The sequence below is a fragment of the Chryseobacterium sp. WG14 genome, from assembly GCF_024586945.1.
Classification (GTDB): domain Bacteria; phylum Bacteroidota; class Bacteroidia; order Flavobacteriales; family Weeksellaceae; genus Chryseobacterium.
The window spans coordinates 57672-115342 of sequence record NZ_JALCZD010000005.1 but is presented as its reverse complement, the minus strand read 5'-3'; the positions used below and the strand labels follow the sequence as shown (position 1 = coordinate 115342).

The window sequence follows — 57671 nt, the reverse complement described above, 5'->3', positions numbered from 1 at the left end:
ATTCATTTATACGAATATAGCACAAATAAAAAAAATTACCTGAATTCAGGTAATTTTTTTAATCTATTTTAAGAGGGATTATTTAATATCCAGTAATTCAACTTCAAATACAAGCGTACTGTTTGGTCCTATTTCTTTGCTGATTTCCTGATCTCCATAGGCTAAATGCGGAGGGATAATCAATCTCCACTTACTTCCTACAGCCATAAGCTGAAGAGCTTCAGTCCATCCTGAAATTACTCTGTTTAAAGGGAAAGATGCAGGAGTACCTCTTTTTACAGAGCTGTCAAAAACTTTACCTGAAATCGTAGTTCCATGATAATGGCATTTTACAGTAGATTTAGGCCCTGGCTTTGCACCATCCCCTTCAGTAATAATTTCATACTGCAAACCGCTTGGCAATTGTACAACACTTTCTCTTTTACCGTACTCTACCATATATTCCTTACCGTCGTTAAGGTTTTTTTCTGCTAATTCTTTTTTGCGTTTAAATAACAAATCTGCTACTCCCATACTTTAATTTTTTACAAAGATAAGATTTGTTGCCGGAAGTTGGGAATCAGAAACAGGAAGTATTATTAATCAATTACTTAAAAGTATGTATCCTGATCCAGTTACTTTATACCATTCAATATATTCTCTTCGTCCCGTTATCTCAGTAAAATTCAAACATTTGTAATACTCAGTTAACACAATTTCCAAAACTTGGCGTTATAATTGAATTTAAAAACTAAATGCCAAAGCCACTAAAATATAATAAGAAATTTGATGAACTCAATGAAGAGGAAAAGAAGCTTCTGGAGATCAACAAAAAATCGATTGCAGATTTTGTTGAGCAATCCTCTTCTATCAGTGATGTCAATTATGCTACAAGAAATGCTCATGCAAAAACCTATGCTGTAGCGGAAGGAACATTATGGGTTAATCCCAATATTCCTGAACCTCTGCATGCTTTTTTTGATAAAGAGAAATTTGATCTTATCATCAGGTTTTCCAATGCTCAGCTCACCATTAATAATGCTAAAAAAGATATTCCTGCTTACGGAATGGCAGTACAGATTAAAGATGAGAACGGAGGTCTTCTCGCCAATTATCCATTGGTCAATTTTCCTTTATTTCCTGTCAATTCTGTTTCCACATTTTTAAAGCTATTTACCGCTATCAACAGATCGTATATGAAAAAATGGAGCGGTATATTTCCCATACTCGCCCAGGCAGTTAAAACAATTCCTTCCGTTTTAACAGGTTCTTTCTTAAAGAATATGGTAAAGCTTCTGCGCAAGAAAAATGATTTTATTTTGTCTTTTGATTATCACTCAGTAGGAGCCTACCGTCTTGGAGATTATATGATCAAAATAAAATTAAGCCCAAAATCTGTAGATAAGAATATGGGTAAGAATCAAAAAATAAAAGACACCTTAAAAACTTATTTTCAGACTCATGATTTCGCAGCTGATGTTTTGATCCAGTTCTGCTATGATTTAAAAGATCAGCCTATCAATAAGCTGAATGTGGAATGGAAAAACTCACCTTATATTAAAATTGGTGAACTGAAGATCAATAAAGATGCTTTGCTTAACGCACAAACCTGCACGAATGAACTCCTTTCATTCAATCCTTTTGAAAGCAAAACTATTTTTCAGCCTGTAGGAAAAATACAAAAACTGCGTGATGAAGCTTATAAAGTTTCTGTACAGACGAGGAGGAAAATTAATAAGCTGCTGCATGGGAAATAAAAGATGAATTATAATTTTGGAAACGCAAGGACTCTAAATTTTCTGGCAAACGTTATACTTTTAAAGCACAAAAGATTTTATCTTCGATAAAATTTGTTGATATCCATTATATTCATGGCAATATCAGTAGAGATTTTCTTTTGTCTATAAAACAAAAAACTGTCTCAACAACAGTCTTTTACTTTATTTAAACTTTCGATCTTCTTCTTTGATAGCCAGATCATTGATGCTTGCATATCTTTTCTGCATGAGTCCGTTTTCATCAAATTCCCAGTTTTCATTTCCGTACGCTCGGAACCAGCTGCCGTCTTTTGTTTGATATTCATATTCGAAACGAACCGCAATACGGTTATCAGTATGCGCCCAGTATTCTTTCTTGAGCGTATAATGGAGTTCTTTTTCCCATTTCTTACGAAGAAATACAACAATCTCTTCTCTGCCATTGATAAAGGTATCCCTATTTCTCCACTCACTGTCTATAGTATATGCTTTTGATACTTTTTCAGGATCCTGACTGTTCCAGGCATCTTCTGCCATTTGAATTTTTTCCAATGCCGTTTCAAAAGTGAAAGGGGGAAGCGGATGTTTCTGTTCCATTGTTTATGGTATTAAATTGATAACTATTCTTTTTGTTTTCTCAATCAATTCATCAGACTTAAAAAGCTGACTTTCGATGATACTGCTCTCAAAAAGCATATAAATATGGTCTGAAAGCATATCATCCGCCAATAATTCTAAAAAGTAGTTTCTAAGGTCAGCCTTATGCGACTGGATTACACTGAGTATTTTGACATTATCCATTGGAATTTCTGATAAAATATTCAGAAAGCTGCATCCTCTGAAATTTTCCTTCTGATTCATATAGATTAAAAAATCAAAAGCTTTGATGATTTTATATTTTGACTCTTTTTCTTTCGTTAAAAAGTTATGGAGTTCATTGAACCAATATTCATGTCTTACCTTCAGAAATTCCGCACACAAATCTTCTTTTGATTTAAAATACTGATAGAAACTGGCTCTGGCAACTTCTGCTTCGGAAATAATCTGATTAATTCCGGTAGAGTTATAGCCTTGTCTCGCAAACAATTGAAAGGTGGTTTCTATTATTCTTTCTCTTGGAGATTTCATATTGTTTTCTTTTATGAAACAAATGTATGAAAAAAAATAACGAACAGACTGATCTGTCTATTTTATTTTAAAATTTTTCCCTTTGAGAGTTTTGGAAAACGCAAAATTTTCACTAATGCCATGTATTAAAGACGCAATAATTTTTATCTCCGATAAAATTTAAATATCTCTAATAATATGATTCTGTGGTAAATAATTAATAAGTATCCTTGCTGAAAATCTTTGATTTTCTTGTGCCCTAAAAGCAGGAATTATGATTATATTTCTTGCATCATTGCGTTTTCCAACAAAAAAACTTATTAACAAAAAAGCCTCCAGAATTACAATTCCAGAGGCTTCCTTTTTATTTTAATGATGATTATTTTTCTTCTAATTTTTCTTTTTCCGCTTCTTCTTTTTCAGGGAATATAATGGATAAAAGAACCGAGATCACCAATACTCCTCCTACAATTCCTAAAGAAACAGGAGATGGAATATGAATCCATGGTGCAATAAGCATTTTAACTCCAATAAATGAAAGGATAATGGCCAGACCATATGGAAGTTTGCTGAACATGTGAATAAAGTTTGCCAGCAGGAAATATAATGATCTAAGCCCTAAAATAGCAAAGATATTTGATGTATAAAGAATGAAAGGGTCATTTGAGATCGCAAAGATCGCCGGAATAGAATCCACGGCAAAAAGAACGTCTGTAAATTCGATAACTCCTACCACTACTAAAAGAGGTGTTGCCATCTTGATCCCATTCTGAATGGTGAAAAATTTGTCACCATCATAATTATCCGAAACTTTCCAGAAGCTTTTGATCAGCCTTGCTCCAGCTGTATTGCTGTAATCTTCATCGTCATCATCAGCTCCGTCGCCCCAGGATTTAATCCCTGCATACACAAGAAACAGTCCGAACAGGGCCATTACTACATTGATCTGTACAGGTTTTCCGAAAACGTTCATTTCAGGAAGGTAAGTAAGGTTAATAAGTCCTACTCCAGCAAAGATAAATATGGCTCTGAATATCAGTGCACCGATAATTCCCCAGAACAGTACTTTATGATGAAGGTATTTCGGAACTTTAAAAAATCCGAAAACAAGGATAAATACGAATAAGTTATCCACAGAAAGGGCTTTCTCTATCCAGTAGGCAGCTTGGTACTGTGTAAATTTCTCTACGGCAATACCATGGCTTTCCGGTGTTCCGTCTGTATTGAAAACCCAATACACGACTCCTGAAAAGATCATGGAAAGTGAGATCCACACAATAGACCAGATGGTGGCTTCTTTGGACGAGACTTCGTGACTCTTTTTATTGAATACTCCTAAATCCAGGAGCAGCATGATAACAACCGTTATCGCAAATCCCCAGACCAGGCCAGGGTGTAGTTCTAAAATACTTTGATGTTCCACTTGTATATGTTATTATATGATAAAAGCAATAAGTGTACAAGGTACAAATATTGCTATTTTATTTATCTGTTGATTGATAATTGATTATAAGTAATTCAGCTGTACAGTCTGAATGGTCTGTTCCAGTTTTCTATCTGCTGTAGGGTCTCCGATAGCATTGAACTTCCATTCTCCGTTTCTCTTATAGAATACTCCCATTACCATAGCCACATGTCCTTTGAAAGAAGCGTCGTTTGCAATATCATATTTAGCAAAAACTTCTCTTACGTTGGTAGGAGATCCCTCATAAATACGGATAGAAGCAAAAGGAATTGTTCCGAAATCCTGGCCTTGGTAGCTATTTAAAACCATTGCAACATGTTCGATATTGGGTTCCAATTGGCTGAAATCTACAGTAATGACTTCGTTGTCCAATCCGTCATCGCCATTGATATCACCTGTAAGATCATCTCCACTGTGTTTTACAGCTCCGTTTCTGGATTTCAGGTTTCCGAAATAAATTACTTCCGTTACATTTTTATTTGAATCATATAAAATACAGCTTCCGTCTAAGTCTACTGCTTCTTTTTTAGTTCCAAAAAGGCCTTTTTTTTCAATTGCTCCCCAGTTGATTCCTACACAAGCTTGGGAAAGTTCAGCGCCGTTTTCTTTTTTAAGGTTTATTCTTTGACCTTTTTGTAAGTTGATAGCCATCTTTGTATGTTTAGTTGTTATTTACTTTTTTTGTGAAAGAGCAGATTTGCTTTTTCACTTTTCAAATTTCGTATCAGTTATTATTCAAATTCAAATTAAGCATTGCCCGCAGGATATTTGTTTCTTCATCGAAATCAAATATTTTGCTCATAATATCTATATTTTCCAGGTTTTTTAAATAGTCTTTCAAAACACTTTCCACTTCTATGGGTATACTGCGTTTTCTTTCGTTCATAGTATTTTCCAGGTATTCATTTTTCCTTTTCAGCTGATCTATAATAGTTCCCTGATTCGACTGATTTTCAGAAATGTCGAGCTGATCCAGTTCTTTATCAAAAAGATAAAGTTTCTTCTCGTCTACACTGAAAATAAAATAATCATCAGACTGAAAGATCTTAAAAAGTTCATACTCATGAATTCCCATAAGGTAACCACAAACAAAACGGACTTTAAATCCCTGTATATTAAGCCTTCCCAAAAGTTTTCTTTCAATAGAATAGTCCAGGTACTTATAACCAGGAAAAGAATCGGCCTTGAGCAGAGATTCGTCTGCTTCGGTCCTGTAAAACTCCTGAGCATATTTCTTGTGGAAATACAGTACATTATCCCAATTGGCTGTAAAAACATCTTCTGTAAGATCTTTATACAGTGTTTTCAAATGTTGAGAAAATACACCACTGTACATTTTCCTGTCCGTCTGAAAACTATCTACTCTTCTTTCTTCAAAACCTGAAATATATTTTTTATTAATACCAATTTCATTAATGACAGTCAGCATATCATTTTCCTTCTGTCTTTTGATCTTGGTGAGCAATTCTATAAGGCTGTCGGTATATTGAAGGTGAAAAAGTTCCAGCTTGCTATAATCCAAAGCAGTATTCTCCTGGAACAGATTGTGGATAATATCTGTTTTGATGTAAATGGATATTATGTCAATATGTTCAAAAAAATTAGCCAGAAGTTTAAGCTTTGTTAACCTTCTTTTGCTTTGCGACAATATGGTTGCTGCATCATCCCCCACCTTGGTACCCTGTTAATTAACCTCTGACATTAGCTTTTAATTCATGCTCCAATGTCTGAAGATCCTGATCCAGTTTTCTTCGGTTATCAGCACCTTGCTTCTGGATCTGTTTCACTTCATTCAGTGTATTGATAAGCATTGAAGTTGTTTCTCTCAATGTTTCTACAGATACAATTGTCTGTTCATTGGCTCTGGCTACATTCACTGAATTCTGACCAAGACGTTCTGCATTCTTTTTTAAGATAGCCTCAGTAGTGGAAGATACTTTCTGCTGAATTTCAATATTCTGCTGCTGTCTGTACATAGCAACAGCCAGAGAAAGCTGATTTTTCCATACCGGAAGTGTAGTGGTAAGAATTGTTTGTGCTTTTTCAGCAATAGAAACATTATTATTCTGTACTAATCTGATCTGTGGCAGCGACTGCATCATGATGACACGTACTACCTTAAGATCAGCCATTCTTCTGTCTAATCTGGCAATAAAATCTCTTTTATCCGCAATCTGATAGTCCTGATAGCTTTCAGGGCTGGCTTCCATCAAGGATAGTTCTCCTGCAGCTCTTTCCATTCTTACATTTCCTGCAATTACCAGCTCTTCAATTTGCTTAATAGAGTTTACATTGCTTTCAAAAATAGTCTGCAAAACAGCATTATCTTTTGTAGAAGTAATAATCCCCGCATTTACTTTATAAGAGATCTGTTCAATATTGTTGATGATCTTATCGTATTTCGTAAATAGGTTTTCCACCTGAGTCATGATCTTTTTCATGAAAGGCAGTTTGCTAAGGAAACTCTTTACTTTATTTCCGTTAAGCTCTTCTACGTCTACATAATTAAGCTCTACCAAAAGATCATTGATAAGTACTCCTACTTCTCCGGAGTTTGATCTTCTTACATTTCCTAAGAAACTGTCACTCTGGTTCGATAATGTTTTCTGAAGCTCAGCTCCAAAATTCACAATAGATCCCGGATTAGCTTCGTCAATGGAGTTGGCAAGAAGTTCATACTTCTGACGTTCCTCCGGCTGTAACTGACTAAGGCTTACATTTCCTTCCCTGTCTACAAGAACTGCCGGTGCTGCATTTTGAACAGGCTGACTTGGTGGAGTCATTGGCGTAGGCTCAAATGTTTTAAGAGGTTCAATTGATCCTAGCGGATCTATGGGTTGATTTTCCTGATTATCCATACTTATTTCTGATAAATTGATACAAACTTCTCAAGGCCGTCTCTTTGTCCTGCTCCTACAGCCTCAAATTTCCATTCTCCGTTTCTGTTGTAGATTCTTCCGAATTCTACAGCGGTTTCGATTGAGAAATCTTCATCCAATTCATATTTTAAGATCTCTTCATTCGTATCTGTATTGAAAATTCTAATGAAAGAATTTCTTACCTGTCCAAAGTTCTGCTTTCTGGTATCAGCATCGTGAATAGTGACTACTACTGTAATCTCCTGAATCGAAGGATCAATTTTTGTAAGATCGATTTTAATCTGCTCATCATCACCTGAGCCTTCTCCTGTAAGGTTATCTCCGGTGTGAATTACTGATTTATCCGGAGATTCAAGGTTGTTATAAAAAATAAAGTGACTGTCTGACACTAATTTTTTGTCTTCGCCCAATAAAAATAATGAAGCGTCAAGGTCAAATGCTGTTCCTGTAGAAGTATTATTGATATCCCATCCTAAACCTACAGTAAATTTAGGTGCGTTAATATTTTCTCTTTGTCCTTTTTGTAAGTTAATAGCCATAATATAATTCCGTTTGCGTTAAAGTATTGATGTTATTTTCGTATTCTTTTATTAAATGATAATTGTTACTGATGGCCAGCTCTAAAAGAAGGTCCATCTGTTCTTTTTTTACTTTAGACGTAAGATAATCAAAATTACTTGAATTAAGGCCTAAAATATATTTTACAATCCTTGTATTGAATTCAAAACTTGATTTCCCCATCACTTCTGCAATATGCTGTACATTTTGTACTGCATAGTAATTGAAATAATTTTCAATCTTAGGATCAAGGTCAAAATTCATTAGCTCAGCATAATACAGGAATATAAAATCGGCTTCCACCTTATATTCATTCAGGATTCTGTTCACTGTATATTCATGGCTTCCTGTAATTTTTATATCGTCTATAAAAATACAAAGTTTTCCTCTTAAAAAATCTTTATCTATATAATAAGTATCATTGGCAATCAGATTTTTACGATCTTCAAAATTAAGATTCCCATAATCTGTAATATAGGTATGGTTCCTGTTGATCTTAGACAAAACACTTGATTTTTTTCCTTTTTGAAAAAGATAAAAATCCAGGTATTTTTTAAAGAAGAAACATAAAAAATTGGAAGCGGTAGGAATTGCCATATAGGGGCTTGGAAGTACCACAATTTCTTTATCTGTATCTAAAATCTCCTTATTCTGAGAGATAAACCCTTCGAATAATTCTTTTGCAAATTTTTCTGCATACGACTTATCGCCATATTTGAAATAACTGTATTCTGCCGGTGAGAAAGTAAACTCATCTGCGGAATGAATGTGGTGTAAGCTGTATCTTGTACTCATGTTTATTTTAGTGTTTAAGTAAATGTGCACTGAAACCGAAGTCTTTCGCTCCTTTGTAATCTGCTACAGGATTGTCTCCAATATGCAGAATCTGATGCATCGGAATATCCTGATCGTTAATCTTGTTTTTCACTTCCTGAAAAACAAGTGGGTTCGGCTTAGAAAAGTTTATCTCATCGGAGTAGATATGAAAATCTATATACTGATCCAGATTTTCATGAATCAGAAATTTTCTCATCGTTTTCCCTTTGATAAATCCGGTGTTGCTTAGAATATTAATAGTTTTACCCTGATTTTTGATATCGTCAAAAAAATCATGGATATTTTCAAAAATAATTACCGGCTTGTATTCTAAAAAAAGTTCTTCACTTTTAAGATAAAATTCGTTCAGTTTTTCTTTATTTAAAAGCTTTACATCAACATCCAATGCTCCCAAGATCATCAGATAGATTTCAAAGGTATCGATATTCCCTCCTGTTACTTCATTAATTGTATTACAAAGATCATCGTAATATTTTACAGTTTTGGCAACATCCTCTATGGGTTTGCTGACATTAAAAAACGAGGAGAAGAGCTCAACTCTTTTTGTTTTAAATTCAGGATGAGATTTGATTAATGTGAGCCACAGGTCAAAGGAAAAATGACAGTGGTTATGAATGTCGATATCTGTTTTCAATATGTTTTAGTTAAAAGTTTTATTTAGCTTTTTTGAAAAAGATTTAAATTTTATTAATCATCAACAAGTGTTTGGTTTTCTACTTATTTCCAAAGATAAAATATTTATCATAAATGCATTACTTTAGTTCCCTGTTTTAAGATATTTTATGATTTAAGGAACGAAATCAAAGCAAAAACCAAGGACCATAATTCTATTTTATGGTCCTTGTTTAATTATTTGTGAGAATAGTGAATGGTCAATCGCTGTGTTTGTCAATTTTCACCTGCGCCTATTCACCATTCACTTGCGAAGCAAAATTCACTATTCAGGCATTACTTTATATGTTGGGTCTTCCTGAATATTAACCTCAATCACTGCTTCGGCATTTTTCAGCATTTTACGGCAGTCTTCACTCAGATGGCGAAGATATAAGGTCTTATTTTCCTGTTTATATCGTTTTGACAGCTTATCAAGAGCATCAAGGGCGCTCATATCTACAACCCTGCTTTCTTTGAAATCTATGATCACCTCATCAGGATCATTCATTGGATCAAATTTATCTGCAAACGCCGTGGCAGAACCAAAAAATAATGGACCGTATATTTCATAGTGCTTTACTCCGTTTTCATCTGTATATTTCTTTGCCCGTATTCTTTTAGCATTATCCCAGGCAAAAACCAGGGCTGAAATAATAACTCCCACCAAAACTGCCAGTGCTAAATTATGCAGGATGACGGTTATCAGAGCCACGGTAATTCCTACCACGATATCCGATTTCGGCATTTTATTAATAATTCTGATAGAAACCCACTGAAAAGTACTTATGGCAACCATCATCATCACTCCCACCAATGCAGCCATAGGAATTTTCTCAATAACAGGAGCTCCAAACAGAATGATCATCAGAATCATCACAGAGGCGATAATCCCTGATAATTTGGCTCTTGATCCTGCATTAAGATTCACCAGTGTTTGCGCCACCATTGCACAGCCTCCCATTCCACCAAAAAAGCCATTGGTCATATTGGCAAGACCCTGCGCAACAGATTCTTTGTTAGCATTTCCTTTTGAATTTGTAATTTCATCTACCATAGACAATGTCAGCAGTGATTCTATCAGCCCTACTCCGGCCATAATAAGGGCATAAGGAAAAATAATCTGTAAAGTTTCTAAAGAGAAAGGAATTTGTGGAATATGAAAACTGGGAAGACTTCCACTTATGTGTGCAATATCAGCCACAGTTTTTGTCGGAATATTAAAGCCAAGAACCACTGCAAAAACTACTATAATAGCTACCAAAGAAGCGGGCACAACTTTTGTGACCTTTGGAAAAAAATATACTATGGCAATCGTTAAGGCAGTCAATCCTCCCATACTATATAAAGGAAGTCCCTGAAGCCAGCTGACAGCTCCGTTACTGCCTATAATTTTAAACTGCTCAACCTGTGCCATAAAGATAATAATAGCCAACCCGTTCAGAAACCCGTACATAACGGGTTGTGGAATGAGCCTGACAAATTTTCCCAGCTTAAAGATACCTACCAACATCTGAAATATCCCTGCCAATACTACGGTTGCAAAAAGATATTCTATCCCATGAGATTGGATCAATGCAATCAGAACAACAATGGTAGCTCCGGCTCCTCCTGACACCATTCCGGGACGTCCCCCTAAAACAGCGGTCACCAGTCCCATTATAAAAGCTGCATACAGACCTGTAAGTGGAGAAAGACCCGCCAGAATAGCAAATGAAAGAGATTCCGGAATCATGGTCATGGCTACGGTAAAGCCTGCCAGCAATTCATTTTTATAATTGATTTTCTTCGAAAAATCGAATAAACTTATGGTATTTTTCATTGATTGGCAAAGGTATGTACTTGTACAATAGTATACAATTGTTTTACTTTATCTTTCTTCCGATCTTTTTAAAAAATTCACATTACTGTTATACAATATGTTAATTTTAATTAAAATTTTACTATAAATAAACTTTTTTACACTTCTTATTCTGCTTACTTCCAATTTTTGTTTAAATTTGAAAACAATTAAGCAATTTATTTACCATTGATAGGGAATATTTACGTAAAGTTTTCGTTACTAAAAAACACATAGTCCCTGGTAAATAACTACTTAAACAGATAGATTGCATGAAGAAACTTTAATAGGTTATATATTATTTACACAAATGGTAGAAAAAAGAGGTTTGAAAGAGAAGAGAGTTGATCAACCAAATGAAAATAAGGAATATATTCTAAGATCAATTAAAGTGGCAGTGCCTCCATTCTTTTAAGATATTAACTCATCTTGAACATCTTTTGGAGTATGATACTCCAATATTCTGTTGACTTCAAATTCAAGCCAATCCACTCGGTTCTATTTTAATATATACTACCTATTTTTTTCAATGCATAAGTTTAATCAAGATAATATTCAATAAAAATGTTATATAAAGAGATCCATATAGGAAAGTTTATTAAAGAGAGAGTTGATGAAAATGAAATACCTATTGAGAGAATATGCAAGTTTTTGGGAAAGGATGAAGAGTCTGTTGAAAAGATGTACGAAAAAAAATCACTGGAGGCAGATATTCTTCTACGATGGAGCAAACTATTAGAGTATGATTTTTTCAGACTGTACAGTTCTCATTTAATATTATATGCTCCTCCTTCAGCAGTAAATAAAAACCAGCAGAAATCTGATAAAATTCCTTATTTCAGAAAAAATATTTATACTCAGGAGATTAAAGAATTTATCATGAAAAGAATTCTTTCCGGAGAAATGACCCCAACTGATGTTATTAAAGAATATTCCATTCCTAAAAGCACACTTCACCGATGGCTTCAAAAGGTTGATACTACTAACGGATAAACAGATACAGAATGCGCCCGAATTACAAAAAGATTTACCATGACATGCTTAAACTGGAACATCCTGAGAAGTTACAAGATCCTAAAATCAAAGAACTTCTTGAAAAACTTAACACGTCTGAAGATGTTCTGAAGTTCAATGAAAAATTATTTCAACAGTCCAGAGAAAACCAAAAGCTAAAAACATACGATAAAAAGACAATGCTAAAGCTTCTTCAGTATCAAAAGAAGCACGGGTATTCTACCAGCTATATGTCTAAAAAATATAAAATAAGCAGAACCACGCTCTCAAAATGGAGAATGATGTTTGAGGAAGATCTCGAAAATACAATGAAAAATGCCGGTAAATAATCTACCGGCATTTTTATAAGGTAATGATAAGGAAAAAGCGGGCTGTACGTTAGCCGGAATCGAACCGGATAGCCTTACCGGAGTTACCGATTTCGCTATTCCTCCCATAATTGCGTAACGATGAAATTTTTCCTAACGACACTTATATAATCATTATTACAATAAGGCTGGAAGTGCAAAGACGGACATTGTAGAAAATTATGATACAAAGGGGCCTCACAGCTTCCAGCTTTTCTTTTTATAAAAACAAGGCAATAAGCAAAAAGTGATGTCGTGCTCTAACTCTGAGCTACTCTTCCTACTACACATCGTAATTTTTGTGAAAGAGACGGGATTTGAACCCGTGTCCCGATTCCAAAACGACACTTGACTTGAGTATACATTTTTTATAGTCATTGTTCTTTTTTGAGAATAATCAAGGTAATATTCTTAGGATCTGTCGTGCATTTGCTCTACCTTCTGAGCTACCTCTCCTTTTCGGGGGAGAAGGCAGGATTCGAACCTGCGATCCGATGATTAAAATCCGAAGTATGATCCTAAAACGACACTTGATATAATTTGAGCAAGGCAATGATTCAAACAGAGATGTATTAACAAAGTGCTATCTTTACACCATCTGCTTCCACAGAACAGGGCTTGAACCTGTACCTTTGTTACCCCAACGAAGTAACTCTGCTTTACGGCACTTGCTCCTTTACTATTTTTTATAATAATTTCATGGTTATTAATTTCTTGTTACAAATTTATGCAGCTTCTGCGCATTCTTTTTACGCAGTTGTTTTTTATTTTTTATTATCTTTTATTTAAAGCAGTGCCTTTTACAGCACTACCTTTTTTATCATTTCTACTGCATATTTTTTGTCTTCCAAAGCATTCAGCACATCGAAAATTTTGTCTGACCAACCTACAATAAGATATACATCATTTTTTCTGACATCCAGAGGCTGTCTGCCATAACCTGCCAAATCAAAAATATACAGTTTCGCATTGGGAGCCATAGCTTTGTACCTGTTCCAAGAGTCTTCAAAAGAGTTTTTAAGACCTCTGCTGTCCCACATTTGGGTATCGGTGAACAGCATTATTTTATCCACTTTTTCATTTCTTTTGATCAGATCTTCAATGACCAGGTAACCATTCGTAGAATAACCTACTTCTCCTTCACGCTTATAGAATTCGTCAACATTTCTTAAAATGCTGTTCTTTGGCATCGGAACACGCATCCAACGGTCACCGAATATACCTGTTACCACATTGTTATACTGAGACTGTAAGATCATAGACATCAGCAACCCAATATCATACAATAAAACTTTACTTTTATTAGACACCGGTTTCTGCATTGAACCTGAAACATCCGCTGCAATGACCACCGAAGTATCAAAGCCAAAGCCTTTAATATTCTTTGCACTTATCATTACTGCATTTTCAAGTGCTTCCAAAAGAGAGGACAGGTATGGAGAACCGGTCCTTTTTAATTCTCTATAAGCTGCCAGGAATCTGAATGGGAGCTGTTTTGAGTTTTGAACCGCTTTTTCATCGGCCAGGTAGCGGCATACTTTATCCATTGCTGCGGATGATACTTCTGCTTCTAAAACATTTCTCAGATTTCGCAAGGTTGCCATATAGCCCAGCTTATTACTGAAGATCAATTCTTCCCATTTGTTTTTGAAGGCCACTTTTCTTTCTTCGTCATTAATGAATTTCTTCTGACCTAAGACAGAAAGTTCAGCTTCCCAAGTATAAGGAGTTTCCAGAGTACCATTTACAATCTTATTGAAAACAGCCTGTTGATTTTCATCTTTAGCTTTTGGGTGAACCAGGAACAACGCGTCTTTCAGTGTGATCTCAGCTTTTCTATTGTATTTTGCAAACTGATACTCATCAAATTTGTTGAATGAGTTTGCCAACCCTTTCTGAATCTGTTTTGATAATTTATTCAGTTTTTTTGTTTCTGTTCTTTCATTCGCAAGTTGGTAGTAAGCCAACAGTTCTGTGATTTCATCCGCTCTTTGAACAATGCCCTCTACTGTCCGGCTTACTAAATCCGTACCTGAAGTCTGCTTTGCCAGCTCAGTCGTCAAAACCAATGGTATGGAACGCAGGTACATATCTCTTCTTGCATAGACCGCTAATTTCGCTACGAATTCCGGATCATTTTTTTTAATCAGAGATTGGATTCTTTCCAACCTGTCATTTCCTTTCTCATAGGTTGTATTGGACAGTCCTGTTGTAACAACAGCACTATATAATTCTTCAGCAGGTGTCATCATATATGCTTTTTCACCTTCGTAGTTCATGACTACTTTAGTCTCTTTTCTTAAAAAATTAAATTTCATGATTACTGTTTTTTTGTTAAACATTTGGGAATCTATATCTTCCTCTCTGATTTCTGATGCAAAGTAATCGTAGTATTACGCTGTCATTTTGCGTAGATGTTTTTTTTTGAAAAAATTTTATTTTTAGGTTTTGGCTAAAGCCAGATTGGCTGATTTATAAAGTGAACGGACTAAAGTCCGTTCCTATTGATGCAGAAAATAGTGTTTAATGATCACATTATACATTATACATTATACATTATACATTATACATTATACATTATACATTATACATTATACATTATACATTATACATTATACATTATACATTATAAAAACCTTCTATCATTCATTTCAAATTAAGAAATCACAGATACCGGCTTTTTAAATATCCGTTGTATAGCTTTGTGATGATTAAAAATGGGAACTATGATTACAGGATTATATGAAACGCATGTTCAGGTAAGTAATTTGGAAAACGCAGTAGAATTTTATACAACAATATTAGGATTACAATTAGCGCACAGAGATGAGACAAGACCTATCGCTTTTTTGTGGATTGGAGAGGAAAAGAAGTTCATGTTGGGATTATGGGAACAAAAAGAGAACCTTCAAACCAGACATTTTGCATTTACGGGCGATAAAGAAGATATCCTGAATTATTCTGTGGAATTTTTAGAAAACAAAGATTTACAACCCTATAATTTTTTAAAGAACGGCACCGTTCAGCCAATGGTTTTTGCATGGATGCCGGCACTGGCTATTTATTTTAATGATCCGGATGGCAACCAGCTTGAGTTTATTTCAATTCTGGAAGGTGAAGGAAAGCCAGAGCTGGGAGTACTTACCTATGAAGAATGGATGAATCTTCAATAAATCCGGTATAAATCCTGAAATCCTTTATATAAATATACTAATGATTTTCTGGCAGCTCTTCTAACGGACTCCGGCAAGCCCAAAGGGCTTGCCGGAACTATATAGTAAATCTTAATCGACCTGATTCACCATCTTTTTCACTGCCAGAACATGTTTACAGGGACCTCTCTCCCCTTGGTATTTACTGAACCATTCACAGGTACAGCGTTCTTTTTTATCTTCAATAATGACCGTGTGATGAACACCCGTTCCTTCCACTCTGGCCTCAGTTCTTTCTTGAGTATGATGTAAGATTTCAACTTTCCTTTCTTCAATGAGCTTTTCAGCATTTTTCAGACGGGGATTTAGTCCTGCAATACGGCTCAGTTTAAATGGCAATTTCCGGTAAAAAAATCCATTATCATCCAGATCATAGCCCAGCATTCCCATTGCGGCCAGCCTGCCTGTAAGATCAGCAACCTTTTTCAGGCTGACATTTTCTTCCAGTGCCAGAACTGTTGTATTAAAGGATTGATTGGCATAAGCATATTTATCCAATGCATCTATCCATTCATCAGCAACATCATTAATTAAATTCTCTAATACAGCTCCTTCTCCGGAAAACCCACGCCAGCTTTCTCTTGATAACGAAAAACTGAATTTTATATTCCCCATATAAAGCTGCCATGTGGTAGACTGCATATTGGGGTGGGCAAAAACCTTCATATGATCTATATAAGGAAGAAGAGGCTCAAGCAGCCGAAGCCTGTGAATACCTCCCACACAAACAGCGTCCATAGATTTCACAGGAGAAAACATGGGTTTATTTCCTCTTACGATAAGATAGTAGTCTGATTTCACTATTCCTTTCGGCATTCCTCTAAACAGCTGCTGTGTCTGAATTTTATTGAATGTATGCAGCCTTTCTGATTTGGATAAATAAACCTGAACGGTTCCCAATCCATTGATCCATTTTAAAGGCAGCGGAACTTTCCTTTCCACTACTTTTGTCTCTTCTTTATAGAGGCCAACTTCTTTTTCACCTACAGAAAGTACAATACTTTCATTAGGACGAATGCTTCCTAACGCATTAATCATAGGCTGATTAAAATCCACATTTGTAGTACCACTTTCCAGAAACTCTCCATCCAATCCCTCAGGCAGAACATCTATACGTGCATACACTCCGGCACAGTGTGAAAATCCTTCAAAACGTAATCTTTCATTCCCGGCAGTCACAATAGGATCTTTAAGTAATTCCATTTGAAATGGGGAAAGATTAAAGCTGGACTTTACAATATTGGAAAGACTAATCAGACATCGGGCCAGGATAAATGGCTGTCTCACATTACCCCAGAAAAAACAGGGGGCATCAGTATTCTTCTGAATCTCGCTATATTTTGCAAGAAACAGTTCTTCCAGCGCTCCCTTTTTTACCAAAGATGATGATCTGGAATAGTTGTAAATAAGCGTATCTTCCATAAATTTATTTTTTAAGAAGAAGATTGCAGATTTTTTTCAGGCTTGAGTTTTCTTTCCAGTCGTTTAGTTTTTGTTGTACCTCTTTATTAGCTTCCGACTGGTTTAAAGCTATGACTTCATGGTAAACCTCCAATAATTTTTTCAAATTAGTGACAGGTTCTTCCATTTGAAGTAATATATTTGATATTAATTCTTCTAATGCGTGATTGTGATTTTTACTGACATTCAGCATATGGTGCTGCATAAGATCAGTAAGCCTTTTAACAGGCGCCCATTCCAGTTTTTCATGCAGGCCGATTACTTTTCCTAACCGTGCATTATTGATCATTTGATGGGAAACATGTTCCAGCCATATTTCGGCAGCAATACCTCTGATTGTTTTATCGCCATCGAGGAAAATAGTTCCCAGAAAGAGATATCCCATTTCGTCCAAAGGTTTTTTGATCTGATAAAGGGCTTTGGCAGTATTCAGAACCAGATTTCTTTCATACACTTCTGCCAATCCTGAATAGAACAGGCATATTTTAATAACTCTGGCAAGAATATTGGCCTGGGCATTTGGGAAACTCCACATAAAAGCAGGGATTTCAGAAAAATCCTTTTGTTCCGCAATGAAATACTCCATAAGGAGCTGATCTTTTTTCTTTTCAAAGCGGTATTTGGGAATGCTGATGTTCAATTCAACAGGATAATATGAATTCTTATTACTGTCTATTGTTTTCCATTCATACATTCCGGAAAAAAACTCCTTAGGGATATTTTCATATCCGAAATTTTTAAATTCCTCAAAAGTAATATCCTGAGACCGTGTGATTCCGGCAGTCATCCACCAGGCAGGATGTTCAAATTTCCCTTTTGGAGTTTTATATTTTCCAAACAAGAACAACAGGAGATCTTTATATTCTCCTTTCAAATTTTTCTCAACCAACGGCACTGCTTCCGCAGCATCGTCTAATGCACATCGTTGTAATGCCAGCTGAACATCCAGCTGATTAGGCTCAATATTTTTATTTTGGTAGATTTCAAATCTTTCCACCAGCTTCACCGGAGAAATCCAACAAGGTGTATGGGTTACCGTAGACAGCAACGGAGTTGTATCACCTGACCGGATTTTATGGTAAGCATCAATGGCAATTTCCTTGAACACTTTCATAGCAAGACCTCCTACTCCAACCCCTTCTATTGGGCCTATTTTTTTATAATAGCTTGAATAGGCTTCTCTTGAAGCTTCATTCTCACGGGTTTTAGCATATATTTTTTCCAGGTTTTTCAGTTCGTCTGGGAATTTTTCCAATAAGCTTAATCCATAATTAATAACCAGATTACAGAGGATCACATTAAAATAAGGGACCTCCCATTTCGCGATCGTTTTACAAGCTTTCAGAAATACAGGTTCTATTAATATTACAGATTCTGTATCCACCTCATCAGCAAAACGGATGAGCCCGGCCAATGCAATATCATAATAATAGCTTTCCGGATTTTCTATTGCCAAAGGAAGAAGGAACATTAAATCTTCAAAGCTTTGAGGCTCTTCAACCCTGTTTTCTTTGGTAATTAATGTTAATCTTTCAGTCGTAATATTCTCCAGCTCGTGCGGTGTATCTTCAATATATTTTGCTAAAACAGGGCGTATATTAGCCAGTATATTATCTGAATAATGAGAAAGTGATTCTTTTATATTTTCAGAAACAGGGATATATTTTATAATAATCTTTGATGCCTTAGACTGTATTCCGTCATCCTTACTTACAAATGCTGTGCTTAAAGCCATTCCCAACATCTCCGGATTAATTCTTCTTCTCTGGAAAATTTTTTCCGTTAGGATAAGACTGGAGGCTACTACAGTTTTAACTTCAGAACTCAATAAATTAGGAAGATAATGGGAAAATTCATCTATTTTAAATTCAGGATTCTGAATAATTTTTTTCAAATGCACCAATATGGTATTGATTGCTTTGGATTGGGCAGACGTTAACCCTGCCAATAATTCATTCTGAAGCTCTACAAGCTCTTCATCTGTTGGTTTTAATGCAGTAAATGCATCCATAAACCAACCCGTAACATTTTTATTAAAATTTCTGTTGGAAGCCAGAAGACATTCTCTCAAAAATCTTTTCCTGTCAATTTTCTTTTCTGCGACCAGCTTTTGAATGATAGGAAACCATTCCTTATGAAATGGTAATGATTTAGAAGGATATTCACACAAATACCAGAAATGGGTTTTCAATGTTTCAGGATATTTATCCAGGTTTTTGGGATAATTACACAAATGATATCCCAGGAGCTCAGGTTTAGGCTGTATATATCCTTTCTCAGCCCATTCTAAAACATGCAGATAGTTAAATGTTGTAAATTCTGCCTCTACAGACTCATTGATAAAGTCTGAAAACCAGTCCGGGCATCCCCACTCCAGTATTTTCTCAGTCTGCTCTATATTTCGGAAAAGGTTCCAATAATTTTTTCCGAAATTTTTCTGATCCATACAGGCAAGCGATGCAATATCTACAATAGAGTGCTGGTCTGCAGAGCCTGCAGTATGGTAGGAGTTTTTAGTCATGACGATCTTATTGATCTCCCTGTCCATTTTTTTTATCGTCGGTACAAGTGCTTTTCTTTCGTCAATAGAAAGCTGTTTCAAAAAAGGTACGATCTCATGTATTTTTCCCTCGTTAAGGATCTCATAAAGTCTTTCTTTCATGTGTTTTAATTTGATGAATAATTTTTTTCAGGTTATTTTCTCTTTCCCAATTCTGGAGCTTCTCAGCAATAGCTTCGTCCGCTTCAGATTGGTTCAGGTTTAGTAGTTCATAATAAAGCTCAAGGATTTTTTTCAGATTAAAAACAGGTTTTTCAATGGCTGCCAGGGTGGAAATCAGCAGTTTCTCAAAAAGCTGATTATGTCTGGAGCTCAAATTGATACATCCAGCCAGTCCATCTGTCAGTCTTTTAACCGGAGCCAATTCAAAGTTGATATTTTTACCGATTAACATTCCCAGTTCCCGGGCATCAAAATCCTTTGAAAACGCCCTATTTATCAGTACCTCAAAAGCCATACCAGAGAATATTCTATCTTTATTCAGCAAGCCGGCAGATAGAAATAAATAATGTATGGGCTGAAAAGGTAAATTCAGCTTCATCCATGCATCAAGAAATTCTATATTTCCTTTAATATCATACTGATACACAGCATTGGACAAAGTTTCATTATATTTTTTTGCGAAAACAGAGCCTGAAAAATAGGGAGCTGTATATACAATACTAATCAGGTCATCATGATAAACGCCATGATAAGAATTGAATAAAAAATCTAAAAGAGTTGAATCCTCCGTAATTTCTTTCCGGTTTTCAATACTTACCAATACTTGAGGAATTTCCTCCGTATTATTCCATTTATAGACTTTTCTGCGGCTTAGCTTCCAATCAAAATTACCATCAAGATAGGCATCCTCATACCTGTCTGTAAAATAATCCCCGTTAAAAACAGGTTTCAGAAAATTAAAATATTCTGCATCGAGCTGCTCTTTTGCATAGTGTTCAGCCTGTTTCAGGTTTTCTTTTTTCACCCTAAGGACAGCCATTTGCAGGTCGAAAGCCATAGGCCGTTCATCCTGATCCTGGTATATCTTTATTTTATCTATCAGCGTAAAAGCAGAAACCCAACAAGGGGTATGATCCGGAACTGAAAGAAGCGGAAATTTCTTTCCTTCTTTTAACCCTTCGAAAATATCTAAAAAAAACTGTTGATAGGCCCTGAGAATTAAAGGAGTTCTTTTCTCACCCCAATTTTCCAATCGGGGAAACTCTAAACGGGCTTCCAGCAGAACATCAGAGGTTTTCTTTTGCTTTAGCAAGCCATAATTGATAAAAAACGTAGCTAATAAATGACGTAACCCTGATGTTCCTTTTAATTTATAGGCTGCTTTAAATGCGGGCTCAAGCTGATTAAAATGATCTTCTTCAAGTTCATTATTAAACCTCATCAAAGTTGCCAGAAACTGGTCTATGTGATAGGTTTCTTTGTTATTGAACACCCGGGAAGCCAAAAATATAAAATCTTCGACTGTTTCTACAGAGGCTATAGGCTGTGGTACATACCATAAGCCACTTACGAAGTTCTGTTCTTCTTTAAGCGCTGGCTTCTCTTCATTAATCAGAAACTGTCCCAATAATGTATGGGTATCTGAAAGAAAATTCTCTTTATACCCTCTCAGTTCTTCTTTTATAGTATCAGATTCCGGGTTACCATATTTAGCAATAATTTTGGCTCCTCTCGTCTGTATCGTTTTATCTTTATTCAAAAATACGGGCATCATGAGAATACAGATTTTTTCTCTGAGCTCTTTATTGCTTTTTGCAATCTTTTCCAAGATCATCAGTACTCCATTTAAAACACTCTTTGTAGAAAGTGTTAACAGGCGTTCTACAGCATCTAAAAATGCTTCTGTTTTAAATTCTTTTTCTGTAATAACAGGATTTAAAGCCTTAAGTATTCCCGGAAATAATGACTGTTGTGTAGAATGAAAAATTAGAAACAGCTCTTCCTGTAATTTCAAGATTTCGTTGTCTGTAGGCTCAAGATAAGCGAAAAGCTCCAAAAACCATGTGTTATGTTCTTTTGAAAAGTTAAAGTGAATAGCCTTCAGACTTGACTTTAAAACCCTGTTGCGGTCAATCTTATCTTTTTGAACAAAATTTTTTAACAGATCCTTCCAGTTTCTTTCGCCATAATGTTCCGTAATACAGGATTCATATTCAAATAAAAGCCAGATATGGGTCTTCAGGGTAACAGGATAGGTGCTTAGTTCGTCTTCTGAGATAGATGATGTAAGCAGGGATGCACATATTTCATTATCAACGGTAAGATAACCTTTCTGCCCCCATTCCAGCATTTTTAAATATCCAGTTTCTCTTAAAAATAAATAGCTTTCACCAATCCATTCGGGAACATAGGATTCAAATAATTCATCAATAAGTTCTACCGGCATAGAATAATATCCAGGGCTTAGATTTTCGTATTCATTTTTGGTTTTACAGCACGCCAAAGCCGCCAACACAGAAATACTATTGTGCCCCCATTCTTTGTTTATAAATTTCTTTAAAAGAGCGGCAATTTCTTTTTTGTCTTTCGGTGTAAGCTTCTTCAGAAAAGGAACAATTTCCTTAATTTTATAGTTTAAGTATATGGCTTTAAACCCCTCCTCAATAAGCATAAATTCATTCTTGGCAGCTAAAATAACAAAAAATGCCTGACACGCAGTAAATTATCCCATAAAAGTGATTTTTTTAACAAAATATTAAGTTAATAAAAGCCATAGTATCACATATTTTAACTATTACACTAAAATCCCATAGTAAAGATATATGTTTAGAAAAGATCCATATATCTTACTTTTTCAACTTTAAATTAAACTGCAGGGGATTTTATATAATACAGGGGATTTAAAAAACAGGCTTACATATATTTAAAAAGCAGAGTTCCGAAAGGATACTAATCTTGTCAGAGGCATTACATTTTAAAAGTTCTTTCAACTTCGGTTAAGCCCATTTTTGCCAGATGCCTGTATACTGTTGGCAGAGTAAGATTTCTTTTTTCAGCAATTTCAAAAGGAGGCATACCCTCATCAAATAATTGGAATGTAATCAGGTGGGTGGGCTTTTTTACAACAAGTACAGAGGTATCCATTTCATTTGTTTTATAAAATAAAGGAACATCCAGTAAGCAGCATTCTTTCAGCCTTTCAATATAGTCTCCAAGATCAGACAGGAATATTTTAGTTTCTTCATTATAAGCTTTTAAGCCTTTGGTACCTATCGTTTCAGAGTAAAACTCTTTTAAAGGCAACAGGAAATCTTCAGCCACTCTTTTATAAAAAAAATCAACAGCTCCTTTGCATTTTTCTTCAATTTCGGACCATTGGCTATTTCCTCCCGTAAAGCTTCTGGCCATTTGCCGGATGACCCTTTTAAACCTTTCAGAAATTTTAAAAAGCTTTTCGCTTTCCGTTATAAAATTTTTTGACAGCAATTCCAGTCTTTTCTGATCTGGTACATCTGCTGACCATGCAGTGCCTGTCCAGGTTATTACAGCATATTTTATCCATTCTGCATCTATAGTCATCTGTACTTTATGAAGGCTATGGTCATATTTTTCCTGTTCCAGAAGCTCCTCTAAGATATCGTTAGCATTGGTAGATTCCTGAAAATCTTCAATCCTGAGATCTTTAAATATAGCTTTCTGCAGAATTTCAGACTTCAGAACAATTCCTTCCAGTGTACGGCAACGGCTTAATGCTACATACACCTGACCGCTGGCAAAAGATCTTCCGGCATCAATGATCACACGATCAAATGTCAGTCCCTGGCTTTTATGAATGGTAACAGCCCAAGCCAGACGGATGGGATATTGTTCAAAACTACCCACTATTTCTGTTTTGATATTCTTGTCAGCATCAAGACTGTATTTTTTATGTTCCCAGACCTCCCTGGTAAGCGTTATTTCTTCTTTGGTTTCGTGTAATATAGCTTTCACAATCTCATCATCCAGATAAGAAATTTCTGCAAGCTTACCGTTATAAAATTTTTTAGCAGGTGATGAATCATTCCTTATAAACATAATCTGGGCTCCTTCTTTTAACTCCAGAGTTTCCTCATTGGGATATTGGGATTCTTTAAAATCACCAATCACCGTAGCTTTATACAAGTGTGAATCCTCAGCTAGCTCAGCCAGTTTTTTCTGATTAATATGATCTGCGATACGATTGTGTGAACACAAATGAATATAGGCTTCATTTTCAGGCTCAAATTCCGGGTTATACCGGGAATTCAGCTGAGCAAGTTTTTGGCTGCTGATATCTGCATGCCGGACCGCGTTCAGGATATCGAGAAATTCCTTATCCTGCTGACGGTAAACTTTCATGAGCTCTACTGTCACCAAAGAGATTTTCTGTAATGCTTTGGCAGAAAAGAAAAACGGAGTTTCATAGAATTGGGATAAGATTTGTGCTACATCATCCCTCACTACCGGAGGCAGCTGGTATAAGTCGCCAATTAAGAGGAGCTGTATTCCTCCAAATGGCAGCTGATTTCTTCTGACCCGTCTCAGAGAATGGTCCATCATATCCAGCAGATCGGCTCTTACCATGGATACTTCATCAATAACAATCAGTTCAATCTCGCGGAAAAGGTCCAGTTTATCTTTTCTGTATTTGAAATGTGGAAAAAGCTCATTGATATTCATTGCCAGATTAGGATCAATGTGTTCTGTGGTGGGCACAAACGTTCGTGACGGGATAGCAAACAACGAATGAATGGTAACGCCGCCGGCATTTATTGCAGCAATTCCCGTTGGGGCCACGATGATATGCTTTTTACGCGTTTTTTTTACAAAATCGTTGAGGAAAGTCGTCTTCCCTGTTCCTGCTTTGCCTGTCAAAAATACGCTTCTGCTGGTATGTTCGAGTAATTCGACGAGTGCCTCCACTGAATAAAAAGTTTTGATCAAAGTTAAATCATAAAAAACGATTCGCAATATTGCCCATAAAAAAACTCCCTTTTTCAAGGGAGCCAATACTAATGATGTCGTTCGGTTGACGACTGTATTTTAATAATTTTCCAGGCACCAGTGCAGAATCTTTGCAATATTCTTAGCATCATCCACTCCCCGGTGATGGGTACCTTCCAATGTAAGTCCCAATTCACCTAAGGCCCTGTTCATTCCTACACTTTTTCTTATGGTAGGATGAATTTCTCCGAATAAGGTTTTCACATTGATGTGGTCATCTCCCATGGGATAATCCAGATAAAATCTCTGTGCCTGATCTTTAAGCATATTCAGGTCGTAGTTTCCATAGCTGGCCCATGTCAATTCTTCGGAATCATACTCTGCTCTCAGGATATCGAATGCATCTTCCAGCATGATTCCTTCGTTATCCAGCATGTTCTGGGTAAGGGTTGTAAGTTCCGTACAAAAGGGGCTTACTTTGGAGTATTGCGGCTTTACCAAAATACCTTCATTTTTGGAGATCTTTCCAGTCTTTGCATTCATAATACAAACCCCGATTTCGATGATCTCACTTTCCTGACCTCTTGGTGGACGGTCATTCCAACACGTCGCTTCAAGGTCTACAATTAATATATTTTCTGTTGTTTTCACTTGTTTAATTTTTTTTAAATTGTTGTTTAACCACCAAAGGACTTCACAATAAATAGTCATCTGATCTTCTTTATTTGCTGTTGAGACTCCTACGGAATGACCAACTGGATGTATTTTCAAAACATGAGTGTTCTTCTCAACCGTTTCATCGTGACTAAAAAATAACTAAGTGCTTACCTTCTTTTGTGGTTTAGGTTTTATACATAAAAAGCTTCGGTAAAAAATACCGAAACTAGACTTTAACGGTCATCAATTCTTCTTTGATAAAATCAATGACTAATGCATTCAACTTTTTGTTGATTCTTTTCTGCTCTTCTTTTTCAATGGTTGTGAAAACTGCCGGAAAATCTTTTTCAAAATCTTCCAAAATATCCTGAGCAAAAAGACCGATAACTTTCCCTATTATTTTAGGATCAAATTCCCCAATTTTGCTCACTACATTGTTCAGCCTGTTGACTGTTGCATATCTTTGTATTTCTTCCCAAATATTCTGAGCTGTTTCACTAAAATGGATTTGTTTTTGAACAGTTTTAGCCCGTTTTTTCACCATTTTAGATTTTTCAATCCATTTTTCATTCTTATTTTTCAGAATGACTCTTGCACCGTTTCCAAAATATTTCGTTTTCAAAGTCTTTACAATAGTTCCTTCACACATATTGTTTATTTCCGGTAACCCTAACCAGGTTGGAATTTTAGAATTGAAAACATTAGGGAACCTCAAAGCTTCTTCTAAAGTACCCTGAAACAAAGTTTTAGCATAGAAAAATCCGGTTTCCTCAAAAATTGAATTGATCATTTCTGTATCCAGATAAGTGACTCCGTTTAACTTGATGTCAAAAGCATAAAATTCGTTGTAAGGGGCATACTCAATACCTTTTTGCACTTTTACAGCACCTTTTACCGGTTCTACATCTTTATGTTCGTAGCCACCACCGAACAATTCGCCATAGATCACTATAGTTTCAACATCCGGATCAATAGTTTTCACTTTCTGAAACACTTTAATTACATTTTTCCTGTAGCGTTCCAACATCTGATGGGCATTGAAAAATTTTTCATCTTTTTCAATAAAAGCAGTTCTCTTCGCGATCTTAATTTCCTTTCCGTCGGTAAAGAATGAGAAATTGGCACCGTGAACTTTTTCCTGTACGATGAAAACCTCATCTCCAAAACCCTGCATCCTGATCTGTTCGATCACGCGGGCCTGGTAAGCATTTTCTATAGCGTTATATGTTTTGAAAATCATTTTTTTAGTTTTTAATAGTTTTAAAATTTTTTAAGAGGCTCATAATATTGTCCTTTCCTACAGGATTCATCGAGTGGCAGTAGAATTTGGGTAAGTCTAAAGAATTATCCATACAAAATTCTATCAGCCATTTAGCACACTCATATCCTGTTTTTTCAGCGTATTCAGACGAACCTGTTTTCAGATAATTTTCATCTGCAAGGTCGTGGTCAAAAGAGATCATTTCCGGAAGTCCTTTTTCCAAAATCCTATTGACAAACTGTTCGTAATTCCGAACGATATGCCAGTCTTTTCTGAGAAAAACATCCTGTTTGGTATAATGATATGCTTGAACAGGATACCTTATATCATCCAGAAATAATAATCTTTTTGTCATTTCCATAGTTTAATTCTTTATAACCTCCATTTCCTGCTGCTTCAGTGGTCATAATATCTGCTTACACCATCATATCAGCACAGTTGGAACTTGCGAAAGCAAAAGGCTTTGCTTTGAATACATATCCCATCCCCAGAATATATCCCATTGCGTCTTTTAATGCTACATTGGATTTAAAATCAGGATCGGTATTAATATCCGCGTGTACCTCCATTTCCACTCCATAGGTATCCAATACAGAGCAAATTGTGTAGGCAATTTCCACAGATTTGTTGACTTCATTCAGCATTCTCTCTTTGATACTGATACTCTGTATCTCTCTTTCTTTTCTAATAAAGGTAAACGCTCCTTTTCCTTCACGAATAAATACTACTGCCGTAGCATAATTGATGGCTTCTCCATATACATGAGAATCTGATCCCACACATACTTTCAGACGGTGTCCGTTTGCCAATTCGCGAATGATGGCTTCTTCTACCAGCTGTGTGATAGACTGTTGGAAAATCTTTCCGTTCATATTCTGCCATGTTTGTTGTTGCGTTTCCATTTTTTCTACATATGTTTATTGATAATTAATAAATGATTACTGATTGATAAATAGCCAATAGTGAATTTTAAAACCGACCGCAATGCGGATTGACTATTCATTTTTTTTGCACTCCGAACCGGACCCGAGCCTATACTGTCAGTTTTGGAGACTGAAATGTTACCATTACAATATCGGAGTGGATGATGTTAATTCATTAGGATTCGAACCTAAACTACAAGAATCAAAATCTTGTGTGCTCAACCGTTACACTATGAATCAGGCTATGAGTAATAAGCAATGCCATTACTTATCATTCATGTTTTGTGGAACAGACAGGAATTGAACCTGTACCTTTAGTTTTTCAGACTAACGTGCACACCTTGTACACCACTCTTCCGGCTTTTTATAAGTAATGATTTGTTTTTCAATGATTATTCATTATTTATTTAGGTTTGAGAAAGCTCTGTCTATTTAAAAACTATGCCTGTTAGTATTTGTAAAGATCAACTGCGCTTGACAAACCTTTCTCTTTTCCTAATTTCCATGTGCATGATGACTGGTCAAATGTATTTTCAAACTTGAATTTTCATGGTATTATTGTCATTCAATATTGACCAGTTCATGCATATCTTGTACTCTATAAGGGAATCGAACCCTTATTTTCTGCTCGAAAGGCAGGCGTCCTCACCATTAGACGAATAGAGCAATAAAACCAACTGATCAGGAATCGAACCTAAACAACAAGAGTATATTTCCTGCATGCTGCCATTACATTATCAGCGGTTGTGGAAGTAGTAGGATTCGAACCTACTCAGCAATGAAGCGACAGATTTTAACTCTGCCCTTTTCATTTTTTTAAGGAATCGTTCAATTCATTCCTCATGTCAGTCTACCCCGACTCTCCAACTTCGGCGTACTTCCATTTTCATGAGTAACCAGCAATGAGTTTCATTTTCCAAAGGAGGAAATAAAGTTTGTCTCTATTTTTTTGTTTGATATAAGAACTTCTACGCTCGACAAACTCTTATTTTTTCTCCTGAACTAATCTCATTTTAGTTATTTGAGATGGCTATGGGATTGTTCATAACATTCTTATTTTTTTATTTGAATTCACGAATGTTTCACATTTCAAAACCCACTCAGCATATGCAACGGTTTTGCAGACCGCCCCAACTCTTCCACTTCGGCGAACCATCAGATGATAAATGATGAATGGTAATGGATTGATTTTTACCACTATCATCTCGTTTAGATATTTAAAAACAAGAGCCTGTCATTATTTTTTATTTGATATAAGAACTTCTACGCTCGACAAACTCTTCTTTTTTTTATCAATGGCAATCAGTTTGTGGGAGAAGGAAAAAGTCTGTCTCTAATTTTCGTGTTTGGCGTAAAGATCTTCTGCTCTCGACAAACTTTTACTTTTCTTCTGAAACAATTAACATTTTATTATCTGCGATTCTGGAAAGACTCGAACTTTCAACTTCCGGTTTAACAAACCGATGCTCTACCATTGAGCTACAAAATCTTTTGTAATTCCGGAAGGACTCGAACCTTCAACCTTCGGTGTATCAGACCGACACTCTAACCACTTGAGCTACGAAATCATTTTAATACGTGAATAGTAAATAATCAATTCACTTACACAGCAACATTTACCATTACCTTATTCACTTTTTTGTCTGGAAAGCAAGATTCGAACTTGCGACCTCCCACGTCCAAGACGGGTAAACAACCACCGTTATCTTTCCAGTTTTGCAGATTCACTTCAAAATTCTTTTCCGAGAGACAGTCGGAGCTGAAATTTTCCGTGAATCTTTGTGATCCCGAGAGGACTCGAACCTCTAACCCTGGGTTTAGAAAACCCATGCTCTATCCAGTTGAGCTACGGAACCGGTTTGGTAATCTCAGAAGGATTTGAACCTTCAACTCCCGGTTTAAAAGACCGGTGCTCTAACCACTTGAGCTATGAGATTTTATAATTTGGGTATCTTCGGGGATCGAACCCTGTTCTCCGATTCCACAGACCGGCGCTTTACCAAATAAGCTAAAGAAACCATAAAAAAAGCACCTCTTTTCGGGAGGTGCTTCATATATTCTAACGTAATAGATCATACACTGACCCACGTATATAAGCACCTTTTATCCACAATTCCACGATCAATAATACACAGAGGAGATATCGGCTCTTGTCCGAATACTCTTGAATATAGATTGAATATGCTATGTAATTGTTTCATTTTATTTTTTGTTTGTTTTTAAATTATTTTTTGAAATCCTGAAAACCTGTTGCTTTCAATTTTCGGTTGCAAAGTAAATATGTTTTTTTGAAACCTCCAAATAAATTTCAAATACAACCCACTGTAAATCAAACAATTAAGTCATTAATTAAGAATAAGAAATATCTGTCCGCAATGTTTTGCGGATATATTAATTACCTAAATGACTGTCTCTCACCGGGTTGCTTATCACTCTATTTTATCGTATTAAAGTTTCATTGTTAGTTATTAAATTTTCATGTTTATGGTTATTTTTTTTCATTCTAAATAATTTCTGACCAAAAAAACAAAAAACGCCTCGAAAAATCGAGGCGTTTTTGCAGTATTTTGATTAAATTTTTACGAGTTTACAGTAAATAATTTCCAAAGTCAGCACATTTTGCCTCATTCCATATCGTCCATTCATATCCGAATAGCCCCTTTGTAGAAGGGCGTCCGCATAGTTCTGCATTGATATGTGCTCTTTGTATTGTCATAATTTTCTGGGGCAAAGATAATATTTTTTGTAATTATTTTATAGTTTTCACAGGATGGAGTAATAAAACAATCGCTTTAAACACTCTTTTTTGCCACAACTGGCTTTAAAATTTCTACTATTTTTTCAATAGATTTTACATGGAATGTTTTAGGGCTAAAAGGGAATCAATTAAATTAATTCTGATGAAGCAGCCAGTCATTTTCAACCGTTTGTTTTTTTACCCATAGAGGTATTTCATTACTCTCAATTTCTAAACATTTTATTTCTGCCGGTTTTAAACCTGGAGATATCTTTCAGAATTACATCATCATCAGGATTGAAATATTTTAGTTCGTTTACAATTTCTGAACGTATTCCTATTTTTTCTGCAATGATTTCATAGGCAATGTTTCTGGTTGTCGTTTGTAATTTCGGATCTTTTCTGAACTCATGTTTCATGGCATCCAGGTAGGTCATCTTTTTATAATCCGGAGTCTTTTCATATAAATTTCTAATTTCCGTTTCCAGTTTCTGAACATCATGGATATTGGCAAAATAGTTATTAAGGCAGTTGAAAGGATCTTTATTTTCTTCCCAACCCTTTAACAACACTTTTTGTGCCTCTTCTCTATTTTCCATCTTTTTACGGTAGATCAAAGAAGCCTTTACCATCTGATTATTCGCAGTATAGTCATCTGCAACCATTTGGTAATAAGCGTGGGCATTTTTAAGATCATTAATTTCTTTATAAAGATCTCCTACCTTTTCCTTCTGCTCCATCTCTCTGTAAAGCTCAATTGATTTTTTATATTGTTTTGCCTTTTCATAACAGATGGCAGCATCGGATTTGTTGTTTAATTTCTTAAGATATACCGCAGCAGCTTCATTGTAAAATGCTCCATCTTCCAGGGTTTTTGCCCCTCTGTAATTGTCCTGAAGTAAATTCATGTAGACTTTTGCCGCTTTTTTATACTCTTTTTCGGCGATATATTTTTCTGCCAGTTCTTCATATTTACTTCTGATCCTGTCAAACAATGAACTTTCAAGATAAAAGCTCCCTCCTCCGGCACCTCTTTTCCCTGAGTTTTGTGCATTCTGTTCTTTATCTTTTAAAGCAGCGATGACGATAAGTATAATAAATGCTACCACTAAGAAAATCACCAATGTACCCACCACACTCCAGAAACTTTCATGAAACAGCTGGGCTACGATTCCAATTACCTTAAACATTACTAAAAGGACAAAAGCAGCCATGAATTTGTCTGTAAATTTCTGTTTATTCATCATCTTCGGTGTTTAAAATGGTTTTATCTTCCCTGAACAAACGGTAAAGAAGCAGTATAACACAAATGATAAGGGCCCATACAAACCAGTTGTAACCGAACATTTTCACCAACGGATAAAACAGGTATATCAACATCATCACAAGTATGGCAATTAAAAGAAATTTTATCCAGCCCGGCACATTATCACCTCCCAGATGTAAGGCTTTTTTCTTAAAGATAAAGAGATAGATTCCCACCGCACCGATCATAAAAATAATAAGATAAAGAATATCGGAAACCGCAGCCTTCTCTTCAGGCTTGCTTCCTCCTGGTTCCACACCTTTGATCTTAGATTTTCCAACGGGTGCTGAAGAAGCATCCACCAGATCTATGGTTCCATAAAGTCTTCCCAAAGAATCTGCCATCAGGACCTGTTTCTTTCTTACAAGGTATTTTACCACATCTCCATTGACAGGTTTCCCCCTGCTATATTGTTTCAGGGAATCCGAAAGCTTCCGTTTCAGCTTTTCAGTTCTCGCTTCAATATGCTTTTTGATTTTTCTGCTGTAGATTATTTTGAGGGAGTCCCTGCTTTGTTTCTCTTTGGCAACAAGCTTGTCTATATCCGGACTAATTTCATTAAGATTTCGTCCTCCTGATTTTCTGTACTGTTCCCTTTCTTTCTCTTTAGCTGATATCATTGTGCTTGCGACATGAACTTCTTTAGATAAAACGGCCCTTCTATCCTGATATATAGAATCAATCTTCTGATCAATTTCCGAGATTCCGGATTGGAAGGCAACCATATCTGAAGGGTCTTTTACTGCATCGGTGACAATACTTCCCGAAGAAGTACCAGTTTCTTCCTGTTCTTTTTTATCTTTATCTGAGGGTAATGCAAATCTTAAGATGACAGCAATCACCAACATTGCCCAAAATATCCGGCGGGAGTTTCTAGCCCTTTTAGTTTCAGGTTTTCCACCAGTGTTTCCAAATAAACCTTCAAACCAGGAAAATTTTTCAAAACCATTTCCTCTGGAAGTCCCCATAATATCCAAAGGAACTCCTAATTCGATTGCTCTTTCAGGATATTTTTCAATATATTTTAAATACTTTTCAATTTCTTTTTTATTTCCGGCCATTACCTTTTTAAGATCAAAGGGCAGGTTCTTCGTCCATTCTTCTTCAGTTTGCTTCGGCTGTAATGCTTCCAGGATTTTTTCATCATCCATTTCTACAGTATAACTCTCAATGTTCTGAGCAATGTGAACACCGTTTGCAGGTCTTCTGATTATTTCCTCTATTTTTCCGGGTTCCTGAATTAAAGCAATCCAATTGATTTCTTCCGATAGTTTGACCAATCCAAACTCAGGATGCATAATGATAAACCGGGAATCCAGATGTTCCCAGTCTTCCGGATTAATCTTAGGATAAAAGACTGTATGTTCCGGTATAAAAAATCTGTCATTTACCGACTGGAAGTAAGCATTTCTCCCAATCTCATGTGGAATTTGATCGTTAAAAATAAGAAAACACCCGTAGAGTATATTGGGGGTATCGGATGGAATAGCATAAGATTCTACCTGACTTAAGCTGATATCAAGATCTTCCATTTCCTGAAGCCATATGACCGGTGAAGAGCCTTTAATTAAAAGCCCTTTTTTAGGAAATTTATTTTTCGGAAAAGGTTTAATTCTAAGCTCCATAATCCAAGATCTGTTCTATAAATGCTTTTAAAAACCGGGAACACATTTCTTCCATTGTTTTCACCTTCAGCAAAGCATGTTCGGGAAGATAATATTCTGAACCTCCAAACTCTGTATACGTGGCCAGCGATAAAAATCCATAGGCAGTAGAGGGGATAAAAAACTCTTCAATTCCTTTATTACTGCTTCTGAAAGTCAATATTCCACGGGAATCCGTAATAATCTCGCTTCCATCAGGAAAGGTAAATTTATTTTTATGCTGTTCTGCAAAAATTATAATTTCCGATTTGTTTTTATAAAGATTTAATGAGTTTTCATAGAGACTGCTCAGTTCATTGGCTGAAACAACCAGGTTATGATTATCATTAATTCCGATTTTGTTAAAACTATTGATAATTTTCAATCCGCTTCTATCGAGTTTAGCTACTTCGGCTTCCACTTTTGTTTTGTTTCTTTCGATTTCTTTTTCTTTACCGGAAACGGTTTCCAGCGAAATATTTCCATCAATGTTTATTTTGTAATGAACAGGATTTCCAGGATGGTACAGATAAAAGCTTTTACCAAAATACAGCAGCTCATAGGAATCCCCAATATTCATTCCGGTAAGATTCTGCTCAGAATATTCTTTGGTATTGATGTTAAGCTTGGAAATTAATTTTTTATCTGCCTGATATTGGCACAGGATAAAATGCTGCTGTTTATTTTTTGCCAATGCAAACTGTCCTCTTGGTTTTACAGAGACCTTTTCGAATAAAACTTCACAGCCATGAAATGTTTTATAATAATCATAAGAATGTCTGTCATAATAATTATCTGACAGATACGTTTTCAGCAAATCCTTTTTTGAACTCAAAACAAAAAATTCTCCTTCATATAAAAACTGGGCAATTTTACCGGCAGGCATTGGAAATAAAATAGGATAGTTTTGGGGAAGATCGGTTTTCTTGCCGTTACTATTTTCTGAAGAATATTTTCTTCGTGGAGGATTGGCCCATAATTCCGGCAAAGGAAGTTTTATTTTCTGAATATGTTTTCTTGCCCCTTTATCATGTTTATAGAAATTGATCTCGCCATCTGATGTGGTTGTTACCAAAAATTTGAGCCTTTCTCTATTTTCATGGATTACTTTCTGAACCTTTTCATCTTTTGTACTTTCCTGATGGGTAATAAAGAACACTTCAATATCTTTTTCAGAATGCGGCCCACTAAAAAAATTTTCCAGGGCTTCTGAAACTTCAAGAACAGGGCTCACTTTATTCAGGTTTTCAACAACTTCTTCTACCGTGTTAAGCGACATTGGAACACTATCCTGTCCTAAGGCAAAAACCCTGCATTCTGAATGGGCTTTGGGATGTTTAATAATGGCCATTGCGGCAGCAAAAGCAAGCACTTTTGGAGTTCCCCAGTTTCTAAGGGAGGTATCAATCAGGATCACTCTCTCAAAAATATTTTCTTCAGGTGGAATCTCTCTCTGAATATAAAGGGCTTCATTATTGGCCACGCGGTTCATAAATATTTCATCCTCATTGGCAAATTCTGAAAGAAGCATCCTGTGAAAGTCCCCTTTATTGGTCATATCGGAAATTCCTCCTATAGGCTGCTCTCCCGGAGAAAGGTGGCGCATCGGAATTTTCAGTCCGCTCCAGATTCTTTTGATAAGGCTCCCTACCTGAAATGTTTTAGGCTCTTCCACCAATTCCCTAATGAAATCTTTATCGGTATCTGAGGTTGTCTCTTCCTGTACAAGTTCGTCATCGAGTTCAGGTTCTTCCACAAGTCCTTTCATCGCGTCAATGATAGACTGAACGGTAGGAAATTTTTCATTGAGATCCAATGCTTTTAAATCTCTGTTTAAAACAGATGGTCCGGCATGTTGTTTTTCCGCACCTGAAGCGAGTTCGTGAGGTCTTTTATAATAGGCATTCAGATTAAGTTCTGCATTCACAGAAGATAGTCTGTGATGTACATCTTTAAAGAGAGTCTGCAAAAGTATGATTCTATTCTGCCCCAGTTTATAAGCTTTGGGAAGTGATTTTATTTTTTCAAGAAATTCGATTTCTCTTTCTGCATTAAACTCAAAATTCCCGACACTGTAAAATTCAGCTGTACGTTTTAAGGGAGTTTCAAAATCGGTGTATCCTTCCTGTGTGGCATATAAAACCATCAGCAATGCTCCAAAAGGTGGCCATCCCTGTGGCTGAAGCTCCTTCAGGATTTCCATTACATAAGGTCTGTAAGCAATGGCTCCCACTCCCGGGACAGAGAGCAGGTTATGATCATGATATCCGGAATCACCGGGAACATCTTCATCGGTTTTCCATTCCCAGAAATAATTTTCATAGGACTGGAAGTATACCTTTAATTCCATTCTTTTGATTTTTCAGTAAGACGGAATGAGCTGACAGACAACTGACGGAAATCGGTATCCTTTAAGTAAAGATAATTTCCATTTTCATCCCATAAAAGACACCCGTCTGATTCTTTATTATATTTCTGCTGTAAAAATATACTCATATTTTTAAACTCAAAATCCAATCCCGAAGGTAAAAGATGCTTGTCTTTTGTCCAATATGTTTTTCCCGGAAGGCTTAATAACGGTGTTCCTAAGAACAGTGCTTTATCCCCTATGATTGTCCAGTCTATTCTTTCAAGTTTGAATTTTGCTGTTCCGGCTATGCTTTCACTAATGTCTGATATTAGGCTTAATAAAGCAATTACCGGCTGTTCTTCATTGTTTTCCTTTAAGCGGATCTGAATTTTTTCACTAATTCCGAAATAATTTTGATTGGAAGCCGGAAATGTAAGACGCAATGCCTTATCTATCGACGTCCAAAGTAAAGCAGACCGCATTTTTTTACTCGGAACCAATGCATCTTTCCGGAATAAAAGACCCTCATGCAGCTCATACAGTAAAAAATCTGGAAACTGATGAATTTCCGAAGCTATAATCTGCTCATCGGTAAAACCTTTGAGCCAAATCGTTTCGTCGTCCACTGCAATCAGTACATTTTTCCAGTCTCTGATCGACCCCAGGAAATCTTCATTCCTGCGGGGAAGTTCTGCCCAAAATTCTTTTATACACTTTGAAGGATCTTCTGCCATAAGCTTTCAATTTCTTGCCGGATATATTCTTTCTGTTCAGGATTCCTGATCCAGTCACAACGGGTCTGCAGGTATCTCAGTTTATCTTTAATCACATTCTGTTCTTCAAAACTCAGTGTTCCACCATTCCATTTATCGGTAAGGATCTTCACATCCTTCATTACTTCTTCCGGATTGGGCGTTTTGTTGTGCATCGCCTGTGGATGGGAATTTGGGTGGTCATCCTTTTCAACAGTCCTGTTGATGATTCCTTCCAGGATTTCAATCTGCTCTTCTGTATCCCAGATATGTTTCAGAACCCAGAGATCCGAGAGAATGGCCTCATTTCTTCCGCAGATCAGGGCACTAGCAGCAATCAGGTTTTGAAGTTTTACAGCTCTACGGTCTGAAATGGCAATTCCTGTATTTCGTAGATTTATAATAGTATTCAGATACACCTCATAAATAGGTTTAAGATCTATGGTTCTGCATAAATTCTGAAGCTCTCTGATCTCATGCACCTGAATTTCAGGAGTTTCAGTTTCTTCTTCATTTTCAAGTTTCCTTCCGGCTAAAAGAACCTGATGGAGTAACTCGGGATTTACATAATCTACATTGATTCTCACCAGGAAACGGTCAAATAATGCATTTAATGCTTCATCTTCGGGAAGAACATTACTTGCACCTACAAACATCAGCGCCGGCAACTGTTTAGTTTCTTTTCCTCTTTTGAATATTTTCTCGTTGAGAGCCATCAACAGTGAGTTCAGAATAGCGGAATTGGCATTGAAGATCTCATCCAGGAATACCATGGACGCTTCAGGCATCATTCCTTCTGTATTGGTAAGAAGTTCACCTTCTTTTAATTTTCTGATATCAAAAGGTCCGAAGATCTCATTGGGTTCTGTAAAACGGGTTAATAAATATTCAAAGTTTTTCCCATCTTTTACCGTTTTGGACAATGTTCTGACAATGGCTGATTTTGCAGTTCCCGGGGGACCATATAAAAAAGCATTTTCTCTTGCCAAAAGACAGATTCCCAGTAGATCGACTACATCATTTTTCCCTACAAAAGTATCTTTTACGTAGGTAAGGACTGTATTAAGTTTATTGATATTCTGAGTCATTAATTTTCTTCAGTTATTATTTTTAGTTCTCTCCAGAATGCGTCTTTATGCATTCCCAATTCTGCAATAAGCATTGTATTGATCGCCGGAATTTCTGCCCGTTTATAATCTCTTTTTTCAAGAATTCTTTCGAGATATAGCTTCCGGTACGTACGGTCTTTTAATTCTTCTTCCCAGCTTATATGCTTCAAATCAAGATCATATCCTATTCCCGAATAATGAAATTCTGTCAGAATATCTTCAAGCATCCCAATCAAAACATCTTCCGGATCCAGTGTATTTAAGGCTACCATGATCTGTGGAAGGAATCTTAAAGACATATCCGCAGATAGTAGAGAAGAGACATCTTTTTTTCCTTTAAACCTGGAAATAAGGCGGTCTATATTTTTTGCTGTGTTTTCCCTGATCAGATAAAGCCGTGCACTGTGATACAGTATTTTTCCTGCCCACACTGCTGCTGCTCTGTCACATGGCATTCTTCCAGATAAAAATTCAAGCCTTTCCTTTTCAAATTCTGTTTCAAAATAGTCCTCTGCCTCTCCTTCTTCTTTGGGAGAAATCTCCTGTAAGTCTGAAAAAAGAGTAATGCATTCAGTTTTTCTGAGCAAAAAGATCGTATCTAAGAATGGTGATTTGGCTTCCATCATTTAACAAAAATAGAATTATTTCGTTGAGAATAAAATTTTTAACTCAAGGATTGATATCAGATACTGAATCTTTTTTTGTTTTGATGTAACAGTGAAGATGATCTAATTAATGTAATGAAACTCTACAGGTTGTACTTTGCAACTTTATATTTTCCAACATTCATGAAATTTCATGAGTGCGTTATTGCTAAAAGCTTTTGCAATGATCATATCAGGCTACTATTTCAACAATATTGTCTTCCGGATCAAGAATAACACTTTCATAATAGCCGTCACCTGTAGTTCTTGGCTCTCCGGCGATGGTATAGCCATCTTTTCTCAGGAGTTCTGTAAGTTCATTTACCTTTTCTTTAGTTTCGACAGCAAATGCCAGATGGATAATTCCAAACTGTTGGGAATCATAAGATCCTGTATTTTCTTTAATATCGGGTCTTGTCATAATTTCAAGACGGCAGCCAGTCTCAAAACTCAGAAAATACGATTCAAAATTTTTAACAGGATTATGGTATTTTTCGTTGGAAACAGCTCCAAAATATTTCTGATAGAATTCTTTAGTTTTTTCAAGATCTTTTACCCAGACGGCAAGGTGTTCAATTTTCATTTTTCTATATTTTTAACTATTGCGTGGCAAAATTAGCTGGCTCCACGTTGCCATATCTGCTCTCTGTTATTCTATTCTTGTTCTGTATTTACAAAAGGTAAAAACTCATGCTGAAAATCATTAAAAGCTTATGTTCTAATGAGTACAGGCTCACTCAATATGAAGTTTTCAACAGACGTTATACAAAACTGCATTCAAAAACACGTATATATACCATTTTATGCATTATTTTTTTCATGAGAAGGCTTCGTTGTTTCACTCATAGTAATATCACATACAATCTAAAAGTTATTATCTTTGCATCTGTCAAAATAAAATTATGAGTATTCACATCAGTGCCAACAAAGGAGAAATTGCTAAAGTAGTATTGCAGCCGGGGGATCCGCTTCGTGCACAGTATATTGCTGAAAATTATTTAGAAAATGCAAAACTGGTAAGTAAAACCAGAGGTATATTTTATTATACAGGTCTTTATAAGGGTAAAGAAATCACGGTAGGAGCAAGTGGAATGGGCTTTCCAAGTATTGGAATCTATTCTTTTGAGCTATTCACAGAGTATGAGGTAGATACTATCATCAGAATTGGAACTTGTGGTGCTTATACTACAGATCTTAAGCTTTTTGATATTTTAAATATTGAAAACGCAGCCAGCGAAAGTACATATGCTAAATATGCATGGGGAATTGAAGATGAGATTCTTCCTCACCAGGGAAATATCTTCAATACCATTAATGAAACTTCTAAAGAGTTATCCTTAAACGCAAAAGCAATCAATATACACAGTAGTGATATTTTTTACAGAAAAGATCCTGAGACTCCTGCTATTGCTACAAAATACAATTGCCCTGCAGTGGAAATGGAAGCTTTCGGATTGTTTGCGAATGCTCAGCATTTAGGAAAAAATGCAGCTACTATCCTTACGGTAACTGACATTATCCCAACACATGAAAAAATTTCTGCTGACGAAAGAGAGAAAGCCCTGAATCCAATGATGGAACTGGCATTGGAATCAGCATTGAAAAGTCTATAAAAGCGAATTCGCTTAAGAAATAAAAAAGAGCTTTACTGTATCAGTAGAGCTCTTTTTTATAACCTGAAAAACTTCCTGGCAGCTTCTGTAGTTTCATCAGCAACTTCGGAAATACTTATTTTTTTTAGATGGGCAATGGTTTGTGCCACATAGGGGTTCGTTCCGTCTGTTCTGAATTCTCGGCATATTCTTCGGGAGCATGAAAGGGGCATCTGTTTCAATCATCATCCTGTCGAGGGGAACATATTTAATAACATCTTCCAGTTGTTTAAATCTTTTCTCATCGCTGATTGCTCCGGTAAAGCCTAAGTAAAATCCTTTGTCCAGATATATTTTTGCTTCATCCAAAGTTCCGGTAAAGCAATGAACTACTGCTTCCGGTAATTGGGAAAGATATTCATCTGTAATATCATTAAATCTTTTAAAAGCTGATCTTTCATGAAGGAAAAGAGGCTTATCCACTTCAATCGCCAATTCTAGCTGAGCTCTGTAGCATTTTTCCTGAACAGGTCTTGGGGAGAAGTCACGGTCAAAATCCAGTCCGCATTCTCCTACTGAGATGACATGTTCCTGTTGTAAAAGTTTTCTCAGTTCACTGATGCTTTCGTTATTAAAAGATTTGGCATCATGAGGATGGATTCCTGCTGTAGAAAATAAAATGTCCGGATAGTCTTCTGCTATTTCTGCAGATTCTCTACTTCCCCGTACGCTTGTTCCCGTGAGGATCATATGCTCTACTCCATTATCCAGAGCACGGTTGATAATTTCGTCATGTTCGTTATAGAACTGTTTATTGGTCAGATTAATGCCAATATCAATGTAGGTATTCATTTCTTTTTTGTTTTATTATTTTTCATATAAAAATATCTTGTTACATATTGGTTTTTCACAGCATCTTTCAATTCTTTTTCTGTATAAAACCTTTTATAATCAGAGCGCTTCAATCCGTTAATTTCTTTTGTTATTTTGACCCATATGGTTTTTCTACGGTTTTTTTTAGTTTTCAGGAAACGTACTTCTTCTTTCAAATGATCTTCGATAGCAGATTTTTCGGTCCTCCGCCATTTTTTATTCCCATATTTCTGTAATTCACGGGAAATTTTACCCTCTTCTCCAGCTCTAAAATCTCCTTTGTTGTACATATTCCTCATGGTTATTGAATAAAAATGATCATCAACATATATAATCGCTATTTAATTTCCGCAAAATTATCTGTTAACAGCGCAAACTTTTTACGCGGTAAAAAATTTATTCATTGATAAATCTTTCCAGAAAGCCAATCAGTTTTGTTCCCCCGTGGCTCCACCGGATTCCGTGGCCTTCTTTTTCCCTGATTTCAAAAACAATTCCGTGTTTATAATGAAAAAATACATTCCACCAGGTTTGGTTTTGGAGAATATAGCAGATTTTCTTCATCACCTTCTCCTGCTTCTGCTGGTTATTGCCTTTGACTTCGCCCCAAAAATGATCATCCATTCTTCCGGTGTGTTTTTCCCAGGCTCTCTGGGCAATGGTAATTTCACTGTTAAAAGGCTCTCTGCATGCATTAATTAATACTTGATGGAGAGGAGGAATAGCATTCTCATCACGGATGCTTGCCGGGGTAAGCCTTTGCCCCAAAACAATAAGCCAATCTTCAAAGGGAGTTTCTTCTAATTTTGTTGCTTTAACCTCAGCAGGATCATTGCTTTCTAATAAGTGAATAAACCTATCAAAAATGTCATGACGGTTAATTTTTATTTCTTCATTAAAATAAGGCAGATCCCAATCCAGCCTATTTTCTTTATAGGCCCGGATGTTTTTTTTCAGGTTTTTCACATGTTCTTCTTCTAAAATAGCCTGATATTTTTCTTTCCAGGAATCTGAAATAAAAGGAATATATTTTTCAAACATCTTCATTCTTTACGATGTTTTTATAAGATTGACAGAAAGCAATTCTTCCTGAATCAAATATCCGGTAAGATTAAACCATTGTTTACAGTGATCTAAAATCCAGGCATCAGCAGAAATAATGATTTCTGCATTTTCTGCCAGAAATTTATCCGGATTGAACTGAAGTTCACACTCCCAATTCAGTTTGTTTTCGAAAGCAAAATCAAGGATCATCTGTTTTACTCTTCCACTGTTGGATACCGGCTGATCAAAAACCCAGATCAGCTTTTGGATTTTATTTTTTTGAAAGAAAGAAGCTACCAATTCTACAGCTTTCAACGTCTGATTAACTCTTTTATAAGTTCCGTGAATTCCGGAAAGGTCTCGAAAACAACCGTCTGCGCCTTCGAAAATATAAGCTTCGGAAAGCAGGCTTTCCAACAAAATCAATACATTAAACCCATCAAGGTAAATTATTCTGTCTTTTAATGCTGAAACGTTCAGTTGTTTTAAATTTCTCTCATGGATCTGCATACCGGAAGCTGATGCACCCCGTAAAGCCTGTATTTGTCTGGTCTTTAATCTATATCTGTTGCCTACAAGTTCTGATCCTGCTTTTTCCGCATAACCTCTTGTCAGCAAATACTGCATATCCTGAACAGCCATTTTCAGTGTGTTGACCTGTTTTTCTGAACCGAACAGGTTATCGTCACCTGTATTTTTTCCCCGGTTTCTGTTATTCATACTCAAAAATAGAATTTTTGAAGGTTTTTCGTCTATAAACTTTTCCAAAAGAATTTTTCGGCAAGAGTACGACAATATCATTTTGTTTATTTTATCATCCATCTGTTATATCTCCTACAACAAAAGAGATACTTTATACAATGTTTTGGTGTTGATTAGGGATAAGTTTGCAAAGACTTAAAAATACCCTTATGAATACACTGAAAAAACTATGTTATCTGTGCGCAGCAATACTTTTAACAGCATCTTTTGTATCATGTTCTGATAACGATGACGAAATTATTATAGAACAGCAAACTCCCTCACAGGTTCTGTCTTCCACTCCATGGGAAACTACAGGGGCCAAAGATAAAAATGGGAATAATGTAGCACTAACTGATGCCAGTGTAGCCGGATATGTAGGTTTTGCTTATTTCAAAGCAGATGGAAAATTTGCTATTTACGGACTGGATGATATCTTGAGATCAAGAGGAACCTGGTCTGTAGATGCGCAAGGTAAAAAAAGAACTATTGCAGCGCTTAATCCGGACGGTTCTACTATCTTCACCCGCGATGTTGATATTCTTGTCCTTAATAAGAAAGAATTTACCTACAGAATATATCCTAGTTCAGCAGATCCATCTCTTTATTATGACATCATCCATACAAGAACATCTCATGCCGAACCGGACAACGGACAGCTTACTTTAGCTTCTACTCCGTGGGAAACTACAGGTGCTAAAGATAAAGACGGAAATAATGTAGCATTAACCAATGCCAGTGTAGCCGGATATGTAGGATATTCTTATTTCAGAGCCAATGGAACATTCAAAATTGTAGGATTGGATGATGTTTTCAGATCCCAGGGGAAATGGTCTATTTCTGCTGACGGGAAGAAGAGAACACTTATTGGAATCAATCCCGCTACCGGAGCTGTTATTTTTACCAGGGTGGTAAATATTCTTACCCTGAATGAGACTACTTTCACCTACAGAATTATCCCTGATGCGGCTAATCCTTCTGTATTTTATGATATTATCCATACTAAGGTTACCCATAATGAACCTCAGTAGTGGTTATTTTTTTGATAATAAGGAAGAACCTGCTCAGTATGGGCAGGTTTTTATTTTAATTAGTGATGTACAGGAATATCAGATATAGTCTTCCCACCAATTCTTCCAGTCTGTGGTGTCCAGCTTATCTAAGTTCACTTTTTCACCCATAACAGGTAATGTAATTGGCTGCTGATGTTCTTGGGCATATTTTGAAACCTGCTCAAGCGGTTCGTACCAGGCGTGCTGAGCTAATTTAAATTTTGAATTGTGTACAGGAATGAAATTTTTTGCATTCAGCTCTTTCACTTCTGTAATGATCTGTTCGGGTAAGGAGTGAATATAGGGCCACTTTTCATTGTATTGTCCACATTCCATTACTGCTAAATCGAATGGTCCGTATTTTTCTCCAATTTCTGTAAAATGGCTGCCATAGCCACTGTCGCCACCTAGAAAAAGGTTCTTTGTAGGTGTTTTCAACACAAAGGAGGTCCAGAGTGAGATATTACGGTTCAGCAGCCTTCCTGAGAAATGCCTTGCCGGAGTGAGAGTAATTCTGAAACCTTCTGCAATATCCATACTTTCCCACCAGTTTTTTTCCACAATTTTCTCTGGTGACCAGCCCCAATATTCAAAGTGCTGGCCGGTTCCCAAGCCACAGATTACTTTTCCTGCTTTATTTTTTAAAGCCTGAACGGTTTTATAATCCAGGTGATCCCAATGATCGTGGGAAATAATAAGGAAGTCTATATCCGGCATATGTTCCGGTTTATAATAATCTGCTCCCGGAAATGCTTTTATAGACCCCGGCATGGGAGAGGCATTTCCACTGAAAACAGGATCTATCAAAAATTTTTTGCCATCAATCTGTATGAAATAAGAGCTGTGCCCAAACCAAACGAGAACATTTTCGTCAGGCTGCAGGTTTTTAAGATCTGTTACTACAAACGGAAGTGCAGTTCCGGGTGAGGTGTTTTCTATTTTACACAGACTTCCGAGAAGAGCTTTGGTCATACTTTCCCCTTCCAACAAAGCCGGTGTTATCAGTATATTTTGAAACTTTCCATTGTTATAATTGGAAAGTGTACTGAAATATTCTTTTCTTTTTTCATCGGGGAATTGCCCCAGTTGTTTTACTAAGTTCATTGTATTTTTTTTTACATCCTAAGTCTTTCTTCTTCCATATCCAATCTTGTCAGATAATGTCTTATATATTCTTCATCAATATTCGGGTTACGTCTGTTTTCTTCCCGAAGCCAGATTCTCTGTTGCTCCAAAGTTTCAAAATAGATTTCTTTAGCTTCATCAGACAGCTTATGAACTGAATCTTCCTTATCTTCCTGCTCCCAGCGATCCATCAGTTTATTGAAGTATTCATTTTCATTTCTCTTTTCTTTATAGTTTTCATCCAGATACCTGAAGGCAACTCCGCGCATTTCTTTTTTCAAAAACCGTTCTGATTCGTCTTCAGACATATATCCTCCATTGGAATCGGATAGATTCAGTTTCTTTATCAGTGTTGGTAAGGTCAGTCCCTGAAGGATTAAAGTAACCAAAATGACTACAAATGTAATGAACAGGATAAGGTCACGATGAGGAAAAGGCTGTCCATTTTCCATGACAACGGGAATAGATAATGCAGCGGCTAAAGAAACCACACCCCTCATACCGGTCCAGCCCATTAGGACCGGGGCTTTCATTCCGGGATCTCTGTCTGCTACATTGATAAAATTCCGCATAATCAAAGTTATAAATACGGCACCAAAAGAAGCCAGGAAGCGGACAATAATCAGTACTGCTGTAACCAGCAATCCATAGCTTACTGCTTCGGACAGGCTTATTCCTTCTTTATTCAGGCCTACCATAATTTCGGGAAGATCCAGCCCTATCAGCAGAAAAACAATTCCGTTGATCAGGAATACAAAGCTTTCCCATACATTGGAGCCTCTCAGTCTGGATTCTGAAGTTCTGAAAACTTCATGTCTTCTTACAGAAAGAAAGAGTCCGCCACTCACTACAGCCAGCACACCGGAAGAGTGCACTTCTTCAGCAGCAATATATATAACATAGGGTGCTACTAAGCTGAGTATGGCATCCATATTGACATCGGTAGGGAATATTTTTTCAATTTTAAGAAAGATAAAAGCCAATACAACGCCTATTCCGAGGCCTCCAAATACCATCCATCCAAAACTGAGTACGGCATCCTGCCATATAAACTGCCCTGTAGCTACGGCTACCATGGCAAATCTAAAAATGATTAGTGAAGAGGCGTCATTGAACAGGCTTTCTCCTTCCAGCACAGTGGATACATTTTTAGGGACTTTTACAAATTTTAAAATAGCTCCTGCACTTACAGCGTCCGGTGGTGAAACAATTCCTCCCAAGACAAAACCCAAGGCTAATGAAAACCCGGGAATATATGAATTGGCCACAAAAGCTACAGATATTGCAGTAAGGAAAACAACAATAAAGGCAAAGCTGGTAATGATGCGCCTCAGTTTCCATATTTCCTTCCATGAAACCGCAAACGCTGCTTCATATAAAAGCGGGGGCAGAAAAATGATAAATATAAGCTCAGGATCAATCTTTATAGCGGGTAATCCGGGAATGAAGCTGATCAGTAATCCTGCAATAACCAATATAATAGGATAGGCAACTTTTAAACGATTGGCCAGCATTATCGCACCGATAATCACCAGAACCAATCCTAAGTAATAAATAAAATCTTCCACCATTGCTTTTTAATTATTTGTAAACCAAATGATATCATTTTTGAGAAATATGATGTCTCTAATTTGATTTTAAAATAAATATAAGCATTCAATATGGAAATTTCATACTGCCATACCAAGAAATGTTCGAATGTAAAATCTACAGGATTGATACTGCATACAGAATAAACCCAGGAGTCTATATGCAAGTTTGGTCTGAAGTTTCGAAATCAGGGGTGAAAATTCTTTCATTATATCCTCCTGCAGCTGTTTAAGATACAAAAAACATTAATATAAAAGAGCTACAGTAGCGTGCTGCAGCTCTTAATACAAAATTGAAAATAAGATTTGTTCTACTAAAACTATGATTAAAATTATACGATTGTAAATGTTTTTTCGGTAACAGTATTGTAAGTATCGGAAATTATATTGTCTACAAATCTCCATTCTGCCATAGAACTTCCGGAAGTAAATTTTACATGCAGATATCCTCTTTTATAAAGATTGGCATAATCCAGATCGTCTATCAACATTGAAAATGCCTGAGCCAATTCTACAGCTTTTGCAGGGTCAGATGAGATTCCCAGATATCCTTCAAGCCCCGGAGAAGAAACCGAACTGCAGGCCAGCTCTGTCCCAATGTGATTTCCCTGCGCATCTTTCAGTGTTCCCAACCATGCATTATGAGTATCCCCTGCCAGTACCACTACTTTTTTCCCGGCAAGAAGAGAATATAATTGTTCTCTTTCCATAAAATATCCATCCCATGCATCTAAATTATAAGGTAGTGTAGTAGTAATTCTTGCAATTTCCTGCGGTGTAAGGGTTGGGTCCTGTTGTTTGTATCTTGTTTTCAAAACAATCAATTGGGTAATTGTAGTCTGAAGTGCCAGCATGGTTGCCGGCTGTGCACTTCCGTGCTGTTTTATTTCTGCAAGAATCTGGTTCAGTAACATCAGAAGTTCGGCAGGAACCATCATTTTTGTCATAAGGATCTGCTGCCCCAATACCTGCCATTTTGCAGTGTTACCATTGATCTGAGAACTCAGCCATGACATCTGCTCGCTTCCGATCAGTTTTCTGCCGGTGCTCAAAAAATCTGTTGTAAACTGGGCCTGATTAAAGCTTCCGGCATTATCCAGATAATCCGAATATTCCATCTGTTTATCTCTTGCGATTACCCTTGTATCCATCATGTAAAGGGAAACAATATTCCCGAACTGGAAACTTCTGTAAATTTTCAGATCTTTTCCTGTTTTCAAAGGAATATACTCACTGTAAGCCTGGAAGGCTGCCATTTTTCTGGCCTGGAAATCCCCTTCATTAGGCTGATGATTTTCAGCTCCGGATTTGTAGGTGTCATTCGCAAATTCATGATCATCCCATACGCAGATAAAGGGCTTTTTCTGATGAAGAAGCTGAAGATTTTTATCTCCCCTGTACTGTCTGTATCTTTCCCTGTAATCGTTAAGACTCAGGATTTCTCTGGCCGGTTTATGGGCTCTGCCAAGTTGGCTGGTATAAGGATTGGTACCATATTGTCCCGGAGCATATTCGTAAATATAGTCTCCAAGGTGTACCACTACATCGGCTTCTGATTGGGCAATAGCACCGTACACATTAAAAAGTCCTGCAGGAAAATTAGAACAGGATACCACCGCCATTTTCACTTCGTCTACAGTATCTGTTTTTGATGGTAACGTAAGGGTTTCTCCAACAACAGAAGCTTCTTTGGTTGTAATATTATAAAATCTATAGTAAAACTTAGTATTTGACGGAATATTCTGTAGGTCTACAGCTACAGTAAAATCATTAACAGATGTAGACATCGCCTTGCCTCTTCTCAATACTTCCGAGAAACTGCTGTTTTTACTTATTTCCCAGGTAATTTCAGCATCAATGCCTGTAGAGTATCTTGTCCAGATAATAATTCCTGCTGCAGTAGGATCGAAACTGGCTACTCCGGATTCAAAGCCTGCATTTTTAAGATCGGTGGGAGCATTTTCATTGGTATCGGTAAAATCATTATCTGTACAGCTTTCAATTAAAGGAGCGATAAAAATTCCTCCTGCTGCCAGCAATGAATTTTTAAGAAATCTCCTCCTGTTGATCGGGTTGTTGTTTTCCATCATTATTTTTTCTGCAAAACAACGTTATCTGAGCAAGAAGGCTGTTAACTCAGTTTTAATTATTCTTTATGGTTTTTTAAACATACGTTTAATTCGAATTTTATCTGTTTCAAGGAATGATAAGTCCCAATTAAAAAATAACAAAGCACTCACATTTCTGTAAGTGCTTGTTTTTTTTCGGGGTCATTTCTTCAAAAGTTGAATCTATGAATGCTGAATCGCATACATTCCAAAAGGTTTATTATACTACATCTGGATTATCCTTTGTTTCATTTACCGTCTTTTCAATTTCCTTTAAATAGATGGATAGCGGAGTTCCCGTTCTTTTTTTGAAAGCCAAGGTGAAAGCCTGCTCATTGTTGTATCCTAATTCTTCTGCAATAAAAGGTATTTTATAAGACCGAAATCTTCTGTCCCTTGCCAATCTGCTGATCGCGTAATCAATACGGAGATCATTAAGATAAGCTGCAAAATTTTTCCCTTTATGGGTATTGATTACTTCTGACAAATATTTAGAATTTGTCTTTATTTTTTTTGCCAGCGTTCCCAACGTGATTCCCCTGTTTAAAAACTGTTCTTTCTTTTCAAAAATATCAAGCTCTTTCAGAATACTTTGTGTTATATCCTCGGAAATTGTTTTCGTTGTTTTATCTTCTGTATTCTCTACATTTTCTGTATTTTCTATATTTTGTGGTAAGACAATATCCGGTACTACTTCTTCTTTTTGTATTTCTGCCTCTGGTTCCTTCTTATTCTCATTAACGGACTGAATTAAATCCTGAGCAATCTTTCGGTATTTTTTTTCAGCATTTTTATATTTAAAATAAAAATTTACAAATAATAAAAGAACTATCACTAAGATTCCCAGCACTATATAAAGGAATATTTTTCTCTGTTTGAGTTCTTTGATAATACTCTCTTTTTCCTGTAACAGATTAGGGGTGTCATACCTTCTTGGTAGCTCTCTTGATATATACCGGAAACGGGTATCCAACACCTTGTCAACATCTAAAAATCTTTCAACATAATAAAGCTGTTTCTCCTTATCTTTTTTCTCTTTATAATGATCAATAAGGTAGGTATACACTTCTCTAAGCTCAGGAAAAACATAGTTTGTTTTAAGCACCATAGAGTCTATTTTAGCAAAATTCTCTATTGCTTTATTGCTTTCCTGTAATCCCGCATAGGCCTTTCCTAAGTTTAAAAGAGTATAATTTTGATTTCTCTTGCTGGGATAGCTTGCAGTGAAAAAGAAGTTTTTACACTTCAATAAGTTTTCAATGGCTACGTTATATTTTTTTAATTTTAAATTATAATAGCCCAATAAACCCAAATTCTGATGGTAAGCATATACGTTTTTGCTTTTCTTAGCGGCCAGTAATCCATCCTGTATCAACATATATGCAGAATCCATTTTATTGATTTCTATATAAGCATCTGCTAAATTTAATCTAAGAATGGTATGCTCACTCTCATTCATATAATCAGCATTATACAAATAATATCTAAGGGTCTTAGCTGTTTCAGCATGCTTTCCAATATAATTTTTCAAATAGGCAATACTGATCTCAGCCATGGCAATCTGCCTTTTATATCCCTTTTCTTTCGCGTATTTCAGACCCAGGACATAATTATTCAGTGCAGCCTGAAGGTTATCAGATTTAAAATATAAATTCCCTCGTAATAAATACGTCCTGGCGGGATAATAAATTTCTTTGGATTTTTTGGTAACAGACTGCAAACTATCCAGATACTTTAATGCATTGGGTAAAGATTCATCAACATGTAACATGACATATGCCTCCGCAATCTGAACTTCATCTTTTTCTTCTTTGGCTTTTTGGAGATAGTATTTTGCTATATCTCTTTTACTTTTTACATCTTCAGGTTTAGTTTCATAGAATTTTTTTTCCAATTCCTGATAGGTATAATCTTTTAAAACACTCTTTTGAATATTCTCAGCATTACCCGTCTGTGCATACATTACATTACACAACACACTTAACAATAAAAGCAGCTTAATTTTCAACATCTGCATCCCATTTTTTACAAAAATATTATTTAAAAATGAGAGTCTTATAAAAATTTAAAAAAATCATTATAAAACACTGTAAACCAATTAATTAAAATAAGTATAAAAATTATAAATTCATGAATTTATGCATACTTTTTCCCAACATAGAGAAAAAATAGCTTTATTTGTAAACAGCTACATAAACAATTTTAAAATGAAAAATAAGAAAGAAACAAAAAAGAAACTATCTTTAAAAAAATTACAGATGGCAAAAATTGACAATCTCAACAAAGTACATGGCGGCTATGGTAACAACAGCCACCTGCAGCACATTGACGGTTGTGTGAATGGCGATGATGGAAGCATCATTGATGATAGCCTGGGGATACCACCACCTGTTCTTACAAAATAATTTCTTATGCAATATAAAATATTTCTCACTTCCCTTCTTTTAACAACATCTTTCAAAGCACAATTAAGTAATCTGGCTCCGTCTGTTCCTGCTACAGACAATTATTTTGGCACAAAAATAATAGATGAATACAGGAATTTAGAAAATTTACAGGATCCTAAAGTAATTGGCTGGATGAAATCCCAGTCAGATTTTACAGCTTCAGTATTAAGCTCTATTCCTAATAGAAATTATTATCTAAATAAAAGGTTAGAGTTTGATAAGAGAGAAGGATATTCCTTATATGATTTAAAAGTAACGGAAAATGATAAATATTTTTATTTAAAAAGAAATGTTGGAGAAAAAACCGCTAAGGTTTATTACAGAAATGGATTTAACGGGCAAGAAAATTTACTTTATGACCCCGCCAATTTTGTTTCCTCCAGGAAAACGACAGGCACTCCCAAGACGGGCAATTTTGTCATCAATCTTGCAAGTCCCAGTTGGGATGGAAGTAAAGTGGCCATTTCTTTAACCCAGGGAGGTAAAGAATTATCTGAAGTAATTGTGATGGATGTGGATAAAAAAACTATTTATCCACAAACCATCACTAATACAAATCCTGCCAGCATTGGAGGAATAAAATGGCTTGATGATAACAGTGGCTTCTTCTATACCTATTATCCGGTGGTAGATCTGCAGTCTAAAGATTTCAGAAAAAATACCCAGGCTATACTTTATAGAATTGGCGAAGATCCTAAAAAGCTTAATGATGTATTTTCAAGTACCCATAATCCTGATCTGAAAATCAGCAGCACAGATTATCCTGCCATCCTTTCTTTCAACCGTGAAGATCAGCATTACATAGGAATTTTGGTAGATGCAGAGAATTTCAGGAAAACATTTTTTATTGAAAAGAAAGAATTATTACAGGGAAAAAATAATTGGAAACCTTTGTATGATAAAGAAAGTAAAGCATTTTCAATAAGACTAGCAGGAAATGACATTTATTTTTTATCAGGATATAACTCATCCAATTATAAGTTGTGTAAAACCAATATGACCACCAGGGATTTTAAAAACCCTGAAATACTGGTTCCTGAAAAAAAAGATGAAGTCATAAAGCAGTACACTATTACAAAAGATGGTATTTATTATGTGACCACCAAAAATGGGGTGGAAGCTAAATTATATTTATATCAAAATGGAAAAGATATTGCCATCAAATTACCCTATGTTTCCGGCAGCATAGATCTACAATCCAAAGGAAAGAATTTTTCTGATATATGGATCAATTGTTCGGGATGGGCTAATGAAGAAGAGCGCTTTAAGTATACCCTATCTACCAACACTTTCACTCAGGAAAATCTTGTTCCTAACATAGATTTCCCGGAATTTAAAGATATTACTGTAGAGGAACTTTCTATAAAATCCTATGATGGAACGGAGGTTCCCTTATCCTTAATTTATAACAAAAACACTAGGAAGAACGGCAAAAATCCATTGCTTATAGATTGCTATGGAGCTTTTGGAGAGTCTTCAAGACCCTTTTTTGCTAAGAGTTACTTATTGTGGGTCAATCAGGGAGGTATTGTTGCTATTCCCCATGTAAGAGGAGGTGGAGAAAAAGGAGCACAATGGCATACTGACGGACAGAAAGATAAAAAACCCAATACCTGGAAAGATCTGATTGCCAGTGCGGAATATCTTATTGATCAGAAATTCACGTCACCGGAAAAATTGGCAATCTGGGGAGCCAGTGCAGGAGGCATTGCAATAGGAAGAGCCATGACCGAAAGACCAGAGCTGTTTAAGGCTGCCATAATAGAATCCGGAGTATTAAATACGATCCGGTTCGAGAACAATGGAATTCAGGCAACCAGCATCAAAGAATATGGAAACCCAAGTGATCCGACTGAGTTTAAAGGACTATTAGAAATGGACTCTTATGAACATATTAAAAAAGGTAAAAAATACCCTGCTGTTTTACTTTGTGCCGGAATTAATGATCCAAGAGTGTCACCGTGGCAATCTACAAAATTCGCATCTAAATTATTAGCAAGCAGTACTTCAAAAAGACCTGTTTTATTAAATATAGATTATGAAGGAGGCCATGGCGCAAATATTCCGGTAGCCCAGCGATATTCTAACCTCTCGGATATCTTTGCGTTTGCATTCTGGCAACTGGGACATCCTGATTACCAGCCTCAAAAAGATAATAAGAAGTAGATGTCTCGTTTTCCTTACCATTTTTTTGATGAGTATGTTTTTCGTACGCCCTTATTTTCACGGAAGCAATTCCTTGAAATGGCAGGCAATGATGAAATTCAAAAGAATGCATTGAAATCAATCTATGCGGATCCTGTTTTTCAGGAAGCCATTTATCTGGCCTCTCCCTATCTTCATAAAAAACTGAATGACTGGCTCAGCTTCAATCAGCATAAATCACAGAAAGAAAATCAGAAGCTGGAAAACAGTTTTCTAAAATATTACAGCCGGATGAGCACCCGTTCTATTCCTTTTGGTTTGTTTACAGAAGTGGGTGTAGGACAATTCGGTACAGGCCCCAACCCGTTTTATGGGAAAGATCAGTTCACAAGTGAGCATCTTGTGAGGGAAACTCAGCTGGACATGCACTTTCTGGTTGGCCTTTCCAGTCATTTGGTAAAAGCTCCGGAGATAAGAAATAAGTTATTATTTTATCCTAACAACAGCATTTATACAGTCAGGAATAGAATCCGCTATGTTGAATACGAATATACCCACGGAAAAAGAGAGTATATCATCTCATCAGCTCAGCTTTCTGATGAATTACAGGATGTATTAGATTGTGCAAAAAAAGGTAAAACAATACAGCAGCTTTCAGACATTCTGATCAATGAAGAAATCACATCGGAAGAAGCTACGGAATTCATCAATGAATTAATTGACAATCAGGTTCTGGTAAGTGAATTGGAACCTAATGTATCCGGAAAAGATTTCTTAGATATCATCATCGGAACTTTACAAAAAACAGGCATCAGTAATGAAGCTGAAATTCTGAGTTCTATACAAGCCAAACTGGATATCATAGATACCACTATCGGAAACCCTGTTTCTTTATATGCTGAAATTGAGGATTTAATTACATTATTCAATACAGAATATGATCAGAAATACCTGTTTCAGACCGACCTTTATTTCAAAGAAAAATTTATTTTACCTCCATACTGGAAAAAGGAATTAAAAGAAGCGGTTAGTTTTTTAAATAAAATTAAGTTCCCCCAAAAGGACAACCACCTGGAGAGATTTAAAAAAGCATTTCATGAAAGGTTTGAAAAGCAGGAAATGCCATTGGCCTATGTATTAGATACAGAGATTGGAATCGGTTACAGGCAGGATATTGCTACAAAGGGATTACATCCTTATATTGAAAACCTGGATTATTCTTCGTCTCATCATCACTCAACCCTTAGAATTGGACTGGATCCTCTTCAGCAAATTCTAAATGAAAAAGTACAGGAAGCCTTGCTCAACAATCAATACAAAATTAATCTGTCTGATAAGGATTTCGAAGAATTTGAGGAAAACTGGAATGATCTGCCGGATACAATTTCTTTTGTCACAGAAATTATCTCTGAAAACAATCAGGAAAAGCTCTCCCTAAGCAGCGGAGGCGGAGGCAGCGCAGCCAATCTTCTGGCAAGGTTTTGTTCTGAGAAATCTGAAGTTCAAAATTTAACAAAATGCATTGCACAAAAAGAACAGGAGCTTAATGCCGGTTATATCTCGGCAGAAATTATCCATCTTCCCGAAGCAAGAATAGGAAATGTAATCCGAAGGCCTACACTGCGCCCTTATGAAATCCCTTTCCTGGCACAATCCGTTTTGCCGGAAGAAAATCAGATAAGTGTTGATGATTTATACATTTCCCTGAAGAATAATAGAATTGTTTTGCGCTCCAAAAAACTGAACAGAGAAATTAAACCATACCTGACCAATTCACATAATTATTCCGCCAATCCATTGCCGGTTTATCATTTTTTATGTGATCTTAATCGTCAAAATATAAGATCTTCCATTAGTTTTAACTGGGGAGATTTAAAAAGTATCTATCAGTTTTTACCGAGGGTGGAATATAAAAATTCAATTCTCTCAAAAGCCTGGTGGAAAATTACCGAAAAAGAGCTTATTCAGCTTTCAATATTGAGCAGCTATGAAACAGGAAATAAAGAACAATTATTATCCGGCATAAAATCCTGGAGAAATAAAAGGCAAATACCCCAGTGGATTCAATGGGTCCAGTCTGATAATAAGCTTACTATTAATCTTGATAATTATGATCTGGTGATAGTTTTTATTGATACCGTTAAAAAATTAAAATCAATCGTTATTGAGGAGTTCCTGTATAACGAGAATACTGACTTTATGCACCAGTTTATATTTTCAATGTATAGGGAGGGTGAGAGCCAAGAGTTAAGAGTTAAGAGTTAAGAGTTAAGAGTTAAGAGCAAAGATAAAAAACATGTAAGATAAGGGATGATGGTAAAAAGAAAGTTTGTTCCCGGAAGTGAATGGCTGTATTTTAAAATATATACGGGAATAAAAACAGCAGACATTATTTTGGAGGAATCCATTGAACCGCTCATGGCCTGCTTCAAAGAAAATAATTTAATTTTACAATGGTTTTTTATCCGTTATAATGATCCACAGCCGCATCTGAGGCTCAGATTAAAGCTTACTCAAGCTGAAAATTATACTGAAGTTCTCCAAAAAATCAATAATGCTCTCACTGAATATATTAACAGCGGAGAAATTTCAAATATCCTTATCGATATTTATCACCGGGAAATGGAAAGGTATGGCAGCAATACGATAGAAGAAGCTGAAACCTTATTCTGGAAAAACAGTGAGTTTACGTTAGAATGTCTTCATTACAGCGATGAGGAAAAGCTTATGATCAGTCTCTTTTATATTGATGAACTCTTACATCAGCTCAACCTTCCGATCCAGGAAAAACTGAAATGGATAAAAGATTTCAATGAAGTATTTAAAAAGGAATTTAAAGCCGATAAAAAACTTAACAGCCAGCTGGATAAGAAATACCGGGAATTTAATCCCCTATTCTTAGATTTTATCCAGTCTGAAGAATTTTCAGAGGAAAGAAGTACCATAATTTCCACCATTAGTGAAAGTGCTTCTGTATTACAAACGATCCTCAACCATCATGAAAGTCAATCTTTAGAATCCTCATTGCAAACATTCTTTCAAAGTATTTTTCATATGAATATCAACAGAATGTTTATTTCCAACCAACGCCTGTTTGAAATGATTGTTTATGATTATTTATTCAGATATTACAAAACGGTTGCCTTCCGGGCTTTGTAGAACAACTGATTTGTAGCTTGGCTCATACCCATTTCAATACCTTCCTAAGCTTCTAAAATATAGAATGCAGTACCGCCTTCTTTTTCTCTTTTTTTTAGTTGATAATTGTAACCATTGTTTTTGATTTTTGAGTTAGATAAAGTACCAGGAACAATAGTATATTAGCCATCATTTTGATTGTATCAATACCTGCAACTTTTCTCTATACTTATTGGTTGGATGACTCCCCTCAGTATCTGTTGGGGGGGGACAAGTGGGATTACACGAAAATAAAGGCTATCGAAAAAGATTTCAGATTTTTTAGAGACACACTTCTCTATACAATCACACTTTCACGACATTCCAAGGCCTATAATTTCTTACATACCCTCAAATATAGTAAAAAGAGGCTATCTCACTTTTGAGATAGCCTCTTTTTTACTTTTTCAAATTGGTTATAATTATAGCCAGTTCATCTTTTACAGTCTTAGGAATAGTACTTCCATCCCTTATTAGTTCTTTCATAAAAGAATAGAAACTTTCTTCCAAATTTAACAATTCTCCTATCCTCCCTATTAATTCATAAAATTCAATACTGATTTCAATATCATATTCGTACAACTGCGTTATTAAAGTATCAAAGCATAAACCATATTCATTATGTATTAAATATTCTCTAGCATTATTTAAATCAGTATCATTTAATCCTAAGGCCATAGAAATTTCAATTAATCTAGTTAAAGCGTTATTGAGTTTATTCATATAATTATCTTATTGTAAAAGGAAAAATACGTAATTTTGGTAAAAATATTCCAAACTAAGACATTAAAAATATTTATTGCACGGTGAACGAAAAGATAATAAGAGCTATATTTGATAATGATACTATTACAGTTTATCAAGCATTCAATAAAAATATTGCTCAATCTGCGATAGATAAACAAAATTTAGTATCACCTCCTTTTAAAAAGGAAAGAATGACTTGAATTAAACCTTCTTTTTTATGGATGATGTATCGGTCAGGATGGGCAACTAAAGAAAATCAAGAAAATATACTAGCCTGAGTCGTCCTAAAATAGGTTGACTCATTTCTAACTGTGAAAATCTTATATAATCTCTTGTAAATAAAAACCATTATTTTTTAATAGGATTACAGTCTTCAATAGGACTAGGCAATTTCAACATGTTTTTTGTCTCTTGTAACTCTTCTAATATTGAATTGCAAAAAAACACAATTTTCAAATCTTTGTATATTCAAAACTCCAATGTCTTGAGTAATGATACATTGCATTTTCTTGATAGGGCTGTACTAGAAACTTTGTTGCTTTAGAAGCACTTTTTAAAGTTCTTTAACAGAAGTTCTTTATTTTGTTTTGTATCAGTTCTTATAACTATTTTATATTTCTTATATAAAACTACTGTATCCGTAGGCTCTATAATACCAGGACAAGTATAACAATTATCTAAAATATCAACACTTTTTAGAGTTTCATCTTTATTACTCAAACCTAATAATAAGTACTTGTCTTCCGAATTAAATTTAGTACTCTTTGCTTCATAATATAAAATGTAATTATCTACTATTCAACTGACATCTATTACATTTGCTTGTTTTTTTTGGAATAACAGTTATAACAAAGCAATGTTATAAATATTAAGGTAAGGAACCTAGTTACAGTTTACACTTTTGTTACTATTTAGTTTTGTAAATCAACTGATACTTTATGTGGCACAATGTTAAATTTTTTAAAAACCTCATTAATTTTTTCTTCTTCTTCTGGTAATGTATAATTAATCAGATTCATGCTTTTATCAAAAAGGAGAAACCATTGATAAGGATCATAAGAAACATTATCATAAGGC

At 35.9% G+C, this 57671-nt stretch carries 47 protein-coding genes, 9 tRNA genes and 2 pseudogenes (1 of these 58 only partly in view); 11 read left to right on the top strand and 47 right to left on the bottom strand.

What is annotated here, in order from left to right:
• Positions 1-78 precede the first annotated feature (78 nt).
• Positions 79-513 (bottom strand): FKBP-type peptidyl-prolyl cis-trans isomerase, encoded by a 435-nt coding sequence (locus MP478_RS10530; RefSeq protein WP_230038608.1) that lies wholly within the window; start codon positions 511-513, stop codon positions 79-81.
• Positions 514-734: 221 nt separating this feature from the next.
• Between MP478_RS10530 and MP478_RS10525 the strand changes: the two genes are divergently transcribed.
• Positions 735-1736 carry a catalase gene (locus MP478_RS10525; protein ID WP_257200439.1) on the top strand — a complete coding sequence of 334 codons (1002 nt, stop codon included), beginning with the start codon at positions 735-737 and terminating at the stop codon, positions 1734-1736.
• 183 nt (positions 1737-1919) lie between these two features.
• Here the strand turns inward: MP478_RS10525 and MP478_RS10520 are convergent, their stop codons facing one another.
• The 10 genes from MP478_RS10520 to MP478_RS10475 form a co-directional block, all read right to left on the bottom strand.
• Positions 1920-2333 carry a nuclear transport factor 2 family protein gene (locus tag MP478_RS10520; protein ID WP_230038605.1) on the bottom strand — a complete coding sequence of 138 codons (414 nt, stop codon included), beginning with the start codon at positions 2331-2333 and terminating at the stop codon, positions 1920-1922.
• Between the two features lie 3 nt (positions 2334-2336).
• Positions 2337-2864, bottom strand: coding sequence for a TetR/AcrR family transcriptional regulator (locus MP478_RS10515; protein ID WP_257200438.1), 528 nt, complete (start codon positions 2862-2864; stop codon positions 2337-2339).
• Positions 2865-3222: 358 nt separating this feature from the next.
• Complete coding sequence (locus tag MP478_RS10510) at positions 3223-4266, bottom strand: TerC/Alx family metal homeostasis membrane protein (protein WP_257200437.1); 1044 nt, start codon at positions 4264-4266, stop codon at positions 3223-3225.
• Between the two features lie 84 nt (positions 4267-4350).
• A complete protein-coding gene (locus MP478_RS10505; RefSeq protein ID WP_230038601.1) occupies positions 4351-4959 on the bottom strand; it encodes a TerD family protein in 609 nt (202 codons plus the stop codon).
• Between the two features lie 73 nt (positions 4960-5032).
• Positions 5033-5980, bottom strand: a complete 948-nt coding sequence (locus tag MP478_RS10500; protein ID WP_257200436.1) for a hypothetical protein — start codon at positions 5978-5980, stop codon at positions 5033-5035.
• A 16-nt stretch (positions 5981-5996) separates the two neighbouring features.
• The gene (locus MP478_RS10495) at positions 5997-7166 is read right to left on the bottom strand and encodes a toxic anion resistance protein (RefSeq protein WP_230038597.1); all 1170 of its coding nucleotides are present in this window, start codon (positions 7164-7166) and stop codon (positions 5997-5999) included.
• Positions 7167-7168: 2 nt separating this feature from the next.
• Complete coding sequence (locus MP478_RS10490) at positions 7169-7726, bottom strand: TerD family protein (RefSeq protein WP_230038595.1); 558 nt, start codon at positions 7724-7726, stop codon at positions 7169-7171.
• Complete coding sequence (locus tag MP478_RS10485) at positions 7716-8540, bottom strand: phosphoribosyltransferase family protein (RefSeq protein ID WP_257200435.1); 825 nt, start codon at positions 8538-8540, stop codon at positions 7716-7718. The genes MP478_RS10490 and MP478_RS10485 overlap by 11 nt, the downstream gene beginning before the upstream one ends.
• A gap of 7 nt (positions 8541-8547) precedes the next feature.
• Positions 8548-9216 (bottom strand): HAD family hydrolase, encoded by a 669-nt coding sequence (locus MP478_RS10480; protein WP_230038592.1) that lies wholly within the window; start codon positions 9214-9216, stop codon positions 8548-8550.
• Between the two features lie 303 nt (positions 9217-9519).
• The gene (locus MP478_RS10475) at positions 9520-11055 is read right to left on the bottom strand and encodes a SulP family inorganic anion transporter (protein WP_257200434.1); all 1536 of its coding nucleotides are present in this window, start codon (positions 11053-11055) and stop codon (positions 9520-9522) included.
• A 582-nt stretch (positions 11056-11637) separates the two neighbouring features.
• On the opposite strand from MP478_RS10475, the gene MP478_RS10470 reads away from it, so the two are divergent.
• Complete coding sequence (locus MP478_RS10470; protein ID WP_230038587.1) at positions 11638-12066, top strand: transposase; 429 nt, start codon at positions 11638-11640, stop codon at positions 12064-12066.
• An 11-nt stretch (positions 12067-12077) separates the two neighbouring features.
• Entirely contained in the window at positions 12078-12416 is a 339-nt protein-coding gene (locus MP478_RS10465) for a helix-turn-helix domain-containing protein (RefSeq protein WP_230038585.1), read from the top strand.
• 818 nt (positions 12417-13234) lie between these two features.
• Here the strand turns inward: MP478_RS10465 and MP478_RS10460 are convergent.
• The gene (locus MP478_RS10460; protein ID WP_257200433.1) at positions 13235-14752 is read right to left on the bottom strand and encodes a TROVE domain-containing protein; all 1518 of its coding nucleotides are present in this window, start codon (positions 14750-14752) and stop codon (positions 13235-13237) included.
• A gap of 408 nt (positions 14753-15160) precedes the next feature.
• Here MP478_RS10460 and MP478_RS10455 point away from each other — a divergent pair, with 408 nt between their 5' ends.
• Entirely contained in the window at positions 15161-15607 is a 447-nt protein-coding gene (locus tag MP478_RS10455; RefSeq protein WP_230039255.1) for a VOC family protein, read from the top strand.
• 111 nt (positions 15608-15718) lie between these two features.
• Here MP478_RS10455 and MP478_RS10450 read toward each other — a convergent pair whose 3' ends face one another.
• The 25 genes from MP478_RS10450 to MP478_RS10330 form a co-directional block, all read right to left on the bottom strand.
• Positions 15719-17068: an SWIM zinc finger family protein gene (locus tag MP478_RS10450; RefSeq protein WP_257200432.1), complete on the bottom strand. Its 1350-nt coding sequence runs from the start codon at positions 17066-17068 to the stop codon at positions 15719-15721.
• Positions 17069-17072: 4 nt separating this feature from the next.
• Positions 17073-19769, bottom strand: a complete 2697-nt coding sequence (locus MP478_RS10445) for a DUF6493 family protein (protein ID WP_257200431.1) — start codon at positions 19767-19769, stop codon at positions 17073-17075.
• Entirely contained in the window at positions 19750-22281 is a 2532-nt protein-coding gene (locus MP478_RS10440) for a DUF6493 family protein (protein WP_257200430.1), read from the bottom strand. Before MP478_RS10440 ends, MP478_RS10445 begins: the two co-directional genes overlap by 20 nt.
• A 296-nt stretch (positions 22282-22577) precedes the next feature.
• The gene (locus MP478_RS10435) at positions 22578-24551 is read right to left on the bottom strand and encodes an AAA family ATPase (protein WP_257200429.1); all 1974 of its coding nucleotides are present in this window, start codon (positions 24549-24551) and stop codon (positions 22578-22580) included.
• 120 nt (positions 24552-24671) lie between these two features.
• Positions 24672-25223, bottom strand: coding sequence for a 3'-5' exonuclease (locus MP478_RS10430; protein ID WP_257200428.1), 552 nt, complete (start codon positions 25221-25223; stop codon positions 24672-24674).
• A 232-nt stretch (positions 25224-25455) separates the two neighbouring features.
• On the bottom strand, positions 25456-26469 hold the full coding sequence (locus tag MP478_RS10425; protein ID WP_257200427.1) for an RNA ligase, Rnl2 family: 1014 nt from the start codon (positions 26467-26469) through the stop codon (positions 25456-25458).
• Between the two features lie 4 nt (positions 26470-26473).
• Positions 26474-26845 (bottom strand): cyclic-phosphate processing receiver domain-containing protein, encoded by a 372-nt coding sequence (locus tag MP478_RS10420; protein ID WP_373567439.1) that lies wholly within the window; start codon positions 26843-26845, stop codon positions 26474-26476.
• A 61-nt stretch (positions 26846-26906) separates the two neighbouring features.
• Positions 26907-27392 (bottom strand): ribonuclease H-like YkuK family protein, encoded by a 486-nt coding sequence (locus tag MP478_RS10415; protein WP_257191562.1) that lies wholly within the window; start codon positions 27390-27392, stop codon positions 26907-26909.
• A gap of 188 nt (positions 27393-27580) precedes the next feature.
• Positions 27581-27653, bottom strand: a tRNA-Gln gene (locus tag MP478_RS10410).
• A gap of 45 nt (positions 27654-27698) precedes the next feature.
• Positions 27699-27771: transfer RNA gene (locus MP478_RS10405), tRNA-Phe, on the bottom strand.
• A 236-nt stretch (positions 27772-28007) separates the two neighbouring features.
• Positions 28008-28079 (bottom strand) — tRNA-Glu (locus MP478_RS10400).
• A gap of 751 nt (positions 28080-28830) precedes the next feature.
• Positions 28831-28902, bottom strand: a tRNA-Asn gene (locus tag MP478_RS10395).
• A 5-nt stretch (positions 28903-28907) separates the two neighbouring features.
• A tRNA-Ile gene (locus MP478_RS10390) sits at positions 28908-28981 on the bottom strand.
• A 74-nt stretch (positions 28982-29055) separates the two neighbouring features.
• A tRNA-Pro gene (locus MP478_RS10385) sits at positions 29056-29127 on the bottom strand.
• Between the two features lie 68 nt (positions 29128-29195).
• Positions 29196-29269 (bottom strand) — tRNA-Arg (locus tag MP478_RS10380).
• Positions 29270-29273: 4 nt separating this feature from the next.
• Positions 29274-29350: transfer RNA gene (locus MP478_RS10375), tRNA-Lys, on the bottom strand.
• A gap of 9 nt (positions 29351-29359) precedes the next feature.
• A tRNA-His gene (locus MP478_RS10370) sits at positions 29360-29432 on the bottom strand.
• A gap of 568 nt (positions 29433-30000) precedes the next feature.
• The gene (locus tag MP478_RS10365) at positions 30001-30129 is read right to left on the bottom strand and encodes a penicillin-binding protein (RefSeq protein ID WP_167449355.1); all 129 of its coding nucleotides are present in this window, start codon (positions 30127-30129) and stop codon (positions 30001-30003) included.
• 245 nt (positions 30130-30374) lie between these two features.
• Positions 30375-31397 (bottom strand): soluble NSF attachment family protein, encoded by a 1023-nt coding sequence (locus MP478_RS10360; RefSeq protein ID WP_257200426.1) that lies wholly within the window; start codon positions 31395-31397, stop codon positions 30375-30377.
• Positions 31387-33081, bottom strand: coding sequence for an APC family permease (locus MP478_RS10355; RefSeq protein WP_257200425.1), 1695 nt, complete (start codon positions 33079-33081; stop codon positions 31387-31389). The genes MP478_RS10360 and MP478_RS10355 overlap by 11 nt, the downstream gene beginning before the upstream one ends.
• A complete protein-coding gene (locus MP478_RS10350) occupies positions 33071-35449 on the bottom strand; it encodes a hypothetical protein (protein ID WP_257200424.1) in 2379 nt (792 codons plus the stop codon). Before MP478_RS10350 ends, MP478_RS10355 begins: the two co-directional genes overlap by 11 nt.
• Positions 35440-36183: a hypothetical protein gene (locus MP478_RS10345; RefSeq protein WP_257200423.1), complete on the bottom strand. Its 744-nt coding sequence runs from the start codon at positions 36181-36183 to the stop codon at positions 35440-35442. Before MP478_RS10345 ends, MP478_RS10350 begins: the two co-directional genes overlap by 10 nt.
• Positions 36156-37289, bottom strand: coding sequence for an AAA family ATPase (locus MP478_RS10340; RefSeq protein ID WP_257191567.1), 1134 nt, complete (start codon positions 37287-37289; stop codon positions 36156-36158). Before MP478_RS10340 ends, MP478_RS10345 begins: the two co-directional genes overlap by 28 nt.
• The gene (locus MP478_RS10335; protein WP_257200422.1) at positions 37289-37936 is read right to left on the bottom strand and encodes a hypothetical protein; all 648 of its coding nucleotides are present in this window, start codon (positions 37934-37936) and stop codon (positions 37289-37291) included. The genes MP478_RS10340 and MP478_RS10335 overlap by 1 nt, the downstream gene beginning before the upstream one ends.
• Before the next feature lie 211 nt (positions 37937-38147).
• Positions 38148-38537 (bottom strand): VOC family protein, encoded by a 390-nt coding sequence (locus tag MP478_RS10330; protein ID WP_257191569.1) that lies wholly within the window; start codon positions 38535-38537, stop codon positions 38148-38150.
• A 319-nt stretch (positions 38538-38856) separates the two neighbouring features.
• Here MP478_RS10330 and deoD point away from each other — a divergent pair, with 319 nt between their 5' ends.
• Positions 38857-39567, top strand: coding sequence for a purine-nucleoside phosphorylase (gene deoD / locus MP478_RS10325; RefSeq protein WP_257191570.1), 711 nt, complete (start codon positions 38857-38859; stop codon positions 39565-39567).
• A 56-nt stretch (positions 39568-39623) separates the two neighbouring features.
• On the opposite strand, the pseudogene MP478_RS10320 reads toward deoD, so the two are convergent.
• The 4 genes and pseudogenes from MP478_RS10320 to MP478_RS10305 form a co-directional block, all read right to left on the bottom strand.
• Positions 39624-40398, bottom strand: a pseudogene (locus MP478_RS10320) (TatD family hydrolase).
• Positions 40395-40709 carry a hypothetical protein gene (locus tag MP478_RS10315; RefSeq protein ID WP_257200421.1) on the bottom strand — a complete coding sequence of 105 codons (315 nt, stop codon included), beginning with the start codon at positions 40707-40709 and terminating at the stop codon, positions 40395-40397. Before MP478_RS10315 ends, MP478_RS10320 begins: the two are co-directional and overlap by 4 nt.
• 106 nt (positions 40710-40815) lie before the next feature.
• On the bottom strand, positions 40816-41466 hold the full coding sequence (locus MP478_RS10310; protein WP_257200420.1) for a hypothetical protein: 651 nt from the start codon (positions 41464-41466) through the stop codon (positions 40816-40818).
• Between the two features lie 3 nt (positions 41467-41469).
• The gene (locus MP478_RS10305) at positions 41470-42183 is read right to left on the bottom strand and encodes a DUF434 domain-containing protein (protein ID WP_257200419.1); all 714 of its coding nucleotides are present in this window, start codon (positions 42181-42183) and stop codon (positions 41470-41472) included.
• A gap of 191 nt (positions 42184-42374) precedes the next feature.
• Here MP478_RS10305 and MP478_RS10300 point away from each other — a divergent pair, with 191 nt between their 5' ends.
• Positions 42375-43235: a DUF4822 domain-containing protein gene (locus MP478_RS10300; RefSeq protein ID WP_257200418.1), complete on the top strand. Its 861-nt coding sequence runs from the start codon at positions 42375-42377 to the stop codon at positions 43233-43235.
• A gap of 78 nt (positions 43236-43313) precedes the next feature.
• On the opposite strand, the gene MP478_RS10295 is transcribed toward MP478_RS10300, so the two are convergent.
• The 4 genes from MP478_RS10295 to MP478_RS10280 form a co-directional block, all read right to left on the bottom strand.
• On the bottom strand, positions 43314-44360 hold the full coding sequence (locus MP478_RS10295) for an MBL fold metallo-hydrolase (protein ID WP_257200417.1): 1047 nt from the start codon (positions 44358-44360) through the stop codon (positions 43314-43316).
• Between the two features lie 11 nt (positions 44361-44371).
• Positions 44372-45952: a Na+/H+ antiporter gene (locus MP478_RS10290; RefSeq protein WP_257200416.1), complete on the bottom strand. Its 1581-nt coding sequence runs from the start codon at positions 45950-45952 to the stop codon at positions 44372-44374.
• Positions 45953-46302: 350 nt separating this feature from the next.
• The gene (locus MP478_RS10285) at positions 46303-48060 is read right to left on the bottom strand and encodes an alkaline phosphatase (RefSeq protein WP_257200415.1); all 1758 of its coding nucleotides are present in this window, start codon (positions 48058-48060) and stop codon (positions 46303-46305) included.
• 238 nt (positions 48061-48298) lie between these two features.
• A complete protein-coding gene (locus tag MP478_RS10280) occupies positions 48299-50089 on the bottom strand; it encodes a helix-turn-helix domain-containing protein (RefSeq protein ID WP_257200414.1) in 1791 nt (596 codons plus the stop codon).
• 196 nt (positions 50090-50285) lie between these two features.
• Between MP478_RS10280 and MP478_RS10275 the strand changes: the two genes are divergently transcribed.
• The 4 genes from MP478_RS10275 to MP478_RS10260 are packed head-to-tail and all read left to right on the top strand — an operon-like array spanning position 50286 to position 55829.
• The gene (locus tag MP478_RS10275; protein WP_257191587.1) at positions 50286-50483 is read left to right on the top strand and encodes a hypothetical protein; all 198 of its coding nucleotides are present in this window, start codon (positions 50286-50288) and stop codon (positions 50481-50483) included.
• A 6-nt stretch (positions 50484-50489) separates the two neighbouring features.
• On the top strand, positions 50490-52691 hold the full coding sequence (locus MP478_RS10270; protein ID WP_257200413.1) for a prolyl oligopeptidase family serine peptidase: 2202 nt from the start codon (positions 50490-50492) through the stop codon (positions 52689-52691).
• Positions 52692-54935, top strand: a complete 2244-nt coding sequence (locus MP478_RS10265; RefSeq protein WP_257200412.1) for a lantibiotic dehydratase family protein — start codon at positions 52692-52694, stop codon at positions 54933-54935. It begins immediately after the preceding gene.
• A gap of 45 nt (positions 54936-54980) precedes the next feature.
• Positions 54981-55829 (top strand): thiopeptide-type bacteriocin biosynthesis protein, encoded by an 849-nt coding sequence (locus MP478_RS10260; protein WP_257200411.1) that lies wholly within the window; start codon positions 54981-54983, stop codon positions 55827-55829.
• A gap of 417 nt (positions 55830-56246) precedes the next feature.
• Here the strand turns inward: MP478_RS10260 and MP478_RS10255 are convergent, their stop codons facing one another.
• The gene (locus tag MP478_RS10255; RefSeq protein WP_257200410.1) at positions 56247-56570 is read right to left on the bottom strand and encodes a MafI family immunity protein; all 324 of its coding nucleotides are present in this window, start codon (positions 56568-56570) and stop codon (positions 56247-56249) included.
• Between the two features lie 83 nt (positions 56571-56653).
• Here MP478_RS10255 and MP478_RS10250 point away from each other — a divergent pair.
• Positions 56654-56872 (top strand): annotated as a pseudogene (locus tag MP478_RS10250) (DUF4291 family protein).
• 633 nt (positions 56873-57505) lie between these two features.
• Here the strand turns inward: MP478_RS10250 and MP478_RS10245 are convergent.
• Positions 57506-57671, bottom strand: partial view of a hypothetical protein gene (locus MP478_RS10245; protein WP_257200409.1) — the 3' portion only. 380 nt of this gene lie beyond the right edge of the window; only the last 166 of its 546 coding nucleotides appear in the window; its start codon lies beyond the right edge, outside the window; its stop codon occupies positions 57506-57508.

Coding starts and splice junctions, on each gene's coding strand:
- MP478_RS10315 (WP_257200421.1), bottom strand. CDS start 40,709: ATGTACAACAAAGGAGATTTTAGAGCTGGAGAAGAGGGTAAAATTTCC.
- MP478_RS10295 (WP_257200417.1), bottom strand. CDS start 44,360: ATGAACTTAGTAAAACAACTGGGGCAATTCCCCGATGAAAAAAGAAAA.
- MP478_RS10360 (WP_257200426.1), bottom strand. CDS start 31,397: ATGATGAATAAACAGAAATTTACAGACAAATTCATGGCTGCTTTTGTC.
- MP478_RS10525 (WP_257200439.1), top strand. CDS start 735: ATGCCAAAGCCACTAAAATATAATAAGAAATTTGATGAACTCAATGAA.
- MP478_RS10440 (WP_257200430.1), bottom strand. CDS start 22,281: ATGCTTATTGAGGAGGGGTTTAAAGCCATATACTTAAACTATAAAATT.
- MP478_RS10470 (WP_230038587.1), top strand. CDS start 11,638: ATGTTATATAAAGAGATCCATATAGGAAAGTTTATTAAAGAGAGAGTT.
- MP478_RS10490 (WP_230038595.1), bottom strand. CDS start 7,726: ATGGCTATTAACTTACAAAAAGGACAAAGAGAAAATATTAACGCACCT.
- MP478_RS10300 (WP_257200418.1), top strand. CDS start 42,375: ATGAATACACTGAAAAAACTATGTTATCTGTGCGCAGCAATACTTTTA.
- MP478_RS10460 (WP_257200433.1), bottom strand. CDS start 14,752: ATGAAATTTAATTTTTTAAGAAAAGAGACTAAAGTAGTCATGAACTAC.
- MP478_RS10455 (WP_230039255.1), top strand. CDS start 15,161: ATGATTACAGGATTATATGAAACGCATGTTCAGGTAAGTAATTTGGAA.
- MP478_RS10530 (WP_230038608.1), bottom strand. CDS start 513: ATGGGAGTAGCAGATTTGTTATTTAAACGCAAAAAAGAATTAGCAGAA.
- MP478_RS10275 (WP_257191587.1), top strand. CDS start 50,286: ATGAAAAATAAGAAAGAAACAAAAAAGAAACTATCTTTAAAAAAATTA.
- MP478_RS10335 (WP_257200422.1), bottom strand. CDS start 37,936: ATGATGGAAGCCAAATCACCATTCTTAGATACGATCTTTTTGCTCAGA.
- MP478_RS10270 (WP_257200413.1), top strand. CDS start 50,490: ATGCAATATAAAATATTTCTCACTTCCCTTCTTTTAACAACATCTTTC.
- MP478_RS10485 (WP_257200435.1), bottom strand. CDS start 8,540: ATGAGTACAAGATACAGCTTACACCACATTCATTCCGCAGATGAGTTT.
- MP478_RS10340 (WP_257191567.1), bottom strand. CDS start 37,289: ATGACTCAGAATATCAATAAACTTAATACAGTCCTTACCTACGTAAAA.
- MP478_RS10475 (WP_257200434.1), bottom strand. CDS start 11,055: ATGAAAAATACCATAAGTTTATTCGATTTTTCGAAGAAAATCAATTAT.
- MP478_RS10450 (WP_257200432.1), bottom strand. CDS start 17,068: ATGGAAGATACGCTTATTTACAACTATTCCAGATCATCATCTTTGGTA.
- MP478_RS10265 (WP_257200412.1), top strand. CDS start 52,692: ATGTCTCGTTTTCCTTACCATTTTTTTGATGAGTATGTTTTTCGTACG.
- MP478_RS10355 (WP_257200425.1), bottom strand. CDS start 33,081: ATGGAGCTTAGAATTAAACCTTTTCCGAAAAATAAATTTCCTAAAAAA.
- MP478_RS10505 (WP_230038601.1), bottom strand. CDS start 4,959: ATGGCTATCAACTTACAAAAAGGTCAAAGAATAAACCTTAAAAAAGAA.
- MP478_RS10365 (WP_167449355.1), bottom strand. CDS start 30,129: ATGACAATACAAAGAGCACATATCAATGCAGAACTATGCGGACGCCCT.
- MP478_RS10260 (WP_257200411.1), top strand. CDS start 54,981: ATGATGGTAAAAAGAAAGTTTGTTCCCGGAAGTGAATGGCTGTATTTT.
- MP478_RS10280 (WP_257200414.1), bottom strand. CDS start 50,089: ATGTTGAAAATTAAGCTGCTTTTATTGTTAAGTGTGTTGTGTAATGTA.
- MP478_RS10330 (WP_257191569.1), bottom strand. CDS start 38,537: ATGAAAATTGAACACCTTGCCGTCTGGGTAAAAGATCTTGAAAAAACT.
- MP478_RS10520 (WP_230038605.1), bottom strand. CDS start 2,333: ATGGAACAGAAACATCCGCTTCCCCCTTTCACTTTTGAAACGGCATTG.
- MP478_RS10425 (WP_257200427.1), bottom strand. CDS start 26,469: ATGATTTTCAAAACATATAACGCTATAGAAAATGCTTACCAGGCCCGC.
- MP478_RS10290 (WP_257200416.1), bottom strand. CDS start 45,952: ATGGTGGAAGATTTTATTTATTACTTAGGATTGGTTCTGGTGATTATC.
- MP478_RS10255 (WP_257200410.1), bottom strand. CDS start 56,570: ATGAATAAACTCAATAACGCTTTAACTAGATTAATTGAAATTTCTATG.
- MP478_RS10515 (WP_257200438.1), bottom strand. CDS start 2,864: ATGAAATCTCCAAGAGAAAGAATAATAGAAACCACCTTTCAATTGTTT.
- MP478_RS10415 (WP_257191562.1), bottom strand. CDS start 27,392: ATGGAAACGCAACAACAAACATGGCAGAATATGAACGGAAAGATTTTC.
- MP478_RS10465 (WP_230038585.1), top strand. CDS start 12,078: ATGCGCCCGAATTACAAAAAGATTTACCATGACATGCTTAAACTGGAA.
- deoD (WP_257191570.1), top strand. CDS start 38,857: ATGAGTATTCACATCAGTGCCAACAAAGGAGAAATTGCTAAAGTAGTA.
- MP478_RS10445 (WP_257200431.1), bottom strand. CDS start 19,769: ATGAAAGAAAGACTTTATGAGATCCTTAACGAGGGAAAAATACATGAG.
- MP478_RS10305 (WP_257200419.1), bottom strand. CDS start 42,183: ATGAATAACAGAAACCGGGGAAAAAATACAGGTGACGATAACCTGTTC.
- MP478_RS10350 (WP_257200424.1), bottom strand. CDS start 35,449: ATGGAATTAAAGGTATACTTCCAGTCCTATGAAAATTATTTCTGGGAA.
- MP478_RS10420 (WP_373567439.1), bottom strand. CDS start 26,845: ATGACAAAAAGATTATTATTTCTGGATGATATAAGGTATCCTGTTCAA.
- MP478_RS10345 (WP_257200423.1), bottom strand. CDS start 36,183: ATGGCAGAAGATCCTTCAAAGTGTATAAAAGAATTTTGGGCAGAACTT.
- MP478_RS10310 (WP_257200420.1), bottom strand. CDS start 41,466: ATGAAGATGTTTGAAAAATATATTCCTTTTATTTCAGATTCCTGGAAA.
- MP478_RS10285 (WP_257200415.1), bottom strand. CDS start 48,060: ATGATGGAAAACAACAACCCGATCAACAGGAGGAGATTTCTTAAAAAT.
- MP478_RS10495 (WP_230038597.1), bottom strand. CDS start 7,166: ATGGATAATCAGGAAAATCAACCCATAGATCCGCTAGGATCAATTGAA.